At 66.9% G+C, this 52,896-nt stretch carries 61 protein-coding genes and 1 pseudogene (1 of these 62 only partly in view); 27 read left to right on the plus strand and 35 right to left on the minus strand.

What is annotated here, in order from left to right:
- Positions 1-108: 108 nt before the first annotated feature.
- The 5 genes from DDZ14_RS09825 to DDZ14_RS09845 all read right to left on the minus strand — a co-directional run bounded on the left by DDZ14_RS09825 (position 109) and on the right by DDZ14_RS09845 (position 3,576).
- Positions 109-876 (minus strand): ADP-ribosylglycohydrolase family protein, encoded by a 768-nt coding sequence (locus DDZ14_RS09825; RefSeq protein ID WP_109424801.1) that lies wholly within the window; start codon positions 874-876, stop codon positions 109-111.
- Positions 873-1,886 carry an arsenic resistance protein gene (locus tag DDZ14_RS09830; RefSeq protein ID WP_109424802.1) on the minus strand — a complete coding sequence of 338 codons (1,014 nt, stop codon included), beginning with the start codon at positions 1,884-1,886 and terminating at the stop codon, positions 873-875. The genes DDZ14_RS09825 and DDZ14_RS09830 overlap by 4 nt, the downstream gene beginning before the upstream one ends.
- Before the next feature lie 101 nt (positions 1,887-1,987).
- Positions 1,988-2,317 carry a rhodanese-like domain-containing protein gene (locus DDZ14_RS09835; protein WP_109424950.1) on the minus strand — a complete coding sequence of 110 codons (330 nt, stop codon included), beginning with the start codon at positions 2,315-2,317 and terminating at the stop codon, positions 1,988-1,990.
- Between the two features lie 5 nt (positions 2,318-2,322).
- Complete coding sequence (locus DDZ14_RS09840; protein ID WP_109424803.1) at positions 2,323-2,793, minus strand: hypothetical protein; 471 nt, start codon at positions 2,791-2,793, stop codon at positions 2,323-2,325.
- A gap of 390 nt (positions 2,794-3,183) precedes the next feature.
- The gene (locus tag DDZ14_RS09845) at positions 3,184-3,576 is read right to left on the minus strand and encodes a hypothetical protein (RefSeq protein ID WP_146193125.1); all 393 of its coding nucleotides are present in this window, start codon (positions 3,574-3,576) and stop codon (positions 3,184-3,186) included.
- Positions 3,577-3,649: 73 nt separating this feature from the next.
- Between DDZ14_RS09845 and DDZ14_RS09850 the strand changes: the two genes are divergently transcribed.
- Positions 3,650-4,072, plus strand: coding sequence for a helix-turn-helix domain-containing protein (locus tag DDZ14_RS09850; protein ID WP_109424805.1), 423 nt, complete (start codon positions 3,650-3,652; stop codon positions 4,070-4,072).
- Positions 4,073-4,340: 268 nt separating this feature from the next.
- Here DDZ14_RS09850 and DDZ14_RS09855 read toward each other — a convergent pair.
- Positions 4,341-4,757, minus strand: a pseudogene (locus DDZ14_RS09855) (flagellar biosynthetic protein FliP); the annotation flags it as partial.
- Positions 4,758-4,782: 25 nt separating this feature from the next.
- On the opposite strand from DDZ14_RS09855, the gene DDZ14_RS19980 reads away from it, so the two are divergent.
- Positions 4,783-5,061: a hypothetical protein gene (locus tag DDZ14_RS19980; protein ID WP_109424806.1), complete on the plus strand. Its 279-nt coding sequence runs from the start codon at positions 4,783-4,785 to the stop codon at positions 5,059-5,061.
- Here DDZ14_RS19980 and DDZ14_RS09865 read toward each other — a convergent pair.
- From DDZ14_RS09865 to DDZ14_RS09890, 6 genes are all read right to left on the minus strand, one after another.
- Complete coding sequence (locus DDZ14_RS09865; protein WP_233252540.1) at positions 5,027-5,836, minus strand: DUF1217 domain-containing protein; 810 nt, start codon at positions 5,834-5,836, stop codon at positions 5,027-5,029. The two genes, DDZ14_RS19980 and DDZ14_RS09865, sit on opposite strands and share 35 nt — an antisense overlap.
- Positions 5,837-5,856: 20 nt before the next feature.
- Positions 5,857-6,261, minus strand: a complete 405-nt coding sequence (flbT, locus tag DDZ14_RS09870; RefSeq protein ID WP_109424808.1) for a flagellar biosynthesis repressor FlbT — start codon at positions 6,259-6,261, stop codon at positions 5,857-5,859.
- A complete protein-coding gene (gene flaF, locus DDZ14_RS09875) occupies positions 6,258-6,635 on the minus strand; it encodes a flagellar biosynthesis regulator FlaF (protein WP_109424809.1) in 378 nt (125 codons plus the stop codon). The genes flbT and flaF overlap by 4 nt, the downstream gene beginning before the upstream one ends.
- Positions 6,636-6,709: 74 nt before the next feature.
- Entirely contained in the window at positions 6,710-7,534 is an 825-nt protein-coding gene (locus tag DDZ14_RS09880; RefSeq protein ID WP_109424810.1) for a flagellin, read from the minus strand.
- Positions 7,535-7,753: 219 nt separating this feature from the next.
- Entirely contained in the window at positions 7,754-8,098 is a 345-nt protein-coding gene (locus tag DDZ14_RS09885; protein ID WP_109424811.1) for a flagellar protein FlgN, read from the minus strand.
- The gene (locus DDZ14_RS09890; protein ID WP_369914857.1) at positions 8,085-8,396 is read right to left on the minus strand and encodes a rod-binding protein; all 312 of its coding nucleotides are present in this window, start codon (positions 8,394-8,396) and stop codon (positions 8,085-8,087) included. Before DDZ14_RS09890 ends, DDZ14_RS09885 begins: the two co-directional genes overlap by 14 nt.
- Before the next feature lie 952 nt (positions 8,397-9,348).
- On the opposite strand from DDZ14_RS09890, the gene DDZ14_RS19670 reads away from it, so the two are divergent.
- Entirely contained in the window at positions 9,349-9,864 is a 516-nt protein-coding gene (locus DDZ14_RS19670) for a flagellar hook-length control protein FliK (RefSeq protein ID WP_158275497.1), read from the plus strand.
- 11 nt (positions 9,865-9,875) lie between these two features.
- Positions 9,876-10,538: a flagellar hook capping FlgD N-terminal domain-containing protein gene (locus DDZ14_RS09900; protein ID WP_109424813.1), complete on the plus strand. Its 663-nt coding sequence runs from the start codon at positions 9,876-9,878 to the stop codon at positions 10,536-10,538.
- Positions 10,539-10,627: 89 nt separating this feature from the next.
- On the opposite strand, the gene ubiB is transcribed toward DDZ14_RS09900, so the two are convergent.
- Together ubiB and ubiE are read right to left on the minus strand one after the other, a co-directional pair.
- Positions 10,628-12,157: a 2-polyprenylphenol 6-hydroxylase gene (gene ubiB, locus DDZ14_RS09905; protein WP_109424814.1), complete on the minus strand. Its 1,530-nt coding sequence runs from the start codon at positions 12,155-12,157 to the stop codon at positions 10,628-10,630.
- A gap of 3 nt (positions 12,158-12,160) precedes the next feature.
- Positions 12,161-12,913: a bifunctional demethylmenaquinone methyltransferase/2-methoxy-6-polyprenyl-1,4-benzoquinol methylase UbiE gene (ubiE, locus tag DDZ14_RS09910; RefSeq protein ID WP_109424815.1), complete on the minus strand. Its 753-nt coding sequence runs from the start codon at positions 12,911-12,913 to the stop codon at positions 12,161-12,163.
- An 84-nt stretch (positions 12,914-12,997) separates the two neighbouring features.
- On the opposite strand from ubiE, the gene mutM reads away from it, so the two are divergent.
- The 10 genes from mutM to gyrB all read left to right on the plus strand — a co-directional run bounded on the left by mutM (position 12,998) and on the right by gyrB (position 23,171).
- Positions 12,998-13,864: a bifunctional DNA-formamidopyrimidine glycosylase/DNA-(apurinic or apyrimidinic site) lyase gene (gene mutM / locus DDZ14_RS09915; RefSeq protein ID WP_109424816.1), complete on the plus strand. Its 867-nt coding sequence runs from the start codon at positions 12,998-13,000 to the stop codon at positions 13,862-13,864.
- Between the two features lie 62 nt (positions 13,865-13,926).
- Positions 13,927-14,703, plus strand: a complete 777-nt coding sequence (locus tag DDZ14_RS09920) for an enoyl-CoA hydratase (RefSeq protein ID WP_109424817.1) — start codon at positions 13,927-13,929, stop codon at positions 14,701-14,703.
- A gap of 93 nt (positions 14,704-14,796) precedes the next feature.
- On the plus strand, positions 14,797-15,063 hold the full coding sequence (gene rpsT, locus DDZ14_RS09925) for a 30S ribosomal protein S20 (RefSeq protein WP_109424818.1): 267 nt from the start codon (positions 14,797-14,799) through the stop codon (positions 15,061-15,063).
- 235 nt (positions 15,064-15,298) lie between these two features.
- The gene (locus tag DDZ14_RS09930; protein ID WP_109424953.1) at positions 15,299-15,748 is read left to right on the plus strand and encodes a rhodanese-like domain-containing protein; all 450 of its coding nucleotides are present in this window, start codon (positions 15,299-15,301) and stop codon (positions 15,746-15,748) included.
- 23 nt (positions 15,749-15,771) lie between these two features.
- Positions 15,772-17,169 carry a chromosomal replication initiator protein DnaA gene (gene dnaA / locus DDZ14_RS09935; protein WP_109424819.1) on the plus strand — a complete coding sequence of 466 codons (1,398 nt, stop codon included), beginning with the start codon at positions 15,772-15,774 and terminating at the stop codon, positions 17,167-17,169.
- 125 nt (positions 17,170-17,294) lie between these two features.
- Entirely contained in the window at positions 17,295-18,413 is a 1,119-nt protein-coding gene (dnaN, locus tag DDZ14_RS09940) for a DNA polymerase III subunit beta (RefSeq protein WP_109424820.1), read from the plus strand.
- 55 nt (positions 18,414-18,468) lie between these two features.
- A complete protein-coding gene (recF, locus tag DDZ14_RS09945; protein ID WP_109424821.1) occupies positions 18,469-19,569 on the plus strand; it encodes a DNA replication/repair protein RecF in 1,101 nt (366 codons plus the stop codon).
- Between the two features lie 3 nt (positions 19,570-19,572).
- A complete protein-coding gene (locus tag DDZ14_RS09950; protein ID WP_109424822.1) occupies positions 19,573-20,007 on the plus strand; it encodes a VOC family protein in 435 nt (144 codons plus the stop codon).
- Positions 20,004-20,633 (plus strand): LysE family translocator, encoded by a 630-nt coding sequence (locus DDZ14_RS09955; protein WP_109424823.1) that lies wholly within the window; start codon positions 20,004-20,006, stop codon positions 20,631-20,633. Before DDZ14_RS09950 ends, DDZ14_RS09955 begins: the two co-directional genes overlap by 4 nt.
- Before the next feature lie 120 nt (positions 20,634-20,753).
- Positions 20,754-23,171, plus strand: a complete 2,418-nt coding sequence (gene gyrB, locus DDZ14_RS09960) for a DNA topoisomerase (ATP-hydrolyzing) subunit B (RefSeq protein WP_109424824.1) — start codon at positions 20,754-20,756, stop codon at positions 23,169-23,171.
- A 9-nt stretch (positions 23,172-23,180) separates the two neighbouring features.
- Here the strand turns inward: gyrB and DDZ14_RS09965 are convergent, their stop codons facing one another.
- On the minus strand, positions 23,181-24,101 hold the full coding sequence (locus tag DDZ14_RS09965) for a rhodanese-related sulfurtransferase (protein WP_109424825.1): 921 nt from the start codon (positions 24,099-24,101) through the stop codon (positions 23,181-23,183).
- Between the two features lie 89 nt (positions 24,102-24,190).
- Here DDZ14_RS09965 and pncA point away from each other — a divergent pair, with 89 nt between their 5' ends.
- A complete protein-coding gene (pncA, locus tag DDZ14_RS09970) occupies positions 24,191-24,799 on the plus strand; it encodes a bifunctional nicotinamidase/pyrazinamidase (RefSeq protein ID WP_109424826.1) in 609 nt (202 codons plus the stop codon).
- A 53-nt stretch (positions 24,800-24,852) separates the two neighbouring features.
- Positions 24,853-26,145, plus strand: coding sequence for a nicotinate phosphoribosyltransferase (gene pncB, locus DDZ14_RS09975; protein ID WP_109424827.1), 1,293 nt, complete (start codon positions 24,853-24,855; stop codon positions 26,143-26,145).
- Between the two features lie 15 nt (positions 26,146-26,160).
- On the opposite strand, the gene DDZ14_RS09980 is transcribed toward pncB, so the two are convergent.
- The 7 genes from DDZ14_RS09980 to smpB all read right to left on the minus strand — a co-directional run bounded on the left by DDZ14_RS09980 (position 26,161) and on the right by smpB (position 30,718).
- Positions 26,161-26,469, minus strand: a complete 309-nt coding sequence (locus tag DDZ14_RS09980; RefSeq protein WP_109424828.1) for a type II toxin-antitoxin system RelE/ParE family toxin — start codon at positions 26,467-26,469, stop codon at positions 26,161-26,163.
- Positions 26,466-26,723, minus strand: coding sequence for a type II toxin-antitoxin system ParD family antitoxin (locus DDZ14_RS09985; protein WP_109424829.1), 258 nt, complete (start codon positions 26,721-26,723; stop codon positions 26,466-26,468). Before DDZ14_RS09985 ends, DDZ14_RS09980 begins: the two co-directional genes overlap by 4 nt.
- 79 nt (positions 26,724-26,802) lie before the next feature.
- Complete coding sequence (arfB, locus tag DDZ14_RS09990) at positions 26,803-27,225, minus strand: alternative ribosome rescue aminoacyl-tRNA hydrolase ArfB (RefSeq protein ID WP_109424954.1); 423 nt, start codon at positions 27,223-27,225, stop codon at positions 26,803-26,805.
- 300 nt (positions 27,226-27,525) lie between these two features.
- Positions 27,526-28,710, minus strand: coding sequence for an amino acid aminotransferase (locus DDZ14_RS09995; protein ID WP_109424830.1), 1,185 nt, complete (start codon positions 28,708-28,710; stop codon positions 27,526-27,528).
- 12 nt (positions 28,711-28,722) lie between these two features.
- Positions 28,723-29,289 carry a GNAT family N-acetyltransferase gene (locus DDZ14_RS10000; RefSeq protein WP_158275498.1) on the minus strand — a complete coding sequence of 189 codons (567 nt, stop codon included), beginning with the start codon at positions 29,287-29,289 and terminating at the stop codon, positions 28,723-28,725.
- Positions 29,286-30,137: a 3-mercaptopyruvate sulfurtransferase gene (gene sseA, locus DDZ14_RS10005; RefSeq protein WP_109424832.1), complete on the minus strand. Its 852-nt coding sequence runs from the start codon at positions 30,135-30,137 to the stop codon at positions 29,286-29,288. The genes DDZ14_RS10000 and sseA overlap by 4 nt, the downstream gene beginning before the upstream one ends.
- Before the next feature lie 104 nt (positions 30,138-30,241).
- Complete coding sequence (gene smpB, locus DDZ14_RS10010; RefSeq protein WP_109424833.1) at positions 30,242-30,718, minus strand: SsrA-binding protein SmpB; 477 nt, start codon at positions 30,716-30,718, stop codon at positions 30,242-30,244.
- Positions 30,719-30,830: 112 nt separating this feature from the next.
- On the opposite strand from smpB, the gene DDZ14_RS10015 reads away from it, so the two are divergent.
- Positions 30,831-32,186, plus strand: coding sequence for a glutamine synthetase family protein (locus tag DDZ14_RS10015; RefSeq protein WP_158275499.1), 1,356 nt, complete (start codon positions 30,831-30,833; stop codon positions 32,184-32,186).
- Between the two features lie 193 nt (positions 32,187-32,379).
- On the opposite strand, the gene DDZ14_RS10020 is transcribed toward DDZ14_RS10015, so the two are convergent.
- Together DDZ14_RS10020 and dapA are read right to left on the minus strand one after the other, a co-directional pair.
- Positions 32,380-32,868 carry an SAM-dependent methyltransferase gene (locus DDZ14_RS10020; RefSeq protein ID WP_109424835.1) on the minus strand — a complete coding sequence of 163 codons (489 nt, stop codon included), beginning with the start codon at positions 32,866-32,868 and terminating at the stop codon, positions 32,380-32,382.
- A 9-nt stretch (positions 32,869-32,877) separates the two neighbouring features.
- A complete protein-coding gene (gene dapA, locus DDZ14_RS10025) occupies positions 32,878-33,753 on the minus strand; it encodes a 4-hydroxy-tetrahydrodipicolinate synthase (RefSeq protein WP_109424955.1) in 876 nt (291 codons plus the stop codon).
- A gap of 150 nt (positions 33,754-33,903) precedes the next feature.
- Here dapA and DDZ14_RS10030 point away from each other — a divergent pair, with 150 nt between their 5' ends.
- Complete coding sequence (locus DDZ14_RS10030; RefSeq protein WP_109424836.1) at positions 33,904-35,862, plus strand: lytic transglycosylase domain-containing protein; 1,959 nt, start codon at positions 33,904-33,906, stop codon at positions 35,860-35,862.
- A gap of 166 nt (positions 35,863-36,028) precedes the next feature.
- Here the strand turns inward: DDZ14_RS10030 and DDZ14_RS10035 are convergent, their stop codons facing one another.
- Together DDZ14_RS10035 and mnmD are read right to left on the minus strand one after the other, a co-directional pair.
- Complete coding sequence (locus DDZ14_RS10035; RefSeq protein WP_109424837.1) at positions 36,029-36,895, minus strand: DMT family transporter; 867 nt, start codon at positions 36,893-36,895, stop codon at positions 36,029-36,031.
- A complete protein-coding gene (gene mnmD, locus DDZ14_RS10040) occupies positions 36,892-37,590 on the minus strand; it encodes a tRNA (5-methylaminomethyl-2-thiouridine)(34)-methyltransferase MnmD (protein ID WP_109424956.1) in 699 nt (232 codons plus the stop codon). The genes DDZ14_RS10035 and mnmD overlap by 4 nt, the downstream gene beginning before the upstream one ends.
- A gap of 53 nt (positions 37,591-37,643) precedes the next feature.
- Between mnmD and DDZ14_RS10045 the strand changes: the two genes are divergently transcribed.
- Positions 37,644-38,687, plus strand: a complete 1,044-nt coding sequence (locus tag DDZ14_RS10045) for an FAD-binding oxidoreductase (protein ID WP_109424838.1) — start codon at positions 37,644-37,646, stop codon at positions 38,685-38,687.
- 82 nt (positions 38,688-38,769) lie between these two features.
- Positions 38,770-39,168 (plus strand): VOC family protein, encoded by a 399-nt coding sequence (locus DDZ14_RS10050; protein ID WP_109424839.1) that lies wholly within the window; start codon positions 38,770-38,772, stop codon positions 39,166-39,168.
- Positions 39,169-39,176: 8 nt separating this feature from the next.
- Here DDZ14_RS10050 and DDZ14_RS10055 read toward each other — a convergent pair whose 3' ends face one another.
- Positions 39,177-39,728: an NADPH-dependent FMN reductase gene (locus DDZ14_RS10055; RefSeq protein WP_109424840.1), complete on the minus strand. Its 552-nt coding sequence runs from the start codon at positions 39,726-39,728 to the stop codon at positions 39,177-39,179.
- Between the two features lie 165 nt (positions 39,729-39,893).
- Here DDZ14_RS10055 and DDZ14_RS10060 point away from each other — a divergent pair, with 165 nt between their 5' ends.
- Positions 39,894-41,546, plus strand: coding sequence for a thiamine pyrophosphate-binding protein (locus DDZ14_RS10060; protein WP_109424841.1), 1,653 nt, complete (start codon positions 39,894-39,896; stop codon positions 41,544-41,546).
- Positions 41,547-41,550: 4 nt separating this feature from the next.
- Here DDZ14_RS10060 and DDZ14_RS10065 read toward each other — a convergent pair whose 3' ends face one another.
- The gene (locus DDZ14_RS10065; RefSeq protein WP_109424842.1) at positions 41,551-42,138 is read right to left on the minus strand and encodes a hypothetical protein; all 588 of its coding nucleotides are present in this window, start codon (positions 42,136-42,138) and stop codon (positions 41,551-41,553) included.
- Between the two features lie 98 nt (positions 42,139-42,236).
- Here DDZ14_RS10065 and DDZ14_RS10070 point away from each other — a divergent pair, with 98 nt between their 5' ends.
- Entirely contained in the window at positions 42,237-42,437 is a 201-nt protein-coding gene (locus DDZ14_RS10070; RefSeq protein ID WP_109424843.1) for a DUF2905 domain-containing protein, read from the plus strand.
- Between the two features lie 47 nt (positions 42,438-42,484).
- Here the strand turns inward: DDZ14_RS10070 and DDZ14_RS10075 are convergent, their stop codons facing one another.
- The 6 genes from DDZ14_RS10075 to def (DDZ14_RS10100) form a co-directional block, all read right to left on the minus strand.
- Positions 42,485-43,660 (minus strand): acetyl-CoA C-acyltransferase family protein, encoded by a 1,176-nt coding sequence (locus tag DDZ14_RS10075; RefSeq protein ID WP_109424844.1) that lies wholly within the window; start codon positions 43,658-43,660, stop codon positions 42,485-42,487.
- Positions 43,661-43,796: 136 nt separating this feature from the next.
- Positions 43,797-44,234, minus strand: coding sequence for a MarR family winged helix-turn-helix transcriptional regulator (locus tag DDZ14_RS10080; RefSeq protein ID WP_109424957.1), 438 nt, complete (start codon positions 44,232-44,234; stop codon positions 43,797-43,799).
- Between the two features lie 86 nt (positions 44,235-44,320).
- The gene (locus tag DDZ14_RS10085; RefSeq protein WP_158275500.1) at positions 44,321-44,767 is read right to left on the minus strand and encodes a DUF4440 domain-containing protein; all 447 of its coding nucleotides are present in this window, start codon (positions 44,765-44,767) and stop codon (positions 44,321-44,323) included.
- A gap of 140 nt (positions 44,768-44,907) precedes the next feature.
- Positions 44,908-45,810, minus strand: a complete 903-nt coding sequence (gene fmt, locus DDZ14_RS10090; RefSeq protein ID WP_109424846.1) for a methionyl-tRNA formyltransferase — start codon at positions 45,808-45,810, stop codon at positions 44,908-44,910.
- The gene (gene def / locus DDZ14_RS10095; RefSeq protein ID WP_109424847.1) at positions 45,807-46,310 is read right to left on the minus strand and encodes a peptide deformylase; all 504 of its coding nucleotides are present in this window, start codon (positions 46,308-46,310) and stop codon (positions 45,807-45,809) included. Before def (DDZ14_RS10095) ends, fmt begins: the two co-directional genes overlap by 4 nt.
- Before the next feature lies 1 nt (position 46,311).
- Positions 46,312-46,833, minus strand: a complete 522-nt coding sequence (def, locus tag DDZ14_RS10100; RefSeq protein WP_109424848.1) for a peptide deformylase — start codon at positions 46,831-46,833, stop codon at positions 46,312-46,314.
- Positions 46,834-46,942: 109 nt separating this feature from the next.
- Between def (DDZ14_RS10100) and DDZ14_RS10105 the strand changes: the two genes are divergently transcribed.
- The 5 genes from DDZ14_RS10105 to DDZ14_RS10125 all read left to right on the plus strand — a co-directional run bounded on the left by DDZ14_RS10105 (position 46,943) and on the right by DDZ14_RS10125 (position 52,328).
- Positions 46,943-48,115, plus strand: a complete 1,173-nt coding sequence (locus DDZ14_RS10105) for a MalY/PatB family protein (protein ID WP_109424849.1) — start codon at positions 46,943-46,945, stop codon at positions 48,113-48,115.
- Between the two features lie 123 nt (positions 48,116-48,238).
- A complete protein-coding gene (locus DDZ14_RS10110; protein ID WP_109424850.1) occupies positions 48,239-49,195 on the plus strand; it encodes an L-malyl-CoA/beta-methylmalyl-CoA lyase in 957 nt (318 codons plus the stop codon).
- Positions 49,196-49,261: 66 nt separating this feature from the next.
- Positions 49,262-50,119, plus strand: coding sequence for a class I SAM-dependent methyltransferase (locus tag DDZ14_RS10115; protein ID WP_109424851.1), 858 nt, complete (start codon positions 49,262-49,264; stop codon positions 50,117-50,119).
- An 81-nt stretch (positions 50,120-50,200) separates the two neighbouring features.
- Complete coding sequence (locus DDZ14_RS10120; protein ID WP_109424852.1) at positions 50,201-51,163, plus strand: acetyl-CoA carboxylase carboxyltransferase subunit alpha; 963 nt, start codon at positions 50,201-50,203, stop codon at positions 51,161-51,163.
- 121 nt (positions 51,164-51,284) lie between these two features.
- Positions 51,285-52,328, plus strand: a complete 1,044-nt coding sequence (locus tag DDZ14_RS10125; RefSeq protein WP_233252541.1) for a fatty acid desaturase — start codon at positions 51,285-51,287, stop codon at positions 52,326-52,328.
- On the opposite strand, the gene DDZ14_RS10130 is transcribed toward DDZ14_RS10125, so the two are convergent.
- Positions 52,313-52,896: the 3' portion of a 1-acyl-sn-glycerol-3-phosphate acyltransferase gene (locus DDZ14_RS10130; RefSeq protein ID WP_109424959.1), read on the minus strand. The gene runs 163 nt beyond the window's last position; the window shows 584 of its 747 coding nt (coding positions 164-747); the start codon falls outside the window, past its right edge; its stop codon occupies positions 52,313-52,315. The two genes, DDZ14_RS10125 and DDZ14_RS10130, sit on opposite strands and share 16 nt — an antisense overlap.

Raw genomic sequence — 52,896 nt, forward strand, 5'->3', positions numbered from 1 at the left:
TTCGGAAAATAGGGTTCCAGACGCGCCATCTGCGCGTCGCTCAGCCAGTAAAGATCAGACATGTCACCGCTCTGTTTTCAGGCGGTGAATCACGATGCTCGGCTGAAATCAATGGGTCCTGACCCTAACACGCTCGAACTGGCCGAGCACGTTGCGAAGATCGTCAGTCAGGTGCCCCCGTGCGCACATGACAATCTCCGCCGGCACGCCGTGTATTGCCTCGGCGACTGCTCCGGCGATACAGGCCAGCGTATCGGTATCTCCGCCAAGGCAAACTGCGGTGCGGACCGCGTCTTCCCAGTCCGTGCTCTCGAACGCGGCCGCGAGCGCGGGAGGCACTGTTCCCGCCGCCGAGACGTCAAAGCCGCCGCCCCTCAGCGCGACCTCGGGGCGCAAGTCGTAACCCCAGGTATCGCCGATCCACTCTCGAACCTCTGCGGCGGTGGCGCCCTGGCGAAGCGCCAGGATGGCACGCGCCACCGACTGAGCCGCCTTCACCGCATCTTCGTGATTGTGGCTAACCTCGGCCTGCGCGGCGGCGAGTGCGTCGGTCTCCGCCGCATCCGCGGCGAGCCAACCCACGGCGGCGACGCGCATCGGTGCGCCGTTGCCCCAGCTGCCGTAGGCCGGCGCCTCGTCGGTCAGCGCCCACCGGAGAAACATTCCCCCATAGCCTGCGTCCGGGTGTCGGCGCACATATGCGCGGAGTGTGGCTGCGAAGTCCCCCTGACACATGATGGCATCGGCCACCGCGACCGTGCACACCGTGTCGTCGGTGAAGCGGCAGTCGCGGTGGAATAGCTCGAACCCCTCCGGTGGCGCGGCGTGCCCCTCGAAGCGCGACCCGATGATGTCGCCTGCTATCGCGCCGATCATCTGTGTCTCCCGCCGGTTTTGTCCATCATGACGCGTTCCTCCCCGATCGGCGGGTGCTCCGGAACCAGATAGCGCGGCACGATCCACAGATAGGCGATCATGCCCAGGAGTTCGACGAGTGACTGAAGGACGATGACCACTGCCGCCGTGCTCGATTCCGGCCCCAGGGCCAGCACCAGCGGAAGTACGACAAAGGAGTTGCGGGTGCCGAAGGAGAATATGAGCGTCCTGCGCTCCGGCGCCGGTAGTCCCGCCACGCACCCCACCGTACACCCAAAAAGCGCAGCTGCGACCAGGTATGCCACGTAGATGCCTGCCACCTGCGCCAGAAGCGGCAGGGCATCACGCACCGCGTCGACTTGTGACGCGGCGATCAGGAACACGACGAGCGCCAGCAGTGGGATCGGCAGCCAACCGAGACGGCCCACGACATGCTGCCGTCCCGGCCGCGTCTCGGCCCACCGCTCAATCACGAATGCGGCGGCGAGGGGCAGCAGGATCAGCGTCACGAAAGCGGCAGCGACCCGATCGGCGGCGAGGAGTTCGAGGAATGTATCGCCCAGAAAGAGCCAAAGAAACACGGGCAGCAATGCGATTTGAACGAAGAGGAGGATCGGCGTTGCAGCAGCGGCGCGCAGGGCATCGCCGCGCCCAAGATGAGTAAAGGTGATGAACCAGTCGGTACAGGGCACGAGCAGCACGACGAGCACGCCCAGCTGGATCGCCGGGTTGTCGGGCAGAAACAAATACAGCGCCCAGACCAGGAGCGGCACCAAAACGAAGTTCCCGGCCAACATGGCACCAATGAAGCGGCGGTCGCGGGCGGCCTGCGGCAGGTGCACAAGAGGCACCTGCGTGAAGGTGGCGAAAAGTAACAGGCCCAGCACAGGCCAGAGCAGCATCTCGAACGCGCCCGCGACGCCGGGAACGAGCGTGCCCAACGCCAGCCCCAAAAGGATCGCAGCGAGATAGATCCAGACCTGGTGGCGTTCGAACTGTTGCAGCGTCATGGTCCTGTTCCGGTTGTCCCGAGGCGTGCCTCCCACCTGATACCGCGCGATCGGGCCAGAGACCAGCACAGGCAATCCGCCGACGCCTGGTGCGCCGGATCCTAACCCGCTTCCACCGGCAGGCGGGCCTCGATCCAGTCGGCCTTGCCCTCGTGATAGTCGCGGACTTTGCGATAGCCCAGTTGCAGCAGCCGATCAGCCGCGAGCGATGACCGCATGCACGGCCCGTTGCCGCAATACACCACGATCTCCGTGTCACGATCCGGTATCCGGATGGGCGCCTCCGACACAATGTCGTCGGAGCGAATGTTTATGGCGCCAGGCAAATGGGACTTGCGATAATGTGTGTCGGGCAGCGTGTCGACAAGGACGAACACGTCAGCCCGGTCGAGCTTTGCCTTCAGTTGGTCGCGTGAAATGCGGTCGGTCATGTGCGTCATCCTCCGTTCCGGTTCGGCTGGGACGATACCGGAAACGCCAGGCGGCACAGTCCCCAGAGGAACAGCCCGAACAGCAGATGCGGCACAAAGGAGCCAACGATCAACTGCGGTCCGACGACTAGGCCAAGCGGACCCCAGCCCACTATGGGAAAGAAGATCACCAGCACGCCGATCCACAGGACTAGCGCCAGCAGGGCTGCGTTGCGCAAGGTCAGGCTTTGGCGAAAAACCGCGACGAAAGCCATTGACCAGAAGGTAACATAGGCGAGGTGAAACAGCAGCCCGACGGGCGGCGGCAGTGACCGGCCGGCCAGTGTTTCTGCGAAGGCCAACCCGAGCGGCTTGGGAAGCGGCGAGACGCCCAGCTTCATCATGGTTATCATGATCACCGACAGCGCCACGCCGTTGGCAATGCCCAGCCCGAAGGCCCTGGCCCATTCACGGGTCGAGAGTCGGTGGAATTCCATGGTTAACCTCCTTTCGTTCTGCTATCGGCAGTATGGCCCGACGCACCTGCCTGCCATCTCTGTCAACCGTTGCCGAGGACGCTGGAGAGAGCTTTTCTCCACGGGCCTCCGGCGAGTCGCTTGTGCCCGGACCGCCGCATTTGCCGGATTGGCACGCGCAATCCCGCTCGGACGTCGTCGGGATGCCCCACGCGGAACGAGACCGGTAAAGAGCAAAACCGGCAACGGCGGTAGCCAGGATCAGCACTCCGGCAGTTCCGGCTGCGACCCAGGCGAGGCCGCCGGCGGCGACCAACCCTGCCACGATCGGCACAATCAGCGGCGCGCAGCAGAGCGCACAGGCCGCCAGTGCCGCGCCGCCGTATATCGCAGTAGGACGAAATGCGTGCTTCATCGCCCCGCCTCCGGGGTGCGGCCCTCGAAAGCGTCGAAAAGCTCCCACCCGGCCGCTTCGGCATGTCTCGGAGTGGTTACCGTCACCAGAAGGCGATCACCGATATTCTTGATATCGAAGGTCAGAAAGCTGCAGCACTCCGATTCCCGCGCAATGAGCGCGCTCACCTCGCCTTTCGCAGACCGGCGGAAATGGAGGCGAAGCACAAAGTCGCTCCGCTCGGACCGGAGCAGCGCTCGGCGCGCCAGATCACGGATTTCCGACAGGCGGTTTTCTAGGTTTTCCGGCTCCAATACGCAGGCGGCGGCAAGTGAGACGGCGCTCGGCGGACTTCCGGACGTCGGGCAGCACGGGTGGTGTTCGGGTGAAGAGCGCTTGATGGGTTCCATTGAGTTCTCCTTGACAACGCTCGGCCGAACATAGGACTTCAAGTAACTTGAGGTGCAACCGTGGAGTCTGCCCATGACCGATCACGAATCCGTGTTCTCAATCGGCGCCCTGGCCGAAGCAGCTGGGGTCTCGCCACCGACGATACGCTACTATGAGGAAATCAGGCTTATCCCGCCCGCGCGCCGCAGCGCCGCCGGCCACCGGCACTACACGCGGGAGGATGTGGACCGCCTGACATTTATTCGCCGGTGCCGGGACTTCGGATTCGGGCTTGACCAAATCCGGGTTCTGTCGAGCCTCGCGCTCAGCCCGGACAGGGATTGTGTCGAGGTTCGAGACATCGCCGCCGCGCATCTGACGGCGGTGCGTGCCAGAATGGTTGAACTGCGCAGCCTGGAACGGCAACTTCAGGAATTCGTCGAAACCTGCGAGGCTGCCTGCTGTGGTGGCCCTGGCCGCGACTGTGTTGCGCTGGCAGAACTCAAAACACGCTGACCGCCCGTCATCCGGGCAGGGCCTGTCGACCACTTCCGCACGTTCCTGAGCCAACCCGGGGTTTACCCGCGCAATGCGCAGATTGCTGCCATTGGGGCATGCGCGGCGAAAGCTCACTTTGTCCGCACAGCCGTCGTACCTTCCTTTGGCGCTCAAGGTCAGCTCTGGGGCACGTTGCCTTGGTGCGAATGACGAACCGGGCGGCTTTCAGCCGGGCGGATCACGCCGGACGCCGCGGCTTCCCTCACCCCGCTGGACCTGGCAGCGGCTAGAGATAGCTGCGCACCAGCGCGCCCGCCAGCAGGCTCCCGCCGTCGGCCATCACGAAGAAAGCCAGCTTGAACGGCAGCGACACGATCGCCGGCGGGACCATCATCATGCCCATCGACATCAGGACTGCCGCCACCACGAGGTCGATGATCAGGAAGGGCAGGAAGATCAGGAAGCCGATCTGGAAGGCGCGCGCCACCTCGCTGAGCATGAAGGAGGGGATCAGGACGGAGAGCGGCGCATCGCCCTCCGGCGCGCCGCCGGGTGCGGCCGGGCGCAGGTCGCGCATGGCGGCCAGCGTGTCCGGGTCCACCCGCGCGGACATGAAGCCGCGAAAGGGCTCCAGCGCGGCGGTGAGCGCCGGTTCCAGCTCCATCCGGCCGGCGGTCAGCGGCTCGATGCCCAGGCGCCAGGCGGCGGCGAGCAACGCGGAGAACCGCGTGATCGCCCGCGCGCGCCGGGTGCTCGGCACCTATGACCGTGCCGAGACGATGATCCAGGCCGGACTGTACGATCCGGGTTCCGATGCGGCGATCGACGAAGCGATCCGGCTCTGGCCGGGGCTCGACGCGTTTCTGTCGGAGGATGCGCCGGATGGCATCGCGGGGAGCTTCGCGCGCCTCGAAAGCCTGCTTGAGCCCGATGACGCGGCGGGGGCGGCGTCTGACGCCCGCGGCCTCAAGCCTAAAGCAGGGCTGTCAGGATCGAGCCCGCGGTGACCTGCCCGGTGCCCTGCAGGAGCGCCAGCGCGGTCATGCCGGGCGCGTTGGCGGGCGGGCCGGACTGTAGCTCCGAACGCAGCAGGAAGCTGCGTACGAGCTCCTCCATCCGGTCGGGATCGGCGAATTGCGCGACGCCCGCGTTGCCGAAGGCCGCGGCGGTGCGGGTTTGGAGAATTTCCACCTGGCGGTCCAGATCGAATGCGGCGAAGGCGCCGGGCAGCCCATAGGTCGTCTCGAAGACCTGGCGCAGCGGCGGCGAACCCAGAACCGACAGCCAGAGCGTCTTCGGGGCGTTGTCGCGCGCAGCCAGGTCCGCCAGTTCCCGCCGCACGTTGAGCGCCAGGCGGAAACTGGTATCGCGTTCGCCGACGGCAATCTCGAAACTGCGGGACTCGAATCGCGCGACGATATCTTCGGCGAAGACCGAAAGACCGGTACTGGGCACCTCGCCCGGCCCGAAGCGGAACGCTTCCGCGAGGGCGAGGTAGTTCTTGTTGGCGAGCCGGTTGGCCAGGGCCTCGCGGTCCTGGCTGCCGCCTTCGAGCACCTTGCGGATGAAGAAGCGGTTGTCGATGTCGTCCTGAAGGCCGAATGCGCCCAGCGCCACGCGCAGCGCGGCACGGTCCTCCACCAGTGCCTCGGCGGTGGTGAACGACGCGATCACTTCGCGGAAATGATCGGTGTCGCGGCGGATCGGTGTGGAGCGCGCGAAGCTTTCGCTCTGCGTCTCCAGCGTGCGGTTGAGGAATGTCCAGCCGGCGAGACCCGGCAACGGGACAACCGGCTGGAAATTCATCGCGGCGCAGCGGCCAGAAGCCGCTCCTCGCGCGGGATCAGGCTGCGCAGGGCCTTGAGCGCCGGGTAGAACCGCGCGGCCAGAAGATCGCGCGTCGCGGCGTCGAGCTGCCGCCGGCTGTCATGGTCCGTGAAAACCTGGCTGAGCTGCTCGATCCCGCGCAGGATCTGGATGCGCGCCTCATCGGGGTCGGAATCGCCCGACAGGACAAGCTGCATGATGTAGCAGACCCTGCGCACCGGCGTGTTCGCGGCCTCGGGGTGGATGGCGTCCCTGAGGCGCAGGATCTTGGCGTCCGGCGTAAGGATGCTGAGCCGCCCGCGCCGGGTGCCGTTCTCGATCACCGCGCCGTTGACGAGCACGCGCTCGTTCGGCCCCAGTTTGAGGACCAGCCCGCTCATGCCGCGGCCTCCCGCTGGCGCAGGCCGCGCATGATCGCGGTGTTGATCTCGATCAACGGCGCGGCATCGGCCTTGCCGCGCAGGATCTCGCCGCTGTGCTTGATGGTGAATTCGGCCAGGTAGAATATCTGCGCCCGAAGCTGGGGCGGCAGGGAATTGCCGGGTTCGGCTACATCCGCGGCGAGGATGGTCCAGAGCCGGCGGTTCTCGTGCAATGCCTCGGCAAGTTGCGACAGCCCGGTTCCGCCGGTTTCGGCTGCGGCACGAAGCCGGTGCGTGATGCGTGCGAAGGCCTCGTATTCGGTGCCTCGCGGCGTGCGGATGGGCGCGGTGGCCGCGCCATAGCCCATTTGTGCGGTTCGAGACGCATTCATCCGGTGTCCTCCGGCTTGGGGTCAGAAGGCGAGGCGGGACGGGAAGCGTCAGACCGCGCCCCGTCCCGATCCCGTTACCGGAACAGCGACAGGACGTTCTGCGGCTGCTGGTTGGCGATGGAGAGCGCCTGCGTGCCAAGCTGCTGCTGCACCTGCAGCGCCTGCAGCCGGGCCGAAGCCGCTTCCAGATCCGCATCCACGAGCGCGCCGATCCCCGCCTTGATCGAGTCGGTCAGGCGGTTCACGAACTCGCCCTGTTTCTCGATGCGGTTGAGCGAGGAGCCCAGCGCGGAGGCCCCGTCGATCGACGTCTGGATCAGCGTTTCGATCGCCGCCAACGAAGTGTCGGCGGCCGCCGGTGTGCTGACATCGACGGTCGTCAGGTCGAGACCGGTCTCGAAATCCACCGAGGCGACCGTGATGTTGGACGCGGTCACCGCGCCCGCCGCGTCACGGTCGAGCGAGGACAGGACGGTGATGCTGCCGCCCGCCGTGTTGAGCAGGTTCGCCCCGTTGAACTGTGCCGCGCCGATGACGGACGTGATCTGGCTCTTCAGTTCGGTCACATCGGCCGTGATCTTGGCGTTGTCCACGTTCTCGCCGGTGGCGGAAACCACCTTTTCCTTGATCTGGGTGAGAATGTCGGTGATCTGCTCCGCACCGGCCAGCGCGACGCCGACCGTGGATTCGCCCAGCGAAAGCGACTCGGAGATCGCGTTGAAGCCGCTCACATCCGATTCCATCACCTTCGAGATGGCGAAGACCGATGCGTTGTCGGCGGCCGAGCCGACCTTCTTGCCGGTGGAGATCTGGCTTTGCGTGTCTTCCAGATTGCCGTTGATCGTGCGCAGGGTCTGAAGCGCGACCATCGCGCTGGTGTTGGTGAGAATACTTGTCATTTTCTGCAAGTCCTTCAGTCATGGGACACCTTTGGTGCCCGGTTTGGTTCCGCCGCGTGTCGCGGCACTGAAGTCGTTCTGACCGATGCGGACTGCATTTTGTCGCGTTCCGCGCCATCCGATCCGGGATGCAAGGGGGAAACTGGGGCGGAATAGCTAACGGAATACTAAGATAGAACGGCGGGAAACTGCAGATTTTACGCGGTTTTTCGGCATATCTCAGGCCTTACGCTCGACACTGGGGCGGTCGGCGCCGAGGCTGCGGCGCCTGCCGCCGGTGTCGTAGGTGTCTAGCTGGTTCAGATTGCGCCGCAGCGCCGCCAGCCGGTTGCCCGCCATGCGCACGCCCGACATTGCGCCTTCCAGGAGCGTCTGGTTCCATTGTGCCGCCCGTTGCAGCGCGTGCCAGCGCCCGCGGTCGCGTATATCGCTGCTCTCCAGTGCGGTGACCAGGCGTTGCTTTTCGGGGATGATGACGGCCACCGCATTCAGGTCGCCATCGAGCAGGCAGCGCCGCTCGGTCTCCAGAAGCGTGTGAAGTGCGTCCATGTCATCGCGTCTCATCGCCGCGCTCCTTCAGGGCTGTGTAAATCGATTCGGCCAGTCCGATACCGCCGGAACGGACCATCTCGCGGGCCTGTTCGCGGACCAGGAAATCCGCGAACTGATCTTCGCCGGCGCCGCCGCCGAAACTTCCGCTTGTCTTTCCCAGCCCCGCGGATTTGAGCATTTCCGCGAGGAAAGCGGCCTCGAATTCCTGTGCGGCGTCGCGCAGGGCTGTGCGGTATGGGTCGTGCCGCCGCTGCGGACGGGGCGGAATGGATGTCCATCGGAGCCTCCGATTGGTTACAAGTTTCGGCAGTTTGGGGGGTGACGGTAAAGAACCGGTAACCTGCAATGCGTATTCCGGCGGCATTGCCAGATGTCGCCCGGAGACCGCAATGCAGCCAGATCTGCCCCTGAGGGCCCCTTATCCCGCCGCCTCTCCACAGGTGCCGCAATCGCAGGCGGCGCAATCCGTCCCGCAGACGGCCGCCGGTGCGGACCGCGCCGCGCGGGCGGCAGGTTTCGCACAATCCTATCGCTTGCTGGGCAGCGGCCAGCCGCACGATCCGCGCGTGGTGGCTGGCGGGTCCGCGGAAGTGCCGCCGGCCGAGCCGGGGCAGGACGATTCTCCCGTGCAGGACGCGGCGTTGCCTCTGCCGGGCGTGCAGGCCACGGAGGCGCCTCGTCCGGACATGGCCGGGCGAACAGGCCCTGGCCCGCGTCCTTCGCCGGGGGTGGCGTCCGCGACGCACTTGCCCACCCGTCCCGCGCCGGGCGCGGGCGGGCGTGCCGACACGGGCGTTGACCTTGCCGAAACGGCGCGGATGCCCTCGCCGGATATGGACGGGGGTGGCACCCCGTTGCCGATGGCTGATCCCGCGGCCCCCCCGGCGGCCGTGGCTTCCGTGGATTCTCCCACCGGGCTTCGGACCGGACAGGCGCCGGCAGCGGGCGCGACCGCGGTTCCTCTTGCCGGTGCGGCCGGGCCACCCGCCGATGCCACTGCCCCTACGCCACAAGCGCCCGTTGCAGAGGCGCCCGTTACCGTGATGTCCGCGCCGAAGACCGGCGCCGGCCGTTCTGAGCTCGGGACGACGCCCGCCACCCCGCCTGCCGCCCCGCCGGCCGCAGAGAGAGCCCTTCCGCATGGTGCCGCCCCGCTTGCGGCACCCTCCCGCGGCCCGGCGGCCGCGCAGCACGGCGTTCCAGCCGCGCACCAGGTGCGCATCCGCCAGCTCGACGCCGAACCGGTCGGGCGGGATCGCAAGGTGGCTGACATCGCGCTCGCCGATACCGGCGTCACGGGCCGTGGCGGCGAGATGCGCGCGCCGCCCGCCGGGGCGGAGCGCGCAGAGCAGCCGACGACGGCGCAGCTTGTCCGCGCCGTGGCGGCCCAGCTTGTCGATGGGTTTCGCGGTAGCTCCGCGCGCCATGTCGAGATCCTGCTGGAGCCGCGCGAGCTGGGTCATGTGCGCATGACGCTCAGCCTCTCCGACCAGGGCGGCAACGTCACGCTCACCGCCGACCGCCCGGAGACGCTCGACCTCATGCGCCGTCATATCGGAATTTTGTCACAGGAATTCGCCGATCTCGGCTATCGCGGCGTGGAGTTCAGCTTTGCCGGAGGGGGCGGGCAGGACGCAGGCGACGGGCGGCATGCCGCCGGGGGCGGTGTTGGCGCCGCGCCCGCCGGGGCGCCTGCCGCCGAGCCGCAGGCCGTAGCGGCGGCCGGGATGCAGATGGCGCTGCCGCTCTCCGATGGCGCGCTCGATATCAGGCTCTGAAAGGACAGATAATGGAAATCACCCAGAAGTTCGCCGCCAGCACGGCCGCCGCGACCGCTGCACCCGGTGCCGAGCCGGCGTCGCTGATCGCGTCGGATTTCACCACTTTCCTGCGCATGCTCACGGTGCAGATGCAGAACCAGGATCCGCTCGATCCGATGAGTACCGAGCAGTTCGCGACGCAACTCGCCACCTTTTCGGGGGTGGAACAGCAGGTGCGGTCCAACGACCTGCTGAGCAGGATCGCGGATCAGTTGGGTTTCTCCGGGCTGGGTGGTTTCGCGGACTGGGTCGGCAAGGAAGCGCTGGCCAACATGCCCGTGCGCTTCGACGGCAGCCCGGTCGATATCCGGCCTGACATTGCCGTGGGCGCCGATGCCGCTCGGCTCGTGGTGCGCGACGCGGGTGGCAACGTCCTGCGGAGCGAGGCGCTGTCGCCGGATGCCGAGGCGCTGCGCTGGCCGCCGGAGGGCGCCGAGGGCATGCCGCCGGGACTCGTCCGCTTCGATGTGGAAAGCTACCAGGGCGGGACGCTTCTCGATATCCGCCCGGCGCAGGTCTATGCCGAGGTACAGGAGACGCGTCTGGTGGATGGCGCGCCGGCTCTGGTCTTTGCCGGCGGCGCGACGCTGGCCCCGGATCAGGTCACAGCGCTGCGCCAGCCCGGAGGTTGAGCGGAACGCGGCGACTCCGCGTGACCATGCGCGCCTGCCCGCGCGTCCTGCGGTCCTGCGGAGCTGGTCAGGTCCAGCGCCCACGCCCGTTAAAGCCCCTGCCAGAACGTCAGCGCCGCAGCCGCCAGGCCCGCGCCCAGAAGCGTGAAGAAGAGCGGATGGCCCCGACGCGCCGGCAACTCGGGCTCGGGCGGGTCCATCTGCGCCATGATCGCGGTTTCCACCAGCCGCGGCAGGCGCGGGCCGAAGCGCGCCAGAACCAGCGCGGTGGCGCGCAGGTCGCGGGCCAAAGCGCGGGGGCCGACATTGCGGCGGATGTAGTCTTCAACGACCGGGCCGGCGACCTCCCAGATGTTGATGCTGGGATGCAGCGACCGGGCCACGCCTTCCACCACGACCATCGTGCGTTGCAGCAGGATCAGCTCGGTCCGGGTCTCCATGCCGAATCGCTCGGTCACCTCGAAGAGATAGGCCAGCAGCCTGGCCATCGAGATCTGTGTCGCATCCATGCCGAAGATCGGCTCGCCCACCGAACGGAGCGCCTGCGCGAAGGCGTCGATGTCGCGGTCGGCGGGAACGTAACCGGCCTCGAAATGAACTTCGGCCACGCGGCGGTAATCCTTGCGGATGAAGCCCATCAGGATCTCGGCATAGACGCGGCGGGTGTATTCGTCGATGCGCCCCATGATCCCGTAGTCGAGCGCGATCAGATCGCCGTTCTCGGCCACCTTGAGGTTGCCCTGATGCATGTCAGCGTGAAAATACCCGTCGCGCAGCGCGGTTCTGAGAAAGATCTGGAGTACCCGGCTGCCCAGCCCCGCGAGATCCTGACCGGCGGCGCGCAGAGCCTCCACATCGCCGATCGGCACCCCTTCGGCCCAGTCGAGCACCATCGCCCGGCGCCCGGACAGAGGCCAGTGCACCGCCGGCACGGTGAAGCCCGGATCGTCGGCCGTGGTGGTGCGGAATTCGTCGCCCGCCGAGGCTTCCATCCGCAGGTCCAGCTCCTTCATAACCACGCTCTCGAAATGCGCGATGACCTCCACCGGGCGCAGTCGCCGGGCGCCCGGCGCCAGGCGCTGCACCAGACCGGCGACGAAATAGAAGGCGTCGATATCGCGGCGGAAGGCGCGTTCGATCCGCGGGCGCAGTACCTTTACCGCGACCTCCTGGCCGGTACCGCGCAACCGCGCCTTGTGGACCTGCGCGATGGAGGCGGCGGCGACCGAGTCGCTGAACTCGGTGAATATCTCGTCTGCGTCGGTTCCGATCTCGTGCGCGAAGCTCTGCTTGGCGATCTCGGTCGGGAAGGGCGGCAGCCGGTCCTGAAGCACGCGAAGCTGGCTGGCGATTTCCGAACCCACGACGTCCGGGCGGGTGGAGAGGATCTGGCCGAACTTGATATAGGCCGGCCCCATCGCCGAGAGTGACCGGGCCACCGGCGGCAGCGACGGATTGCCCGACCGGGCGAGGAAGTGGAACGGCCAGCTCAGCACCCGGATCGCCACTTTCAGGTATCCAGGCGCGTTGAGTTCGTTCAGCACCACGGCCATCGCGCCGTTGCGTTCGAAGGTGGCGCCGGTGCGTATCAGCGCGAGAATATTGTGTGGGCCGCGCAAGACTCAGAGCTTCCAGCCGGAATGCAGCGCCGCGACGCCGAACGTCAGGTTGCGGAATTTTACATTCTCGAACCCCGCCCGGCGGATCATCGCGGCGAAATTTTCCTGGTCGGGAAACCTGCGGATGCTTTCCACGAGGTACTGATAGCTGTCGCGGTCGCCGGCGATGGCCTGGCCCATGCGCGGGATGACGTTGAAGGAATAGCGGTCATAGGCCCATTGCAGCCCCGGATTGGGGATCTGGCTGAACTCCAGCACCATCAGCCGCCCGCCGGGGCGCAGCACGCGGAATGCCTCGGCCAGCGCGTCCGGGATGCGGGTGACGTTCCGGATGCCGAAGGATATCGTGTAGACGTCGAAACTGCCATCCGCGAAGGGCAGGGCCATCGCATCGCCCACGATCCAGTCGAGCCGGTCGGAGAGCGCCTCGGCGTCGGCGCGCTTGCGGCCCTCCACCAGCATACTTTCGGTCATGTCGAGCACGGTCGCATGGGCCTCGGGCGCGCGCTTGAGGAAGCGGAAGGCGATATCGCCCGTGCCCCCCGCCACATCGAGCAGTTTTTGCCCGTTGCGTGGCGCGAGCCAGTCCATCATCGCGTCTTTCCAGACCCGGTGAATGCCGAAACTCATTGCGTCGTTCATCACGTCGTACCGGGACGCGACATTGGTGAACACGCCTTGCACCATGCCCGCCTTCTGGTCCTCCGGCACGGTCTGGTAGCCGAAATGTGTGGTCTTGGGGTCGTCGTCGGTCATGGGCCTTGCACTCGGGCTGCACTCCCCCTCCTTATAGGGCGCTGACAGGGCGGAGCAATGCGTCCTTTCCGAACGGAGGCCGGAATGCCGGAACTGCCAGAGGTCGAGACCGTCCGCCGCGGACTGGAGCCGGTGATGGCCGGCCGGATCATCCTGCGGGTCGAAACCCGGCGGCCCGATCTGCGCTGGCCATTGCCCGCGAGGATGGCCGAGCGGCTGACGGGCCGTCGCGTGCTGCGGTTGGGGCGGCGGTCGAAATACCTGTTGGCCGATCTCGATAGCGATGAGACGCTGATCGTCCATCTGGGCATGTCCGGGCGGCTGCTAGTCAGCCTTCCGCAATCGGGGCGTGCGACGGTGGCGCAGTTCCTCCACGCCCATCCCGCACCGCAACGGCACGACCATGTCGTGCTGGACATGGAGAGCGGCGCGCGAATCACGTTCAACGACGCAAGGCGGTTCGGCGCGATGGACCTCGTGGCGACGGATGCCGTTGCGTCACACCGCCTGCTCGCCGGTCTGGGCCCCGAGCCGCTGGGCAACGATTTTCACGAAACCTATCTCGCGGCGCGGCTGGCCGGCCGCCGGATGCCAATGAAGGCCGCGCTCCTGGATCAGCGCGTCGTCGCCGGTCTGGGCAACATCTATGTCTGCGAGGCGCTGTGGCGGGCCGGGATATCGCCCCGACGAAAAGCGGGAAATCTTTCGGAAAAACGCATTTCTGCGCTGACGGACCATATCCGCGCGACGCTGCGCGACGCGATCGACGCCGGCGGGTCGAGCCTTCGCGACTACCGCCAGACGGATGGCGAACTGGGCTACTTTCAGCACACCTTCGCCGCCTACGGGCGCGCGGGCGAGCCGTGCCGCAAATCCGATTGCGCGGGCGTGATCGGACGCATCGTGCAGTCCGGGCGATCGACTTTCTATTGTCCGAAATGCCAGAGATAGCTTGAAAACCCCTGCCGAGGTGGTAGGGACTTCGACCCGGATAACCATGAAGGGTGCCACACATGGCCTATGAGACGCTCATCGTCGAGATCGAGGACCACGTCGCGCTGATCAAGCTCAACCGCCCCGATGCGCTCAACGCGCTCAACAGCACCTTGCTGGGGGAACTCACCAAAGCACTGAAATCCGCCGAGAAGAACGACAAGGTCCGGGCGATCGTCCTGACCGGGTCGGACAAGGCTTTCGCCGCGGGCGCCGACATCAAGGAGATGGCGGAGAAGTCCTTTGTCGATGTCTACATGACCAATCTCTTCGGCACCGAGACCGACGAGATGCTGAAGGTCCGCAAGCCCGTCATCGCGGCGGTGGCGGGTTACGCGCTTGGCGGCGGTTGCGAACTGGCGATGATGTGCGATTTCATCATTGCCGCGGATACCGCGAAATTCGGTCAGCCCGAAATCAACCTGGGTGTCATCGCCGGGATCGGCGGCACACAGCGGCTGACAAAATTCGTCGGCAAGTCGAAATCCATGGACATGCACCTGACGGGCCGGTTCATGGATGCCGAGGAGGCCGAGCGTTCCGGGCTGGTCAGCCGGGTCGTTCCCGCCAAGAAGCTCATGGAAGAAGCGATGTCCGCGGCCCAGAAGATCGCCGAGAAATCGCGCATCACGGCCGCCGCCGCCAAGGAAGCGGTGAACCGCGCCTACGAGACGCCACTCTCCGAAGGGTTGCTCTTCGAGCGCCGGCTCTTCCATTCGCTTTTCGCCACCGAGGACCAGAAGGAGGGCATGTCCGCGTTCCTGGAAAAGCGGCAGCCGCAGTTCCGCGACAAATAGCGTGGAAAAGGGCTGGCGGGGCGTTGACTCGGGGCGAAACCGGGTCTAGAAGCCGCATCTCAGTTTTCGTGACAAAAGAACCGGAAGTCGAACATGGCCAATACGCCCCAATCCAAGAAGCGTGCCCGCCAGGCCGAGCGCCGCACCGCTGTGAACAAGGCGCGCCGGTCGCGGATCCGCACCTTCCTGCGCAAGGTCGAGGAAGCCATCGCCAGCGGCGATCAGGGCGCGGCCTCGGCGGCGCTGCGCGACGCCCAGCCGGAGCTGATGCGCGGCGTCAGCAAGGGCGTTCTGCACAAGAACACCGTGGCGCGGAAGATCTCGCGCCTATCCTCGCGGGTCAAATCCCTGAGCGCCTGACGACAACGCGACAGAAAAATGAACGGGACGTGCCCTGCGGCGCGTCCCTTTTTCGTGTTCTGCGCAAATTCGCACGGAAATCCATTCGAACATGTGCCCGTTTTGGCAGGCATGTAACAGAAATGTAGATTCGGCCGAGAAAGCTCAGAGTCAAGCGCAATGAAATCTTGCCGCTCCGCAGGCGGGCTTGCTAGCTTCCTGAGGCGATTCCAGACTGCCTTCGGGGATGACTGCCATGAGCGCGGGACCACGTCCAAGCGTAGCTAACCTGTTGCCGGACGAAACCTGGTCTCAGTTGTCTGAGACGCCGGATGCCGTGCTCGTCGATGTGCGCACGAAACCGGAATGGAGTTTCGTCGGCATCCCCGACCTGTCGCCACTCGGGCGTTCCGTTCTGTTGAGCGAGTGGCGTCAATACCCGGATATGTCTGTAAACCCGGAATTCGCCTCGGCACTGATCGACGGTCTTGGGGATAAGCTGCCCTCCAGGATCTTCTTCATCTGCCGGTCGGGCGCGCGATCCATGGAAGCTGCCACCGCCGTCTCGGCGGAGCTTGGAAAGCGCGGCCTGTCGGCAGAGTGCATCAACGTGGCGGAAGGATTCGAGGGCGACCTGGACGCGGAGAACCACCGAGGCACTGCCAATGGATGGCAGGCGCGGGGGCTGCCCTGGAGGCAGTCCTGAGCAGATAGAAAAACGGATCAAATATGACGGATGACACCTGGGGACGTGTGCAATCGGAACTTCAACGGACAATCGGAAAGGATGCCTTCAAAACCTGGATCGAACCTCTTGAGCTGAGCGCCATCGAAAATGGTGTCGCCCGTTTCCTCGTACCGACCTCGTTCATCGGGAACTGGGTGTCGCGTAATTTCGGTGACGATCTGCTGAGGATTTTCGGCCGCAACGATGCCAAGGTACATCGCCTGGATTTCAATGTGCGCTCGACCCGCGCACCCGGCCCTGCGAAATCGCAACAGCGCGCCGACACCTCGAAGAGCAACCTTCAGGCTGTCGTCAACGAGGCCGCCAACCCCGCTGCCGCGGGCGGCGGCAATGGCGGGGTGCCGGGCTCGCCGCTTGACGCGCGCTTCACCTTCGACAGTTTCGTGGTCGGCAAGCCCAACGAGCTGGCCCATGCCGCCGCGCGCCGCGTCGCCGAGGGCGGGCCGGTAACATTCAATCCGTTCTTCCTCTATGGCGGGGTGGGGCTGGGCAAGACTCATCTTATGCACGCCATCGCCTGGGAGCTGTCGCGCCGCAACCCGGCGGCCAAGGTCGTCTACCTGTCGGCGGAGCAATTCATGTACCGTTTCGTGCAGGCGCTGCGGTTCAAGGACATGATCGGCTTCAAGGAGATTTTCCGGTCGGTCGATGTGCTGATGGTCGATGACGTGCAGTTCATCGCCGGCAAGGACAGCACGCAGGACGAGTTCTTCCACACCTTCAACGCGCTGGTGGAGCAGAACAAGCAGATCATCATTTCCGGCGATCGTTCTCCCAGCGAGATGAACGACCTGGACGACCGCATCAAGTCGCGCCTGCAATGGGGACTGGTCGTCGATCTGCACCCGACCGATTACGAGCTGCGCCTGGGTATCCTTCAGCAGAAGGTCGAGAACCACCGCGAAATGTATCCCGATCTGCGCATCGCCGATGGCGTGCTGGAATTTCTGGCGCATCGCATATCGACCAATGTGCGGGTGCTGGAAGGCGCGCTGACGCGGCTCTTCGCCTTCGCCTCGCTGGTCGGGCGGGAGGTGACGCTCGACCTGGCCCAGGATTGCCTGGCCGACATCCTGCGTGCCTCCGACCGTAAGGTCACGATCGACGAGATCATCCGCAAGGTGGCCGACCACTACAACCTGCGCCTCTCGGACCTGCTGTCGGCGCGGCGCACGCGGACCATCGCGCGGCCCCGGCAGGTGGCGATGTTCCTGTCGAAGACGCTGACCTCCAAGTCGCTGCCCGAGATCGGGCGCCGTTTCGGCGGCCGCGACCACACCACGGTGATCCATGCCGTGCGCAAGATCGAGGAACTCAAGGCGCATGACAACCAGATCGCCGAGGATGTGGAGCTTTTGCGCCGCATGCTGGAAGCCTGAGCACGGGGGCGCGATGCCGCGCCCCTTGACCCTCCGGCCCGTTCGTCAGACAGTCCAGAAAACTATTGTGTCGCGGGCGGGTTCGGCTAATCTCGCCGCCCCGGCAGGCGGAGGGAACGAGGGCCATGAAGATCAGCATCGAACGCGGCGCGCTTGTGAAAGCGATGGCTCAGGCGCAATCGGTCGTCGAGCGGCGCAACACCATTCCGATCCTCGCGAATGTGCTGATCGAAGCCGAGGAGAATGCCGTCAGTTTCCGCGCCACCGACCTGGATATCGAAGTGGTCGACAAGGCGGTGGCCCATGTCGAACGGCCCGGCGCAACCACCGTGGCCGCGCATATCCTGCACGAGATCGTCCGCAAGCTGCCCGACGGCGCGCAGGTGACGCTGGTTGACGATCCGGCCTCGGGTCGGCTGGAGGTCAGCGCGGGGCGCTCCAACTTCTCGCTCGCCACATTGCCGAAGGAAGATTTCCCGGTCATGGCGAGTTCGGAATACTTGGCGAATTTCGCCGCCCCCGCGCCGGTCCTGCGGCGGCTCTTCGACAAATCGAAATTCGCGATCTCCACCGAGGAGACACGCTATTACCTCAACGGCGTCTACATGCATGTGGCCGATGGCGAGGACGGCAAGGTGCTGCGCTGCGTGGCCACCGACGGGCACCGGCTGGCGCGGATCGACGCGCCGCTGCCCGACAATTCCGGGGACATGCCGGGCGTGATCGTGCCGCGCAAGACCGTGGGCGAACTGCGCAAGCTTCTGGAGGATGACGACGCGGTGATCGCGGTGTCGGTGTCGGAGACCAAGGTGCGCTTCGCGACGCCGGAGATCACCCTGACCTCCAAGGTGATCGACGGCACCTTCCCCGACTACACGCGGGTCATTCCCGTGGGCAACACCCGCAAGCTGGAGGTCGATGCCTCGGAGTTCGCCAAGGCCGTGGACCGGGTGGCGACCGTCAGTTCGGAACGCTCGCGCGCCGTGAAGCTTGCGCTCGACGAGGACCGGCTGGTGCTGTCGGTCAACGCGCCCGACAGCGGTGCGGCCGAGGAGGAACTGGCCGTGGCCTATGGCGACGAGCGTCTGGAGATCGGGTTCAACGCGAAGTACCTGCTGGAGATCGCCAGTCAGGTGGACCGGGAGAACGCGGTCTTCCTGTTCAATTCCTCGGGCGATCCGACCCTGATGCGCGAGGGCAATGACACATCGGCGGTCTATGTGGTCATGCCGATGCGCGTGTGACGCCTGCCGGGAGCCTCCGGCGGGAGTATTTTTGGAAAGATGAAAAGGGCGGTCCATGCCCGGCCTTCACCTGTCCGCCCTGACGCTGTCGCATTTCCGATCGCACCTGCGTGCCAGCCTGTCGCTCGACGCGCGGCCGGTGGCGATTTTCGGGCCGAACGGCGCGGGCAAGACCAATATCCTGGAGGCGGTCTCGCTTCTGTCGCCGGGGCGCGGGCTGCGGCGTGCGGCGGCGGGGGAACTGGCGCGCACGCCGGGCGGGATCGGCTGGAAGGTCACCGCGCGGACTGGCGGGCCGGGGGCCGGGCACGAGATCGAGACCTGGGCCGAACCGGAGGCGCCGCGACAGCTGCGCATCGACGGCAAGCCGGCGGCGCAGGTTGCGTTGGGCCGGCTTCTGCGCGTGCTCTGGCTGGTGCCGGCGATGGACCGGCTCTGGATCGAGGGCGCGGAGGGGCGGCGGCGCTTTCTCGACCGAATGGTTATGAGCTTCGTGCCCGAGCATGCCGAGGCGGTCCTGGCCTATGAGAAGGCGATGCGGGAGCGCAACCGGCTGCTCAAGGACATGGTGCGCAATGCCGCCTGGTACGGCGCGCTCGAGACGCAGATGGCCGAGAGCGGCGCGGCAATCATGGCCAACCGCCGGTTCGCGCTGGCGCGTCTCGACCGCGCGCAGCGGGGCGCCGCGACGGCCTTCCCGGCGGCGGCGCTGGACCTGGCCGGGCCGGAGGGGCCGGAGGGGGCCGGGGCGCTGGCCGCTGCCCTGGCCGAGGGGCGCCCCGCCGATCTGCGCGCGGGCCGCAGCCTGACCGGCCCGCACCGCACCGATCTGGAGGCGGTCTATGCCGAAAAGGCGATCGCGGCGAAGCTCTGTTCCACGGGCGAGCAGAAGGCGCTGCTGATCTCGCTCGTCCTGGCCAATGCGCGCGCCCTGGCGGAGGATACCGGCGCGCCGCCGGTGCTGCTGCTCGACGAGGTGGCCGCGCATCTTGACGCCGACCGGCGCGCGGCGCTCTATGACGAAATCGCGGCGCTGGGCGCGCAGGCCTGGATGACCGGCACCGGACGCGAACTCTTCGCCGATCTGGGCGGACGGGCGCAGTTTCTGGAAGTGACCGCCGAGAACGGCGACTCGAGGATTACGAAGGAGGGATAGGCCATGAGCCCACAGCGCGTGTCACTGATCACACTGGGCTGCCGCGATCTGCCGCGGGCGCGGGCCTTCTACGAGGCGCTGGGCTGGCGTGCGTCGCCGGAGAGCCAGGAGGCGGTCGTCTTCTTCCAGATGAAGGGCATGGTGCTGGGGCTTTTCGGGCTGCGGGATCTGGCCGCCGACCAGGGCCGGCCGGATGCGCCGCTGGGCGTCGGCGCGGTGACGCTGGCGCAGAACTTCGCCACACGGGCCGAGGTGGACGCAGCATATGCCGCGTCGCTGGACGCGGGGGCCGAAGGTCTGAAGCCGCCGCAAGAGGTATTCTGGGGCGGCTATTCGGGCTATTGGGCCGATCCCGAGGGGCATGTCTGGGAGGTCGCGATGAACCCGTTCTGGCCGCTTTCCGAGGACGGTACGCTGACCCTGCCGGAGCCGGAGTGACCATATCCATTGGGGAAATGGCGCTCTATTCCGGGGCGCTGCTGATCCTCTTTCTTACGCCGGGGCCGGTCTGGGTGGCGGTGATCGCGCGCGGCATTTCCGGCGGCTTCCACGGGGTCTGGCCGCTGGCGCTGGGCGTGAGCCTGGGCGACATGATCTGGCCGTTTCTGGCGATTTTCGGGGTAAGCTGGATCGTTTCGGTCTATGCCGATTTCCTGACGGTCCTGCGCTATGCCGCCTGTCTGCTCTTCCTGGCGATGGGGGGGCTGCTGATCCGCCATGCTGGTCATAATGTGAGCGGCGGAGACAGCCGCCTGACGCGACCCGGCGTCTGGGCGGGCTTCTCGGCCGGGGTGATGGCGATCCTGGGCAATCCCAAGGCGATCCTGTTCTACATGGGGATGCTGCCGGGTTTCTTCGACATGTCGCGGATCACCGCCGCGGACATCGCCGCGATCTGCGCCGCGTCGATGGTGGTGCCGCTTCTGGGAAATCTCGCGCTGGGCCTCTCACTGTCGCGCGCGCGCGCCTTGATGCGCTCGCCCGGGGCTCTGAAGCGGCTCAATCAGGGGGCGGGGCTGCTGCTGATCGCGGTGGGTCTGATCATCGCGCTGAGTCCGGTCTGACGCACCCGATTCGAATCCTTTCAACACATTGAAATAAAAAGAAAAATAACGGTGCTTGCCGCGTGACATTCGGGGGCAAACCCTCTATTCTTCGGCCCATAAAAAAGGGGAAATCCGCAGATGACGGACAAGGATCAGGCCGGGCGGGATTACGGCGCAGATTCCATCAAGGTTCTCAAGGGCTTGGAGGCCGTGCGCAAACGGCCGGGCATGTATATCGGGGACACCGATGATGGCTCGGGTCTGCATCACATGGTCTACGAAGTGGTGGATAACGGCATCGACGAGGCGCTCGCCGGTCATGCCGATCTGGTGACCGTCACGATCCATGCAGATGAGAGCGTTTCGGTTACCGACAACGGCCGCGGCATCCCCGTCGATCTGCACAAGGAGGAAGGGGTCTCGGCCGCCGAGGTCATCATGACCCAGCTTCACGCGGGCGGGAAGTTCGACCAGAATTCCTACAAGGTGTCGGGCGGGCTGCACGGCGTTGGCGTCTCGGTGGTCAACGCGCTCTCCGACTGGCTGGAGTTGCGCATCTGGCGCGCCGGCAAGGAGCATTTCGCCCGCTTCGAGCGCGGCGAGACGGCGAAGCATCTGGAAGTGGTCGGCGACTCGGCGGGCAAAACCGGGACCGAAGTGCGTTTCCTGGCTTCGACCGACACGTTTTCCGACCGCGATTACAGCTTCAAGACGCTGGAACACCGGCTGCGCGAGCTGGCCTTCCTCAATTCCGGCGTCCGCATCAGGCTGCGCGACGAACGGCCGGTGGAGCCCGAGGAGATCGAACTGCATTACGAAGGCGGGGTGCGGGAATTCGTCCGTTACATCGACCGCAACAAGTCGCCGCTGATCGAGGCGCCGATCTATATCGAGGGCGAGCGTGACGGCATCGGGCTCGAGGTGGCGCTCTGGTGGAACGACAGCTATCACGAGGCGGTCCTGCCCTTCACCAACAACATCCCGCAGCGCGACGGCGGCACCCACATGGCCGGGTTCCGGGGCGCGCTGACGCGCACCATCAACACCTATGCGGCCAGTTCCGGTCTGGCCCGCAAGGAGAAGGTCAGCTTCACGGGCGACGATGCCCGCGAAGGCTTGACCTGCGTCCTGTCGGTCAAGGTGCCGGACCCGAAATTCAGTTCGCAGACCAAGGACAAGCTGGTCAGCTCTGAAGTGCGCCCCGCTGTCGAGGGGCTGATGAACGAGAAACTGGCGGAATGGTTCGAGGAGCATCCGGCCGAGGCCAGGCATATCGTCGGGAAGATCGTCGAGGCGGCGCTGGCGCGCGAGGCGGCCCGCAAGGCGCGCGAACTGACACGGCGCAAGACGGCGATGGACGTGGCCTCGCTGCCGGGCAAGCTGGCCGATTGCCAGGAAAAGGATCCCGCCCTGTCGGAGATTTTCCTGGTGGAGGGCGATAGCGCCGGCGGCTCGGCCAAGCAGGGCCGGGCGCGGGCCAACCAGGCGGTGCTGCCCCTACGCGGGAAGATCCTGAACGTGGAGCGCGCGCGCTTCGACCGGATGCTGTCGAGCCAGGAGATCGGCACGCTGATCACGGCGCTGGGCACCGGGATCGGCCGCGACGAGTTCAATATCGACAAGCTGCGCTACCACAAGATCGTCATCATGACCGATGCCGATGTCGACGGCGCGCACATCCGGACGCTGCTGCTGACCTTTTTCTTCCGGCAGATGCCCGAGCTCATCGAGCGCGGGCATCTCTATATCGCGCAGCCGCCGCTCTACAAAGTCAGCCGCGGCAAGTCCGAGGTTTATCTGAAAGACCATCCTGCGCTTGAGGACTACCTGATCGGGCAGGGTGTCGAGGGGGTCGTGCTGAAGCTTGGCTCGGGCGAGGAGATCATCGGGCAGGATCTGGCCCGCGTGGTGGAGGAGGCCCGCACGGTGCGCCGCATCCTGCAGGCTTTCCCCACGCATTACCCCAGCCACATCATCGAACAGGCGGCGATCGCCGGGGCGCTTCTGCCTGGACAGATGGACGACAGCCCGCAGGCCACCGCCGACGCCGTGGCCGCCCGTCTGGACCTGATCGCGCTGGAATACGAGCGCGGCTGGCAGGGCCGGCCGACGCAGGATGCCGGATTGCGCTTCACCCGGATCCTTCGCGGGGTGGAGGAGGTGCGCACGCTTGACGGCGCGGTGTTGCGCTCGGGCGAGGCGCGCAAGCTGGGCTCCCATACCGGCAGCCTGCAGGAAGTATACGGCCAGCCCGCGCGGCTCCACCGCAAGGAAAAGTCGGAACTGATCCACGGGCCATCGGAACTGCTGGACGCGATTCTCGCCGAGGGTGAGAAGGGCCTGTCTTTGCAACGCTACAAGGGGCTGGGGGAGATGAACCCGAACCAGCTCTGGGAGACGACGCTCGACCCGGAGGCACGCACGCTGTTGCAGGTGCGGGTGGATGACCTGGCCGATGCAGACGACCTCTTCACCAAACTAATGGGCGATGTCGTGGAACCGCGCCGCGAGTTCATCCAGAAAAACGCGCTGAGCGTGGAGAACCTGGATTTCTGAGGTCGCGCATCAGGGTCCGGGGGTGGTTCCCAGATGGACCCGCCCCCGGCGCGCAGCCAGTTCCACCTGGCGCTGGCGTTCGCGGAAGCGGGCGCGGGCGGCCTCGGAATACTCGTCCGTGCAATGGTGGCAGGCCACGCCTTCCTCATAGGCGGGATGCGCACGGTCGGCGGGCGCCAGCGGACGCCGGCAGGCATGGCAGAGCAGATGCGGACCCTCGCGCAGCCCGTGTTCAACCGATACGCGCCGGTCGAAGACGAAACAGGCGCCGCGCCACAGGCTCTCGGCCTCGGGCACCTCTTCGAGATATTTCAGGATGCCGCCCCTGAGGTGATAGACTTCCTCAACCCCTTGGCCGATCAGGAAATTTGTCGATTTCTCGCAGCGGATGCCGCCGGTGCAGAACATCGCGATACGCTTGCCGGCGAAGCGCGCGCAGTTGGCCGCCCACCAGGCGGGGAAGTCGCGGAACCGCTCGTTGCCCGGATCGATGGCGCCCTCAAAGCTTCCGATCGCCACCTCGTAGGCGTTGCGGGTGTCGATCACCGCCACGTCGGGGGCCGAGACCAGCGCGTTCCAATCCGACGGATCCACGTAACGCCCGGTGCCCGCGCGCGGATCGACATCGGGTTGGCCCATCGAAACGATCTCGCGCTTGAGGAGCACCTTCATGCGTCCGAACGGCATGTCCGACGCCGCGCTTTCCTTGTGCTCCAATGCCGCGAGACCCGGAATGGCGCGGATATGGGCGAGCGCAAGGTCAATGCCCGTGCGCGGCCCGGCAATGGTGCCATTGATCCCCTCGCGCGCCAGCAGGACCGAGCCGCGTATCCCCTCAGCCTCGCAGAGCGCCAGGAGCGGCGCGCGCAGCGCGCGCGGGTCGGGCAGCGGGGCGAAATGGTAGAGGGCGGCGACGACGATCCGGGACATGGCCGGTGACATAGCGCCGATGCGCGGGCGGGCGCAACGGCATTGACGCAAATGACTCGCCTGCTACCTGACAGAGCAGGAGGAATGCCATGACATGCCCTGCCAACGAAGCCCTGATCGTGATCGATGTGCAGAACGATTTCTGCGAAGGCGGCGCGCTGGAAGTGCCGGACGGCGACGCTGTCGTGCCGCGCATCAACGCGCTGATGGAGAAATACCAGACGGTGGTGCTGACCCAGGACTGGCACCCGGCCGATCACAGTTCCTTCGTTTCGCAGCATGAGGGGAACGAGCCATTCCAGATGGTCGAGATGGAGTATGGCCCGCAGATCCTCTGGCCCGATCACTGCGTACAGGGCACCTCCGGCGCAGAATTCCACCCCGACCTGAACACCGATCCTGCCCAGCTTGTCATCCGCAAGGGTTTCCGCCGCGGCGTGGACAGCTATTCCGCATTCTTCGAGAACGACCATGAGACGCCGACGGGTCTGGACGGCTACCTGCGAAGCCGCAGCGTGGACACCGTGACGCTGGTCGGGCTGGCCACGGATTTCTGCGTGCAGTTCTCGGCCACCGACGCTGCCCGGCTGGAGTTTCGCACCGTCGTCGTCGAGGATGCCTGCCGGGCCATCGACATGGACGGCTCATTGGAGGAGGCGCGCAGCGCCATGCTGGACGCCGGCGTGCGGATCGACTGACTGGACAGGCCCTGCCGCGCTTGCTTTAACGGGGGCCTGTCACGGAGGCCCCCATGGTCGATATCGCCACGCGCGTCTATAACCACCATTGGAAGATCGACCCGATCGTGCGGTCGCTGATCGACACGGATTTCTACAAGCTGTTGATGTGCCAGTCGATTTTCCGGAACCGGCCGGACACACAGGTCACGTTTTCGCTGATCAACCGCACCACGAAGATCCCGCTGGCCGATCTGGTGGACGAGGGCGAGTTGCGCGAGCAGCTCGACCATATCCGCTCGCTCTCGCTCTCGCGGGGGGAGAGCACCTGGCTGCGCGGCAACATGTTCTACGGCAAGCGGCAGATGTTCCGCCCCGACTTCATGGAATGGTTCGAGGGGCTGCGCCTGCCGCCCTATCACCTGGAACGAGTGGGCGACCAGTACGAGCTGACCTTCGAGGGCCAGTGGCCCGAGGTGATGCTGTGGGAGATCCCGGCGCTCGCGGTGCTGATGGAGTTGCGCTCGCGCGCGGTGCTGAACCGGATGGGCAAATTCGAGCTACAGGTGCTTTATGCCCGCGCCATGACCAAGCTGTGGGAGAAAGTGGAGCGCCTGCGCGGGCTGGACGGGCTGCGGCTGGCCGATTTCGGCACCCGCCGCCGGCATTCCTTCCTGTGGCAGGACTGGTGCGTACAGGCGATGATGGAAGGGTTGGGCGGCAAGTTCGCCGGCACCTCCAACTGCAAGATCGCCATGAATCGCGAGGTCGAGGCGATCGGCACCAACGCCCATGAATTGCCGATGGTCTATGCCGCGCTGGCCGAGAGCGACGACGAGCTGGCGCAGGCACCCTACCGCGTGCTCTCGGACTGGCACGAGGAGCACGAAGGCAACCTGCGCATCATCCTGCCCGACACGTTCGGCACCGAGGGCTTCCTGAAGCGCGCGCCCGACTGGCTGGCGCGCTGGACCGGCATCCGCATCGATTCCGGCGACCCGGCGCAGGGCGCGGAGACGGCGATCGCCTGGTGGAAGAGCCGGGGCGAGGACCCGCGCGAGAAGCTGATCATCTTCTCCGACGGGCTGGACGTGGAGAAGATCATCGAGTTGCAACGCAAATTCGCGGGTCGGGCCAAGGTCAGCTTCGGCTGGGGGACGCTCCTGACCAACGATTTCCGCGGGCTGGTGCCCGGCGACGCGCTGGCGCCTTTCTCGCTGGTCTGCAAGGCCGTCGCGGCCGAGGGCCGGCCGACGGTCAAGCTCTCCGACAATCCGCTCAAGGCGATGGGGCCGGAGGTCGAGGTGGAGCGTTACAAACGGGTGTTTGGCGTCGGGGAGCAGGAGGCGATGGAGGTGGTGGTTTGACGTATTTGTATTTTGTCATTCCATTTCATCCGCAAACCGCAACGCCGCCCAGTTGCGCCGCTCATGCACGATGCGCAGGATCACCACGACCGTTTTAACCTGCCGGTAGAACACCAGATGCCGCCCGACCGTCAGCGATCTTGCGCCCGGCACGAAGTGGGATCTGTCTTGGCCCGTGTTGGGGGCGACCACGGCGCGCGCGAAGCACGCGAATAAGTCCGCGGAATATGCGTCTGCCTGGCCCGGACCCCAGGCTGCGTTCGTATAGTCCCAGATGTCATCAAGGTCAGCGACGGCTTGCCTTGTCAGGCGGTAGCGCGTCACGCCGACGGTTTGCGCTTAGCGGCCAGGAAGTTTTCCAGATCAACGTCCAGCGTTTCTTCGGTCACCGCCTGCCGGTCGGCGTCTTGCAGGCTGACTTTCAGTCGGTTGAATTCAAGTTCCATTTCCTGCCGCTCCAACATCCGCAACCCCGCGCGCACCACGTCACTGGCTGAATTGTAACGTCCACTTTCAACAGCCTCGGTTATGAATTCATTAAAGTGATCGCTCAGCACGACAGAGGTGTTGCGGGGCATGGCATCTCTCCTTTGCGCTCAGTGTACCAATTCCTGGTACACTCATCAATGCTTGCAAGGTCGGGATTCAGACCACCTCTCACTCCTCCCCGTCAAGCTTCCCGCGCAGCGCCTTCACCTCTCCGCGCTTTTTCTTCGCCGCCACCCGCTTGCGTTTCTGGTTAGCCGAGACCCCAGTCTTGATCCGGCGTTTGGGTTCATCCGTGGCCTTCAGAACCAACTCCGTCAGCCGCTCGCGCGCGATCTCGCGGTTGCGGGCCTGGCTGCGGGTCTCCTCGACCTGGATCACCACCGCGCCGTCCTTTGTCCAGCGCCGTCCGGCCAGCCGCCTGAGCCGCCGTTTCACCGCGTCGGGCAGGTTGGGGGAGCGTTCGGCCTCGAACCGCAACTCGACCGCGGTGGAGACCTTGTTGACATTCTGCCCGCCGGGACCGGAGGCGCGGATGAAACTCTCCGTCACTTCCCAGTCTTCCAGCGCGATTGTGTCGGTGATGCGGATCATGGGCGCCAGCATAACCGCGGGCCCGGAGACGAGAAAGGGCCGCTCCGGCGGAGCAGCCCTTCCCGAGATCAAAGGAGATGGGCCAGATGGGCCGTGATCCCCGTCGATTGGCTTTCTACTGAAAGGATTGCCTCTAGGCGAAAACCCCCCGACGCTGCCCGACCTCGCTCTCCAATATCACTCTCGACACTGGACCACCTCCTTTCGTTTGTTGCTGTTACGTAGAAGGTTGCCACATATTTTGTGTTTGTCAAAACTTTTTACGCAACCAATTGCGAGGCGCCTGCGAAACCGGGGCCATCAGACCCCGGCCTTGACCATCGCCTCGGCCAGTTTCGGCACGGTGTTGCTGTTGAGTCCGGCGATGTTGATGCGCGAGTCTCCGACCATGTAGATGCCGCTGTCGGCGCGCATCTTTTCGACCTGTTCGGGCGTCGCGCCCAGCATCGAGAACATGCCGCGATGGTCGGCGATGAAGCCGAACCGGTCCGACCCGGTCATGTCACGCAGGGCTTCGGCCAGTTGCATGCGCAGTTCCAGCATGCCGCGGCGGACCTTCTCCAGTTCGTCCTTCCATTCCCGGCGCAGCGCTTCGTTGGTCAGGATCATCGTGACCAGCCGCGCGCCGTGATCGGGCGGGAACGAGAAGTTCTGCCGATTCAGATAAGCCAGGTTGCCCTGCGTGACGTCGCGGGTCTTGGCATCGGGCGCGATGGCCAGAACGATGCCGGTGCGTTCGCGATAGATGCCGAAATTCTTGGAACAGCTCGCCGCGATCAGCATTTCGGGCATCCGACTGGCCAGCAGGCGGACCCCGGCGGCGTCGTCGCGCAGCCCGTCGCCAAAGCCCTGATAGGCGATGTCCACGAAGGGGATCGCATCCTTTTCCAGCAGCAGGTCGGCGACCTGTTCCCATTCCGGGCCGCGCAGATTGGCGCCGGTGGGGTTGTGGCAGCAGCCATGCAGCAGCACCACGTCGCCGGGCTTGACCTTCTCCAGATCGGCCATCATGCCCTCGAAATCCACGGTGCAGCTGGTCTTGTCGAAATAGCGGTACTCCGCCATCGGCATCTTCAGGTACTTGAGGATCGACGGATGGTTGGGCCAGGTCGGCGCCGAGAGCCAGACCGTCGCCTTGGGCGCGGCCATGCGGATCAGTTCCAGCGACTGACGGATCGCGCCGGTCCCGCCCGGCGTGTGTGCGGCGGCCACGCGGTCGCGGTCCACCGTGTCGGCGATCACCAGATCGGCCATCGCTTGCTGATAGCCCGGATCCCCCACCAGCCCGGTATAGGCCTTGGTCGTCTCCAGCTCCCAGAGCTGCTTCTCGGCTTCCTTGACGGCGCGCATCACCGGGGTCACGCCCTCGGCATTGCGGTAGACACCCACGCCAAGGTCGATCTTGTCGCCGCGCGGGTCCTCGCGGAAGGCCTGCATCAGTTTCAGGATCTTGTCGGCGGGTTGCGGTTTGAGTGCGCCAAACATGTCGTTCGCCTTTCAGTCGGGAATACGCGCCAGATCCCTGTCGCGTTTCAGGATGCGGGTGCTCTCGGCCTGCCGAACCGGGACAAAGCCGTGTTTCTGATAATTGACCAGTGCCCGCGGATGATCCAGCGTGCAGGTGTTGACCGTCATCTTCGCGACCCCAGGCCGGTCCCAACCGGTATGGATCGCGGTTTGCAGCAGGTAGCGGCCCAGCCCGCGCCCCACCGCCTGCGGCACCAATCCGAAATAGGCCAGGTCGCAGATGCCCACCTTGCGCCAGTCCAGCAGGAAGAAGCCATGCGGCCAGCCATCCGAGAAGAGCGTCCAGAGCGCGACATCCGCGTCATGCAGGAGCGCGCGCAAATCGGCCTCCTCCATCTCGAACATATCGTCCCAGACATAGTCGCGCCCGACCGCGTCATAGAGCGACAGGAAATACCAGGCCGGCGGCGCGGTCGCGTGCAAAAGGGTCACCGGGCTTCCCACCGGCGTTGCAGGCCACGGAAAACCGGGGCGCTCGGTCATCTCCAGCCAGGTGGTGGTGTAGCTGACTTCGGTGCCTGCGGGGATCAGGGTCATCCCGTCTCCACCTTCAATTCGTCGAACTGGCCCCATTCGGACCAGGACCCGTCGTAAAGCGCGTGATCGCGCCGCCCCATGCGTTCCAGCGCCAGGTTGAGGATCGCGGCCGTTACGCCGGAGCCGCAGGAGGTGATGACCGGTTTCGCCGGATCGACGCCCGCGGCCTCGAAAAGCGCGCGCAGCGCCTCGGGGTCCTTCATGGTGCCGTCGGCGTTGAGCAGGCTGGCGTAATGCAGGTTCCGCGAGCCCGGAACATGCCCGGCCCGAAGACCCTCGCGCGGCTCGGGCTCGTCGCCGCGGAACCGCGCCGGGCTGCGCGCATCGACGATCTCGGCGTCACGCAGCTTGGACGCGGCGGCGACCTGCGTGACATCCTTGACCATATGCGCCTGGCGGCGGACGGTCATGTGGCGCTCGCGCAGCACCGGCGGCATGTCCTCCAGCGCGCGGCCCTCCGCCTGCCATTTCGGCAGGCCGCCATCCAGAACCGCCACGTCGGCGTGCCCCATCAGCCGGAAGAGCCACCAGACCCGCGCCGCCGAGAAGAGCCCGGCCGTGTCGTAAACGACGATCTGATGCCCGTCGCCCACGCCCATCGCGCGGCAGCGGCTCATGAATTTCTCCACCGGCGGGACCATGTGCGGCAGGGCCGAGCGGTTGTCGGAGATATCGTAGATATCGAAGAACCGCGCACCGGGGATGTGGCCGGCGTTATACTCGGCCCGCGCGTCGCGCCCGGCGGCGGGCATGTGCCACGAGCCGTCGAGGATGCGCAGGTCCGGGTCGGCCAGATGGTCGGCCAGCCAGGCGGTGGAGACGAGCGTGCGGGGGTCGCTATGAGGCATATCCGGGCATCCCTGAGATCGCGGAACCAGACTAATGCCTATCCAGCGCGGCAGGGTGTTTCAAGGGCCAAGCCCCGCTCGGGCGGCAGGTTCCCGCGCTCCGCTCAGCCGCCCTGGCGCAGCAGCCGTGCCTTCTGGCGCTGCCAGTCGCGCTTCTTCTCGGTTTCGCGCTTGTCCACAGTCTTCTTGCCCTTGGCGATGCCGATCTTGATCTTGGCTATGCCCCGGTGGTTGAAGTAGAGCACCAGCGGCACCAGCGTCATGCCCTTGCGCGCGCTCTCGTTCCAGAGCTTCGACAATTCCCGCTTGCCGACCAGCAGCTTGCGTTTGCGCCGTTCCTCATGCCCGAAGGTCTTGGCCTGCGCATAGGGCGCGATATAGGCGTTGATCAGCCAAAGTTCGCCATCCTCGACGCTGGCGTAGCTCTCGGCGATGTTGGCCTGGCCCAGACGCAGCGACTTGACCTCGGAACCTTCCAGCATGATGCCGCATTCGAGGTCTTCCTCGATCGCGTAGTCGTGCCGGGCGCGCCGGTTCTCGGCGATCACCTTGTAATTGGGGTTATCCTTGGGCTTGGCCATGCGCGCGGACATAGGTCAGATGGGGGTCCGAGTCCAGATGGTCCCGCGCCGATTGACCGCGGGCAGGGGCCGCGTAGTATCGCGGGCATGGCCGGGCACGGGGAGGACGGACATGACGGAGATGCCTGAGGAGTTTCGGGAGTTCCTGAAGGCGCATCCCGACACGCGCTATCTGGATGCGCTGATGTTCGATCTGGTCGGCAGCGCGGTGGGCAAACGCTACCCGCGTCGCGACTGGCCGAAGTTCTGCACAGGTGGCGCGGCCTTCTGTGCCGGGATCACCACGCTCGACGCCCTGGGGACAAGCTGGGACGTGGAGGGGATCGGCTTTTCCGACGGTGATCCGGACATGGTGGCGCGCCCGGTTCCCGGCACGCTGGTGCCGGTGCCCTGGCTCGATGGCGTCGCGCAATGCCTGATCCGGCCGGAATGCCCTGACGACCCCGATGGCTGGTGGTTCGACCCGCGCGCGATCCTGGCCCGCGTGCTGCGCCGGTTCGAGGGGCTGGGTCTGACCCCTGTGGTGGCCTGCGAGCTGGAATTCTATCTCCTGGATGCCGGGCGCGGCCCGGATGGCGCTGCGCTGCCCGCCAAGCCCACCCGCACCGGACGCGACAGCGCCGCGCCGCGCGTGCTGGCCTTCGACAAACTCGACGAATGGGGCGCGCTGATCGCCGATATCGACGCGGCCTGCGCCGCGCAGGGACTGCCCGCGGGCGCGGCGACGGCGGAATATGGCGGCAGTCAGTTCGAGATCAACCTTGGCCACCTGCCCGACCCGGTGCGCGCCGCCGATCACGCGCTCATGCTGCGCCGCGTGGTGCAGGGCGTGGCCGCGCGGCACGGGCAGGCGGCCACCTTCATGTCCAAGCCCTTCACCGGACAATCGGGCAGCGGACTGCACATCCACCTGAGCCTTCTCGACGGCGAGGGGCGCAACGTCTTCGACGAGACCGGCCCGAAAGGTGGGCGACTGTTGGGCCAAGCGGTCGCCGGGCTTCAGGCCACGGCCTGGGACGCACTGGCGATCTTCGCGCCCAATATCGGCGCCTATCGCCGTTTCGCCCCCGACGAGTTCGTGCCCGTCAACACGAGCTGGGGCAGCAACAACCGCTCGGTCGCCTTCCGCATTCCCTCCGGTCCACCTGCCGCCCGGCGTATCGAACACCGCATCGCCGGGGCCGAAGCCAACCCCTATCTGGTCATGGCCGCCGTGCTCGCCGGCGCGCATCACGGCATCGCTTGCAGGCTTGAGCCCACGGCGCAAGCCGAAGGCAACGCGGGCGCCGAGATCGACCCGGACATGCCGGTCAAGCTCTGGTCGGCGCTCGACCGGATCGAAGGCTCCAAGGTGATGGCCGACTATCTCGGCCCGCGCTACCCGCGCGCCTATGCCGATATCAAGCGTGCAGAGCTCGATGCCTTCCTGGCCGAGGTGCTGCCGCGCGAATACGACTGGTATCTCTAGAGCCGCGCCCACCTGGTCCGCAACAACTGACCTTGCACCGGCATCGGTCCGTTGCCCGCGCGCGGCTCGTCAGCGAATGCGCGAGCGCTTGCGAGGGCGGTATCACCGCTTTGGTTTCGGGTTTTCGGGGCTCAATGTCTTTTGCGCAAACACCCTGTGCGGCCTGAATCCCCGATCCTCGTGAAGCCCGCGATCAGATCCCGGCGGGCATGTCGATCCCCGGCCGCCAAGGCTTGATGTCCAGAAGCGGCGTGCCGTCGAACGCATCCACGGCGTCGATCTCCATCACGCCGGCGGCGGCGTCGAGCGCGGTGATCCGCACGCAGGCTAGCCCCAGCGGGTTGGGCCGCACCGGTGAGCGCAAGGCGAAGGTTCCGCGCGGCGCATCGTCCCCGTGCGGCTGCTGCGCGATCAGGTCGCGCCGGTCGCGGTCCAGCCAGTAGATCAGGATCACGTGCTGGCCCGGCTCCAGCCCTTCCAGCCCCGGCCCATAGCCCGGCCGCAATTCGACCCGCGCGCCCTTGCCCGTCTTGCGCGCCGCCGTCAGGTTGCGCGGGCAGTCGCCGGGCGACCAGGGAGAGCGGATATGCCCGATGAAGGCCAGGCCCGCGTCATGCGCGGCCCCCGGATCGAAACCCAGCACCCGGTCGCCGGGCTGTGCAGGTTTCTTTCTGGCGGCCATCGCGGCGGCTCAGTTGATCAGGCCGGCATGGCGCATCGCGCTCTTGATCAGGGCGCGCGTGTCGGGCGTGAGCGGGGTCAGCGGAAGCCGGATATCCTCCTCGCAGCGACCCAGCACCGAAAGCCCGTATTTCGCACCCGCCAGGCCTGGCTCCACGAAGATCGCGCGGTGCAGCGGCATCAGCCGGTCCTGCAGTTCCAGCGCGGTGCGGAAATCGCCCGAGAGCGTGGCCTCCTGCATCTGGGCGCAGAGTCGCGGCGCGACGTTCGCGGTGACCGAGATGCAGCCGACGCCGCCCTGGGCGTTGAAGCCATGCGCGGTTGCGTCCTCGCCGGAGATCTGGATGAAATCCGGGCCGCAGGTCAGGCGTTGGGCGCAGACCCGCGCCAGGTCGCCGGTCGCGTCCTTGACCCCGATGATGCGCGGCAGCTTGGCCAGTTCTCCCATCGTCTCGGGCAGCATGTCCACCGCCGAACGGCCCGGGATGTTGTAGATGATGATCGGCAGTTCGCAGCAATCGTGCAGTGCGGTGAAATGCGCGATCAGCCCCGCTTGCGTGGGCTTGTTGTAATAGGGCGTCACCACCAGCGCGGCATCGGCACCCACCGACTCGGCATGGCGCATGAAGCGCATCGCCTCCAGCGTGTTGTTGGAACCCGCACCGGCGACCACCGGGATACGGCCGGCGGCGGCTTTCACCACCTCTTCGACAACCATTTCATGCTCGACATGGCTCAGCGTCGGGCTCTCGCCCGTGGTGCCGACCGGGACGAGCCCGTGGCTGCCCTCGGCGATGTGCCATTCCACAAGTTTCTTGAGCGTGTCCACATCGACCTGGCCGTTCGCAAACGGCGTGACGAGTGCGGGCAGGGACCCTCTGAACATGACACGCTCCTTCATTTCGGTTCCGGGGAGGCGCCCCGGCTGAAAACCGCGCGGACAGTACCGGGCCGCGCCCCGGTTGCCAAGTTGGGCGTTGCAATAGACTGCCTGACCGCTACAGTCCATCCCGTGTGGCATGAAACAGGCATAGTTATGCTCGCTCGACCCTTGGCCCTGCTGCGCATGATGGCTGCCGTCTTCCTGCTGTGCGGACCGGCGGCTGCCCTGCCGGACGAGGCTGACGGCGCCGCCCTGGCCGAGGCACTTGCTGCGGCCCGCTCGGGCGACTGGGCGCGGGCCGAAGCCGCGCTTTCCCCCATCGATACACCCGCCGCGCTGTCGCTTCTCGAATGGATCAAACTGCACAACGGCGCGGGGTTCTGGGAAGACTACGACGCCTTCCTGAATGCGCATCCCGACTGGCCGGGGCTCGACCGGCTGCGGAGTTTGGGCGAACGCGAGATCGGATCGGGCGCCGAGCCAAAGGCGGTGATCGCCTATTTCGACGGCGCCCCCCCGCAGACCGGCGCGGGCGTCGTGCGGCTGGTGGAGGCGTTCGCGGCGCTGGGCCGGGCCGGGGATGCGGGCGCCGAGGTCGTGCGCGCCTGGCGCTCCATGGTGATGAGCGCCGAGGACGAGGCCTATCTGCTCAAGCGGTTCCCGGACCTGCTGGCCCCGCATCACGAGGCCCGGCTCGACATGCTGTTGTGGCGCGGGAGCGCGGGGGTGGCGCGACGGATGTACCCGCTCGTCTCCGATGGCTGGCGGGCGCTGGCGGAGGCCCGCATCGCGCTGCGCTCCAACGCCTCGGGGGTGGATACGCGCATCGACGCCGTTCCCGAGGACCTGGCGGATGATCCGGGGCTGGCCCATGAACGTTTCGCCTGGCGCGCCGCCCGCGGCCGGACGGATGATGCGATCGAGCTTCTGCGCGCGCGCTCGGTGTCGCAGGCGGCGCTGGGCGTGCCTGACGCGTGGTCCAGCCGGCGCCGCGCCCTCGCCCGCGAGAAGATGCGCGAGGGCGACGTGGCGCTGGCCTACGAGATCGCCTCGCGCCATTTCCTCGTCGACGGATCGGATTTTGCCGATCTGGAATGGCTGTCGGGCTATATCGCTCTGACGCAGCTCGGCCATCCGGGGCTGGCGGTCGATCACTTCACGCGGTTCCGCAACTATGTTGAGACGCCGATCAGCCGCGGCCGCGCCGGCTACTGGCTGGGGCGCGCGTACGAGGCGCTGGGCGAGGCGGAAAACGCGAAGGCGGCCTATGCGTTCGGCGCCCGCTACCAGACCAGCTTCTACGGCCAGCTCGCGGCGGAACGCGGTGGCATCGCGCCGGATGCGGATCTGTCCGGGGCCGAGGATGTGGCGCCCTGGCGTCAGGCCGCCTTCGCCGAGACGCCCGTCCTTCAGGCGGCGGTCCTGCTGCACCGCGCCGGTCAGACGGCCTGGGCCAGGCAATTCTTCACCCATATGGCCGGGACGCTCGAACGCCGGGAGCTTGCGCAGCTTACCGATCTGGTGCTGGAACTGGGCGAGCCGCATATCGCCCTGATGCTGTCGAAACGCGCCGCCCGCCGCGGCATCGAGGTGCCCAAGGGCTATTACCCGCTGACCGCGCTCACTCGCCAGCCGGTGCCGGTGCCGATGGAGCTTGCGCTGGCCATTGCCCGGCGCGAGAGCGAGTTCGATCCGCTCGTGGTCAGCCCGGCGGGCGCGCGCGGGCTGATGCAGCTCATGCCCGGCACCGCGAAGGCGATGGCCGCGAAGACGGGACAGCAGTATTCCGCCGCGCGCCTGACCGACGACTGGACCTACAACGTTGCGCTGGGCACCGCCTATCTGGCGGAACTGATGGATGTCTTCGACGGCTCGATCGTACTCGTCGCCGCGGCCTACAATGCCGGCCCGAGCCGCGCGAGCGCGTGGATCGAGGCGTTCGGCGACCCGCGAGCCGATGGCGTCGACGTGGTGGACTGGATCGAGCATATCCCCTTCCGCGAAACCCGGAACTACGTGATGCGGGTGATGGAATCGCTCCATGTCTACCGCGCCCGGCTGGGCGGCCGCGCCGCCCCGCTGCGCCTGACGATGGATCTGAAGGAAGGCTAGGGCTGCGCGCCGTCCGGCCCGGCGCGCCCGGTCTCGTCCGGAGGACCGCCTCCGGCGGGAGTATTTCCGGAAAGATGAAGATGCGCACGCGCCCTGCCTTCATCTTTCGTCAAATACTCCGGGGGTGAGGCCGCAGGCCGAGGGGGCAGCGCCCCCTTGCCCTGCGCTACCGTGCCACCCGTTCGCGCCAGAGTGTGAAGAGCCCCGCCCCCACCACGACCGATGCGCCAATCACCACGTTGCTGCGCAGCGCCTCGCCGAAGACCATGAGCCCGATGGCCGAGGCGAAGACCAGTTGCAGGTAGGCGAAGGGCTGGACCGCGCTGGCCTCGGCCACCTCATAGGTGCGGATCAGCAGCCAGTGCCCGCTGGCCCCGGTCACGCAGAGCACCCCCATCCAGAGCCAGTCTGTCGCGATCATCGGCTCCCAGAACCACACCCCCACGCAGGTCATCGCGGCCGATCCGGTCACGCCGGTCCAGAAGAAGCTGGTCGCCGTCGTGTCGCGCCTTGCGGCGTAGCGGGTGAGCAGCCCGTAGAGCGCGAACATCAGCGCCGCGGTCAGCGGGATGAGCGCGGCGGGCGAGAAGACGCGGAAGCCCGGCTGCAGGATGATCAGCACGCCGATGAAGCCCACGCCGATCGCCGCCCAGCGCCGCCAGCCCACGCGCTCGCCCAGGATCGGGCCGGAGAGCGCCGCGATCAGAAGCGGATAGGAGGTGAATATCGCGTGGCTCTCCACCAGACCCAGCGCCACGAAGGCCGCGATCATCACGCAGATCTCGGCGGCCAGCAACAGGCCGCGGAATACCTGCAGGCCCGGCTGTGTCGTCGCCGCGGCGGCACGCAGCCCGCCGGCCTTGCGCGCGGCGACCGAGATCACGAAGGCGGCGAAGAACCAGTAGCGGATCATCACCACCATGAAGACGTTGTATTCGCCCGCCAGGTGGCGGGAAATGCCGTCCTGCACGGCGAAGACGAAGGTCGTGGCGATCATCAGCAGGATGCCGAGGCGGGCGTTCGACTGACTCATGGGTGCCGCTCCAGCCGGCCGGCGGTCATGTGGCGCTTGGTGCCGTATCCCGGTAGGCGCGTCACCGCGAAACCGGCCTGCGCCAGCGCGCGGCGGATATGGCCTGCAGCCGTGTAGGTGGCGAAGCTGCCGCCCGGCGCGGTGTGGCGCGCGACCTCGCGCAGCAGCGCCGCATCCCAGAGTTCCGGGTTGCGCGCCGGGGCAAAGCCGTCGAGGAACCAGGCGTCTGCACGCCCGGTCCATTCCGGCAGCCGCGCGCGCGCATCGCCCAGGATCACTTGCGCCTCCAGCGATTCCGTCACCAGCCGTGTTTCGCCGCGCGACCATGCCTCCAGCAGCGGGGCGGTGAGCGGGGCAAGCGCGGGAAAGGCGCCGAGCGCGCGCGCCATGTCCGCGGCCCGCATCGGATAGGCTTCGAAACTGGTGAATCGCAGGCGTCCGGGCAGACCGGTCTCCAGCCAGCACTGCCAGGCCGCCAGCAGGTTGAGCCCGGTGCCGAAACCCAGTTCCGCGATGTGGAACCCCGCGTGCATCCGTTCCGGCAGGCCGTTGCCCGCCAGAAAGACATGCCGCGTCTCCGCCAGCCCGTCCTGGAGCGAGAAATACGGGTCGTCGAATCGCGCCGAGACGGGCCCGCCGCCTTCGCGCCAGACGATCTCTGCTGTCTCTGCGACTTGCCGCGTGCGGGTGGCCATGCGATGTCCCGGAATGCCGTGATCGGTGCGGAGCATGGTGGGAGGCAGAGCGAATGGCAAGGACCGAGGTGACGGTTTTCGGCGCGGGGGTGTTCGGCCTGTCGGTGGCCTTCGCCTGCCTGCGCCGCGGCGCCCGCGTCGTGGTGGTGGAGCCGCACGCGCCCGGCGCCGGGGCCTCGGGCGGGCTGCTCGGTGCGCTGGCGCCCCACACGCCTGACGGCTGGAACGCCAAGAAGCAGTTCCAGTTCGAAAGCCTGATTGCGGCCGGGGCCTTCTGGCGGGCGGTGGAAGAGGCGGGCGGACGGCGCACCGGCTATGCGCGGGTCGGGCGGTTGCAGCCGGTCGCGGATGAGCGCGGTCTGGCGCTGGCCCACGCGCGCGCCGAGGCGGCGGCGCAAAGCTGGGCGGGAAAGGCCGAATGGCGCGTTGTGCCGGCTGCGGGCCGCGACTGGGCTCCGGTCAGCCCCACCGGCTGGCTGATCGAGGACACGCTCAGCGCCCGGATCGACCCGGCGGCGGCCTGCGCCACGCTCGCCGCCGCCGTCGCAGCGCTGGGCGGGCGGATCGGGCCGGACGCGCCGCAGGCCGGTGGCGCGCAGGTCTGGGCCACGGGGCATGAAGGGCTGGCGGCGCTGTCGGCGGAACTGGGCCGGCCGGTCGGCAGCGGCGTCAAGGGTCAGGCGCTGGCGCTGGCGCTCGACATGCCAGATGCGCCGCAGCTCTTTGCGGACGGGTTGCATATCGTGCCCCATGCCAACGGAACGGTGGCGGTGGGCTCCACCTCGGAGCGGGATTGGCAGGACGCCGACACCACCGATGCCGCGCTCGACGGGATCCACGCGCGCGCCTGTGCCGCCTGTCCGGCGCTCGCAGATGCGCCGGTGGTCGCGCGCTGGGCGGGGGTGCGCCCGCGCGCCCGGTCGCGCGCGCCGATGCTGGGGCGGCACCCGGCGCGCGACGACGTCTTCATCGCGAATGGCGGGTTCAAGATCGGCGTCGGACTGGCCCCGAAAGTGGCCGAGGTCATGGCCGACCTGGTGCTGGAGGGCCACGACGCCATCCCGCCCGAGTTCGCGGTCGCGGCCAGCCTGCGCTGAGGGCGCCGGAATTGCCATCATGCGGCCCGTTCGGGCAAGCTGCGCGCAGGTGGCTTAACCCGGAAGACGGAGACCGAGGATCATGGAACCTGCGCTGCGCTCGCTCGATCACCTGGTGCTGACGGTGGCGGACATTCCGCGCAGCGTGGCCTTCTACACGAGCGTTCTGGGAATGGAGGCCGAAAGTTTCCGCCCATCCGATGGCAGCACGCGGACCGCGCTCACCTTCGGCAGTCAGAAGATCAATCTGCACGAGGCCGGGCGGGAGTTCGAACCCAAGGCCGCCGCCCCGGCGCCGGGCAGTGCCGATTTGTGTTTCCTGAGCGGTGTGCCGCTTTCGCGCTGGCTAGAGCATCTGGAGCGCCACTGCATCGCGATAGAGGAAGGCCCGGTCGCGCGCAGCGGCGCAACCGGGCCCATCACATCAATCTATATCCGCGATCCGGACGGTAACCTGATCGAGATCTCCGAGCCCGCCTGAACCTTCGGTCAGTCCTCCGACAGGCCGGCCTCGGCGCGCAGGGCCTTCATAAGGCCGTCGAGCGCCTTGGCGTTGATCTCGTTGACGAGCCGATCCTTGTCGTCGAACTGGTCGGTATTCTGGCCGACCAGCACCTCCGGCCCCTGCAGAAGCCGCGGCTGGAAGGCCACCAGCATCAGCCGCAGCGCGAATTGCGTGCGCTCGCCGCCCGCGCGGCCGGCGGTGGCCGACATGATCGCCACCGGTTTGCGGATCAGCGGAAACGGCCTGGTGCGGCTCGTCCAGTCCAGCGCGTTCTTGAGCACGCCGGACGGTGCCTTGTTGTATTCCGGCGTCGAGATCACTATCGCGTCGGCATCCTTGATCTGGTCGATGAGCGTCTGGACCGGTTCAGGGATGCCCTTCTCGGATTCCAGATCGCCGTCATAGAGCGGCAGGTTGAGATCAGCCTCGGTGAACTCGGCGGGCTCGAAAAGGCGCGCCGCCTCGCGCATCAGCTTGGTGTTGTAGCTGTCGCGGCGCAGCGAACCGGAAATGCCGAGAAGCCTTCCTGTGGCCATGACTGTCTCTCCTTCATGTAATGCGATGTTGGTGGCAAGGTATGTCCCGCGTCCGGGGATGCAACCTTGACGGCGCCTGGCGCGGCGCGCATGCCTTGTGCGCAGGCGCACAGCGACTGAAGAGTTGCGAAGAAGCACAGCAACTGAAGGAGGGAAAGGCGGCCGATGCGGCATGGCGGGCAGATACTTGCGGACCAGTTGCGCCTTCAGGGCGTGCGGCGCGTCTTTTCGGTGCCCGGCGAGAGCTTCCTTGCCGCGCTGGACGGGCTGCATGAGAGCGGCATCCAGAATGTCGTCTGCCGCCAGGAAGGTGGTGCGGCCATGATGGCCGAGGCGCATGGCAAGCTGACCGGCGCGCCCGGCGTGCTCTTCGTGACGCGCGGGCCGGGGGCGACGAACGCCTCTTCCGGCATCCATGTGGCAATGCAGGACTCGACGCCGATGGTCGTCTTCGTGGGCCAGATCACGCGCGGCCACCGCGACCGCGAGGCGTTCCAGGAAGTGGATTACCGGCGCTACTTCGGACCGCTGGCGAAATGGACCGGCGAGATCGACGAGACGGCCCGGCTGCCCGAATATATCAGCCGCGCCTTCCATGTGGCGCGCTCCGGCCGCCCCGGCCCGGTGGTGCTGGCGTTGCCCGAGGACATGCTGAGTGCGCACGCCGACGTGCCCGACATCCCCGCCGCGACGCACGCCGCGCAGCCCGTGCCGCAGGATGCGGCCGCGGCGATCGTCGATCATCTGGCCGCCGCCGAGCGCCCGCTGGTGATCGCGGGCGGGCCGGGCTGGGACAGCACCGCCGCCGCCGATCTGGGCCGCTTCGCCGAGGCGTTCGACCTGCCGGTTGCCGTGACCTTCCGGCGGCAGGATTACATGGACAATTCCCATCCCTGCTATGCCGGCGATCTGGGCGTGGGGATGAATCCACGGCTCGCCGCGCGTCTGCGCGAGGCCGACTGTCTGCTGGTTCTGGGCTCGCGTCTGGGTGACGTGCCCACCGGGGGCTATGAACATCTGGAGGTGGGCGCGCCGGGCAAGACCATGCTGCATGTCCACCCCGACCCCGACGAACTTGGCCGTGTCTGGCGCCCCGACCTGGCCGTCGCCTGCCCCGCGCCCGCGATGCTCGCCACGCTGGCGGGGAGCCAGGGCGCACCCGCCGATGCCGCCTGGCGCGCGGCGGCACGTGCCGATTACGAGGCCTGGCAGCAGCCCGTCGATCTGCCCGGCGCGGTGAAGATGGCCAATGTCGTGGGCTGGCTGCGTGACAACCTGTCCGAGGATGCGATCCTGACCAATGGCGCGGGTAATTACGCGGCCTTCCTGCATCGTTACTTCCGCTTCCGCCGCTTCGGCACGCAGCTTGCCCCGACCTCGGGCTCGATGGGCTACGGCCTGCCCGCGGCCATCGCCGCCAAGCTGGAGCATCCCGGCCGCAGCGTGGTCTGCCTGGCCGGCGACGGCTGTTTCCAGATGACCGGCAACGAGTTCTCCACCGCCATGCAGCACGGTGCGGCGGTCATCGTGATCGTGGCCAATAACGGGCTCTACGGCACGATCCGCATGCATCAGGAGCGCGCCTATCCCGGCCGCGTCAGCGGCACGGCGCTGGCCAATCCCGATTTCGCGGCACTGGCGCGGGCCTATGGCGGTCATGGTGAGGTGGTGGAGCGGGATGCCGATTTCGGACCGGCCTTCGCGCGTGCCGAGGCTTCCGGCAAGCCCGCGATCATCGAGTTGCGCCTCGACCCGGAGGCGCTGGCCACCGGCCAGACGCTCTCGCAGATCCGCGCGGCGGGGCGCGGCGCGGGCTGACCGCTCAGCCGCGGCGGCGCGCGAAGCCCGTCAAACCCGCCCCGGCGATCGCGGCGAAGCCCAGCAGTTCCAGCAGTTCCTCCCACAGAAGGTTGCTGTCCAGCGCGAAGAGGCGTTTCTCGAAGATGTCGCCCGCGAGCACCAGCAGGAAGGACAGGATCGCCCAGCCGAAAGAAGGGTGAGCCATGAAGCGCCGGAAAATTCGGGCGGCGCGCGCCCGGCGCGTCAGCCAGAAGGCCGCGAGGCCCAGGGCGCCAAGCGCGATGGCCCCGCCGATGACGGCCTCCAGAAGCTTGCTCGTGGCTTCGGAACTGCCGTATTCCTCCATCCAGGAGGCTTCGCGCCCGGCCACGGCCACGCAGAGCAGGCTGAAGAATATGGCGATGCTGGCATGGAAAGGTGCGGCAGGCGCGGCGGCGCGCAGATGCAGCGCGAGCGCCCCCCAGACCACCGCGCCGACAAGGGCGACGAGCGCCTGGCCGATCTCCACTGGGCCGGACTCAGTCAGATCGAGCGGCAGACCCAGCGTATGAACGGCCAGCCCGGCGGCGGCGATCAGGACCAGAAGAGCGGCGAGAGCGGCATGAAGCATGGCGGTTCCGTGTTGAGTGGGCAGGTTGGCCACATTATCTGCCGGTCAGGGCGACGGCAAGCGGGGCCGCGCCCCCCGCGACGAAGGGAGACGGAGAGATGCAGAAGCTGCTGATCGTGCTGGGGATCGCGCTGATCGCGGCGGGTCTGTTCTGGCCCTGGCTTCGGCAGGTGCCGCTGGGCCGGCTGCCCGGCGACATCACGATCCCGCTGGGCGCGAATGGCAGGCTCTACCTGCCGCTCGGCTCCTGCCTGCTGATCAGTGTCGTGCTGACCGTGCTCTACCGGCTCTTCCGGTGAAGGGTGGCGGGGGCGGCGGCCCGATACGGCCGCCGCCCGGCACGTCCTCAGAGCCGCTCGATGGCCAGCGCGATGCCCTGGCCGCCGCCGATGCACATGGTGATGAGCGCTTTCGAGCCACCGGTCCGCTCCAGCTCATAGAGCGCCTTGACGGTCAGGATCGCCCCAGTCGCGCCGACCGGGTGGCCCAGCGCGATGGCGCCGCCGTTGGGGTTGACCCTGGCGGGGTCGAGGCCCAGGCCCTTGTTGACCGCAAGCGCCTGCGCCGCAAAGGCCTCGTTCGATTCGATCACGTCGAAATCCGACGCCGCCAGACCGGTGCGCGCCAGCAGGTTCTCCACCGCCGGGACCGGGCCGATGCCCATCACCTCCGGCCGGACGCCGGCATGGGCATAGCCCAGCACCCGCGCGCGCGGCTTCAGCCCGGCTTTCCCGGCGGCCTCGGCGCTTGCCAGAACCAGTGCCGCGGCGCCGTCATTGATACCGCTGGCATTGCCGGCCGTCACCGTGCCGTCCTTCTGGAAGACCGTGCGCAGCCCGGCCAGCGCCTCGGCCGTCGTGGCCTTGGGATGTTCGTCGGTGTCGAACGCCACCATGTCGCGCTTCACGCGCACCTCGATGGGCACGATCTGGTCCTTGAACCGGCCCTCCTCGATGGCGCGCGCCGCGCGGGTCTGGCTTTCCAGCGCGAAGGCGTCCTGGTCGGCGCGGCTGATGCCGTGCTCGGCGGCCACGTTTTCGGCCGTTACGCCCATATGGCCCGTGCCGAAGGGGCAGTTGAGCGCGCCCAGCATCATGTCGCTGGTCGAGACGTCGCCCATCTTCTGGCCCCAGCGCGCCGCGGGCAGGATATAGGGCGAGCGGCTCATGTTCTCGGCGCCACCGGCAAGGCCGAAATCCGCATCGCCCAGCATCAGCGACTGGATCACCGAGACGAGCGCCTGCGCCCCCGACCCGCAGAGCCGGTTCACGTTCATCGCCGGGGTGGTCTCGGGCACGCCCGCCTGCATCGCCGCCACCCGCGAGAGATACATGTCGCGCGGTTCGGTGTTGATGACATGGCCGAAGGCGACATGGCCGATCTGCGCGCCCTCGACGCCGGCGCGCTCCAGCGCCGCTTTGGCGACATGGGCGCCAAGTTCGATGGGCGGTGTGCCCGCGAGGCTGCCGCCGAAAGTGCCGATGGCCGTCCTGGCCCCGTCAAGAAGTACGATCTCCGTCATCTGTCCTGTCTTTCATGCTGTGTGCGCGGTTTGAATGAATCGGTTCGGGCGGTTCGCACCGCCGCGTCTCGGGCACCCTGCCACGATCGGCGCGGGATGTGGAGGGGACGTAACGTCCCCCGGTCGGGCGGCCCGGTCAATTTTCCGCGCCGTCCCGGTCCAGAAGCCGCTGGATCGCCGCCTGGAAGGCCGGCTTCTCGCCGTCGAGCCGCGCCGCGAGGTCAGTCTGGTACGCCTTTGCGATCTCTGTCAGCTCGGCCATCATCGCCTGGCCCTTCGGGGTCAGCGACAGTTCCACCAGCCGCCGGTCGCCGGGATGCGGGCGCTTGCGCAGATAGCCCGCGGCCTCCAGCCGCTGCGCAGCGCGGCTGACCTTGGACTTGTCCATGTCAACGCGGGCATGGATCTCGCGCACGCTGACCGGCCCGGTTTGGCTGAGATGCGCCACGACGCGCCATTCCGCGACCGAGATGCCGAAGCGCGCCCGGTAGCGCTCGGCGAATTCGCGGCTCATGCGGGCGGCCAGCACGTTGACCTGATAGGGCAGGAAGGCGTCGAGATCGAAATCGCTCATGGCCGGGATCATTGCATTTGCACCGATCCCGTCAAGGGGGCCTGTGTCCGTCCCGCCGGGACTATGCCGAACTGTCCGCCATGCGCCTATTCCGACGGCGTTTCGTTCCAGATATCCCGGTCCAGGTGCCACACATCGTCAAGGCGTTTCCAGATGACGATGTACTTGCCGTTGAAGGTGGCCCGTCCCCCATTCCCATCCGGCACCGTCAGCGAGAGGGTACCGGCCTCGTTCGCGGTGTCTCCCAGAACCTCCAGGTCGGACCTGACCAAATGGAGATCCGCGGCGCCAGCATCAATAAAGGATTGCCACAGCGCCGAGATGCCTTCGCGCCCCTCGATCGGGGCAGCGCTGGGGGGCATGACGACGGCATCCGGGGTATAGAGGGCCGCGACCCCTGATGCGTTGCCGGAATTGAACGCGGTCTCGAACTGGCTGTTTCGCGCCGCGATATCGTCAGGGGCGCCCGCTTGGGCGAACGTGGCGATGGCCGAGAAGGCGACGACAGCGCAAGACCTGAGTGGGAAAATCATTGAAGTCTCCATGCAAGAAGGATGCCTGACCGCCCTTCCATTCACTGCGGCCCATTCACTGCGGCGACGGGTGATATCCTTATCACGATTCCGCGAAACCACCTACTCGCCCGTCGGCGCCCGGTCGGGCCTCGGGCCGCTCAGTCCAGCGTGCGCGGCAGGGCCGTGCCGCGCACCAGGTCGGCGGCCGGGACGGCGCCCCTGCCTTCGCGCTGCGCGGTCAGGACGCGAACCGCGCCGGCGCCGCAGGAAACGGTCAGCGGCGGCGCGATCACCTCGCCCGGCGCGCCGGTCCCTTCGGCGGCGCGGGCGTCGAGCAGTTTCAGCCGCACGTCACCGGCCAGGCACCAGGCACCGGGAAAGGGAGAGAGGCCGCGGATCAGCCGCGCCACCTCGGCGGCGGGACGGGTCCAGTCGATCCGGGCCTCGGCCTTGTCGATCTTCGCTGCATACGTAATGCCCGCTTGCGTCTGCGGCTCCGGGGTGAGCGTGTCCAGGCTGGCCAGCGCCTCGACGATCAGGGCCGCGCCCATGCCGGTCAGCCTGTCGTCCAGGCGGGCGGCGGTGTCCTTCTCGGTAATGGGCGTGGCAGCGCGCAGCAGAACCGGCCCGGTGTCGAGCCCGGCCTCCATGCGCATGATGCACACGCCCGTTTCGGTGTCCCCGGCGATGATCGCGCGCTGGATCGGCGCCGCGCCGCGCCAGCGCGGGAGCAGCGAGGCATGGATGTTCAGGCATCCCTGCCGGGGCGCGTCCAGAACCGGCTGCGGCAGGATAAGGCCGTAGGCGACCACGACGGCCACATCCGCGCGCAGCGCCGCGAAGGCGGCCTGTTCCTCCGCATCCCTGAGCGAGGCGGGATGGCGCACTTCCAGCCCCAGCGCCTCGGCGCGGGTCTGCACGGGCGAGGCGCGGGGCTTCTTGCCGCGCCCGGCGGGGCGGGGCGGCTGGCAATAGACCGCCGGGATCTCGTGCCCCGCCGCGACCAGCGCATCGAGCGCGGGGACCGAGAAATCGGGCGTGCCCATGAAGACGATCCTCATCCGCGCCTCCGTAGCTTTTCGGCCCGCGCCAGAAGCAGGCGGCGTTTCATCGGTTTCAGGCGGTCGGCATAGATCATGCCGTCCAGATGGTCGATCTGGTGCTGGACACTGGTCGCCCAGAGCCCGACGAACTCGCGCTCCTCCATCTCGCCCCCGGCGTTCAGGAAGCGCACCGTCACGGCGCGCGGCCGCTCGATGACGGCCGAGACGCCGGGCAGGTTGGGGCTGGCTTCCTCGTGGCTTCGCATCCGGGCGGAGGCATGCAGGATCTCGGGATTGGCCAGCCGGATCAGCCCGTCGCGTGTGTCGGAGGCATCGACGACCGCCAGCCGCTGCATCACCCCGATCTGCACCGCGGCCAGGCCGACGCCCGGCATGGCATACATCGTGTCGGCCATGTCGTCCCAGATCGCGCGGGTCTCCGCCGTCTCCTCGGACAGCGGCGGCACCGCGGTTCTCAGACGCTTGTCGGGCCAGGGAACGAAGGGGCGCCGCGCCATGTCAGGCTTTCGCACGCTCGCGTTTCACCTTCTGCATCTTGCGGGTGATCATCTGGCGTTTGAGCGCCGAGAGATAGTCGATGAAGAGCCGCCCGTTCAGGTGGTCGATTTCGTGCTGCACGCAGGTCGCCCAGAGTCCGGCGAATTCCTCCTCGCGCGGCTTGCCGTCGATGTCGAGATAGCGGACGCGCACCTCGGCGGGGCGCGTCACCTCGGCATATTGCTCGGGGATCGAGAGGCAGCCCTCCTCGTAGGTGTTGAGTGCCTCGGAAGTCCAGGTGATCTCCGGGTTGATGAGCACCCTGGGGTCGGGCGTGGCGTCCTCGCCCTTCTCGCAATCCATCACCAGCAGACGGTCGAGGACACCCACCTGCGGCGCGGCCAGACCGATGCCCGGCGCGTCATACATGGTCTCCAGCATGTCGTCGGCCAGCCGGCGCGTCTCGGCCGTGACCTCCGCCACAGGGGCGCAGATCTTCTTCAGCCGTGGGTCCGGATGGATCAGGATGTCGCGTAAACTCATGGCAGGGGATTTAGGCGATCCCCCCGGCGCGCGCAACTGTCGGCTTTTTGACTTGCACGGCAACCCAGCGCCGCTAGCCTGCGCGCGAACACCGAAGCGGAGCGCATACATGGATTTCGACCGGATCATCGACCGTCGTGGAACCCGTTGCAACAAATGGGACAAGATGGAGGCGCTCTATGGCGTGTCGCCCGAGGACGGGCTGGCGATGTGGGTGGCGGACATGGATTTCCGCTCGGCCGACTGCATCCAGGATGCGGTGCGCGAATTGCTCGATCACGGGATCTACGGGTATTACGGGCCGGATACCGAGTACCGGCGGGCGATCCAGTGGTGGATGCAGACGCGGCATGGCTGGCCAATCGCGCCGGACTGGATTTTCACCACGCACGGGGTGGTGAATGGCGTCGGGCTGACCTTGCAGACCTTCACCGAACCGGGCGACGGCATCGTGCTCTTCACGCCGGTCTACCACGCCTTCGCGCGGGTGATCCACGGCGCCGGCCGCGCCGTGGTCGAATGCCCGCTGGTCGAAAGGGACGGCCGCTACGAGATGGATTTCGACGCCTATGACCGGCAGATGACCGGGGACGAGAAGGCGGTGATCCTCTGCTCGCCGCACAATCCCGGCGGCCGGGTCTGGACCGAGGCGGAATTGCAGGCAGTCGCGGCTTTCTGCGAACGCCACGACCTGTTGCTCATCTCCGACGAGATTCATCAGGATCTGGTCTATCCCGGCGCGGGACACATTCCCATGCCGTTTGCAGCACCCGGCATCGTGGACCGGCTGGTGATGCTGACCGCGCCCTCCAAGACCTTCAACATTGCCGGGACGCATACCGGCAACGTGATCATCGAAGACGCGGCCCTGCGGCGGAAATTCGCGGCCACGATGGCCGGGCTCGGCGTTTCGGCCAGCAATTTCGGGATGCACATGACCAAGGCGGCCTATTCGCCCGAGGGTGCCGCCTGGGTGGATGAACTGGTTGCCTATCTGGATGGCAATCGCCGGGCCTTCGATGCCGGCGTCAACGCGATCCCCGGCCTGGCCTCGATGCGGATGGAATCGACCTATCTCGCCTGGGTGGATTTCTCCGGTACCGGCATGGACCGGGCCGAATTCACGCGCCGGGTGGAGCAGGAGGCGCGGATCGCCGCCAATCACGGCCCCACATTCGGCACCGGGGGCGAGAATTTCCTGCGTTTCAACATCGGCACGCAGCGCGCCCGCATTGACGAGGCAGTGGCAAGGCTCCGGCACGCATTCGCCGATCTTCAGTAGCCCTCCGGCCGGTAAACGCCGCTGCGCGGTGAATTCTGCGCTGCGGCATGTTGCGCGCGGTCGCGCAATATTCTATCCACACGGCGGACCGTTTTGACACATCCTTACCGGAGAAACCCGACCATGAGTTTCCGCATCCAGCCTCAGCCGCCCGCACGCCCGAACCGTTGCCAGCTTTTCGGACCTGGCTCGAATCCCAAGCTCTTCGAGAAAATGGCCGCCTCCGAGGCCGATGTCATCAATATCGACCTGGAGGATTCGGTGGCGCCCGGCGACAAGGATGCGGCGCTTCGGAACACGATTCAGGCGATCAACGACGTGGACTGGGGCCGCAAGACCCTGTCGGTGCGGATCAACGGGCTCGATTCACCCTTCTGGTACCGCGACGTGGTCGATCTGCTGGAACAGGCGGGCGAGAGGCTCGACCAGATCATGATCCCCAAGGCGGGCTGCGCGGCGGATATCTATGCGGTGGATGCGCTCGTGACCTCGATCGAGGCCGCGAAGGGCCGCAAGAAGCGGATCGCGTTCGAGGTGATCATCGAATCCGCCGCCGGCATCGCCCATGTGGAGGAGATCGCCGCCGCCTCGCCCCGGCTGGCAGCGATGAGCCTGGGGGCCGCGGATTTCGCGGCCTCGATGGGGATGCAGACCACTGGCATCGGCGGCACGCAGGAAAACTACTACATGCTGCATGATGGGCAGAAGCACTGGTCCGATCCCTGGCACTGGGCGCATGTGGCGATTGTCGCGGCGTGCCGGACGCACGGCCTGCTGCCCGTGGACGGCCCGTTCGGCGATTTCTCCGACGATGACGGGTTCCGCGCCCAGGCGTGGCGGTCGGCGACGCTGGGCATGGTCGGGAAATGGGCGATCCATCCCAAGCAGATTGCGCTGGCCAACGAGGTCTTCACCCCGTCCGATGCGGCCGTGACCGAAGCCCGCGAGATCCTTCAGGCGATGGAAGACGCCAAGGCCCGCGGCGAGGGCGCGACCACTTACAAAGGGCGCTTGGTGGACATCGCCTCGATCAAGCAGGCCGAAGTCGTGGTCAAGCAGGCCGAGATGATTTCACGCTGATTTGCCTTTTCCCCGGCGGCGTCGCTGATAGTCTCGCTGCATCGAGGCAGCCGGGGGAACCGATCCATGACCGACGCGGATCCGAATTCGGAACAGGCAGAATTCTGGAACGGCCCCAGCGGGCTGAAATGGATCGAAAACGAGGAGGGGATGGACGCGATCCTGAGCGTCGTCTCCGCCGGGCTTCTCGACCGCGGCGCCATCCGTCCCGGTGAGCGGGTGCTGGAAGTCGGCTGCGGCACCGGGGCCAATTCGCTGCTGCTGGCCGAGGCTGTGGGACCGAAGGGCGAGGTTCTGGCGCTCGACATCTCCGAGCCCCTGCTGGCGCGCGCCGCCGCACGACGCGACGCTGCCGGCCTGACGCAGCCCGAGTTCCGGCTGGCCGACGCACAGACCGCCGCGTTGCCGAAGGCGCATTTCGATCTTCTGATCTCGCGATTCGGGGTGATGTTCTTCGCCGATCCGCAAGCGGCCTTCGCCAATATGCGCACCGCGCTGGCGCGCGGCGGGCGATTGGTCTTCGCCTGCTGGGCCGGGATCGAGGGCAACCCCTGGTTCCGCCTGCCCCGCGACGTGGCGGCGAACCGGCTGGGCTGGCCCGACCCACCGGAGCACGGCGCGCCCGGCCCGATGGCCTTCGCCGACAGCGGCCGTGTCACCGGCCTGATGGCGCAGGCCGGGTTCGCCGATCCGCAAGCCAAGGAGGTGACGCTGGAGTTGCACCATCCCGGCGGCATTCCGGCGGCGGCGACGCTGGCCTCGCGAGTGGGCCTTGCCGCGCGTATCCTCAAGGATTTCGACGGCACCGACGCGGACGCAGCCGCGATCCGCGCGGGGATCGAGGCGGCTTTTGCCGATTTCGCGGCGCCGGACGGGGCGCGCATTCCGGCCCGCGTGATCTTCTACACCGCCCGCGCGGAGTGACCGCGGCGCGCGCTTGGCCGTTGCAATCCGGGGCCACGGGCCTCATATAGGCTGCCACCCGCGGACGGGACGGAGCGATCCATGCAGAACTACCTCGAATTCGAGAAGCCCCTGGCCGAGATCGAAGGCAAGGCCGAGGAGCTGCGCGCGATGGCGCGGACGAGCGAGGAGACGGATGTCAGCAAGGAGGCCGAGGCGCTGGACCGGAAGGCCGCCGACATGCTGCGCGACCTCTACAAGGATCTCAGCCCCTGGCGGAAATGCCAGGTGGCGCGGCATCCCGACCGGCCGCATTGCAAGGATTACATCGACGCGCTCTTCACCGAATACACGCCCCTGGCGGGCGACCGGAACTTCGCCGACGACCACGCGGTGATGGGCGGGCTGGCGCGGCTGGGCGACCGCCCGGTCATGGTAATCGGCCATGAAAAGGGCCATGACACCAAGACCCGGATCGAGCGGAATTTCGGCATGGCCCGGCCCGAGGGCTATCGCAAGGCGATCCGGCTGATGGATCTGGCGCAACGGTTCAAGCTGCCGGTGGTGACGCTGGTGGACACGCCTGGCGCCTATCCCGGCAAGGGCGCCGAGGAACGCGGCCAGTCCGAGGCGATCGCGCGCTCCACCCAGAAATGCCTTCAACTCGGGGTTCCACTGGTGACTGTGATCATCGGCGAGGGCGGCTCGGGCGGCGCGGTGGCCTTCGCCACGGCGAATCGCGTCGCGATGCTGGAGCATTCGGTCTATTCCGTGATCTCGCCGGAAGGCTGCGCCTCGATCCTGTGGAAGGACGCCGACAAGATGCGCGAGGCGGCCGAGGCGCTGCGGCTGACGGCGCAGGATCTGGCCAAGCTGGGCGTGGCCGACCGGGTGATCCCCGAGCCGCTGGGCGGCGCGCAACGCGACCGCCATGCCACGGTCGCCGCCGTCGGCAAGGCCCTGGCCGAGATGATTGTCGAGCTGGAGAAGAAGACCCCGGAGCAACTCGTCGACGACCGGCGCAAGAAGTTCCTCGATCTCGGCTCCAAGGGGCTGGCGGCCTGACCCGGCCCCGGTCCGACGATGAAATTTTCGCGCGCAGCGGAGCGTCCGCGCGCAATTTCCTTGCCAAATTCCGGGTATCGTCTATCCGGGGTGCATCGAAAATATGGGAACACCGATCTTTATGCCCGTGATGAACGCGACCGGGGCCACGCCCCAGCACATGAGCAACGCCAAAGACTGGGTAAAAGTGCTGGCGCGGTACCGTGAACCGAACCATCTGCGCAGCGCCTTCGAACTGGCGGTCAGTCTGGTGCCGTTCCTGATCCTCTGGGCGCTGGCCTGGTGGTCGATCTCGGTCAGCTACTGGCTGGCGATGGGGCTGTCGGTCGTCAACGGCGCTTTCCTGGTGCGCATCTTCGCGATCCAGCACGATTGCGGGCACGCGGCCTTCTTCCGCAACCGGCAGGTCAGCGACTGGATCGGCCGCGCGCTGGGCGTGCTGACCCTGACGCCCTATGACGTCTGGCGGCGCGCCCACGCGCAGCACCATTCCAGCGCCGGCAACCTGGACAAGCGCGGCATGGGCGACATCGCCACCCTGACGGTCGAGGAGTACCGGTCGCGGTCGCGCTTCGGGCGGCTGAAATACCGCCTCTATCGGCATCCGCTGACGCTTTTCGTGCTGGGCCCCTGCATCCAGTTCCTGTTCGTCCACCGGCTGCCGATGGGCCTCATGGATGCCGGCTGGCGCTACTGGGTCAGCGCGATGGGCACCAATGCCTGCCTGGCGCTGGGACTGGGGCTGATCGGGTATTTCGGCGGGGTGATGCCGATCCTCCTGGTCTTCTTGCCCAGTTCGCTCATCGCGGCCTCGATCGGGGTCTGGCTCTTCTATGTCCAGCACCAGTTCGAGGAGACCGAGTGGGATCACGAGCCGGACTGGCAGCTTCACGACGCCGCGCTGCATGGCAGTTCGCATTACGTGCTGCCGAAGGTACTGCAATGGATGACCGCAAATATCGGCGTGCACCATGTGCACCATCTCTACAGCCGCATCCCCTTCTACCGCTTGCCGGAGGTCCTGCGTGACCATGCGGTACTGGCCGAGGCACAGCGCATGACGCTGATGGAGAGTTTCGCCTGCGTCAAGCTCCAGCTCTGGGATGAGCAGCGGCGGCGGTTGTTGTCCTATGCCCAGGCGCGCGCAATTTACGGGACGCTCTGACCGGCAGGGTGGAAGCCGGCCTCCTCCATCAATCGGTTCGAGGCGCCCTCGATCTCGGTTTCCAGCCGGGCCATGAAGGCGCGCTGGTCCATTCCCGTTTCGATGCGCGGCAGGAACTCCACGACCGCGAGGCCGGGCTTGCGGTAGATGCCGGTGCGCGGCCAGAACACGCCGACATTGGTGGCCACGGGCACGCAATCCTGTGCCAGCTTGTCATAGAGGATCGCCGGCCCGATCTTGTAGGGCAGGTAATGGCCCGGCGCGACGCGCGTGCCCTGCGGGTAGATAATGAGTTGACCGGGATGGGCGCGGTCCTTCTCGACCCCGTCCACCATCTGCTGAATGGCGCGTCCGCGCCTGCCGCGGTCCACCGGTACGCACCCGATGCGCAGTGCGTACCAGCCAAGCACCGGCGCCCAGCGCAATTCCCGCTTCATGATGAATTTTGGGCGCGGCACCTCGCTGACGATCAGGATGATGTCGAAGAAGGACTGGTGCTTGGCGCAGACCAGAACCTCGTCCTGCGGCACCGCGCCGCGCACTTCCGAGCGCAGCCCGACCATCCAGC

The organism is Maritimibacter sp. 55A14 (assembly GCF_003122205.1).
Classification (GTDB): Bacteria; Pseudomonadota; Alphaproteobacteria; order Rhodobacterales; family Rhodobacteraceae; genus QEYE01.

Excerpts from the sequence above, each read along its gene's own strand:
- DDZ14_RS09825 (WP_109424801.1), bottom strand. The coding sequence starts at position 876 with ATGATCGGCGCGATAGCAGGCGACATCATCGGGTCGCGCTTCGAGGGG.
- DDZ14_RS09830 (WP_109424802.1), bottom strand. The coding sequence starts at position 1,886 with ATGACGCTGCAACAGTTCGAACGCCACCAGGTCTGGATCTATCTCGCT.
- DDZ14_RS09835 (WP_109424950.1), bottom strand. The coding sequence starts at position 2,317 with ATGACCGACCGCATTTCACGCGACCAACTGAAGGCAAAGCTCGACCGG.
- DDZ14_RS09840 (WP_109424803.1), bottom strand. The coding sequence starts at position 2,793 with ATGGAATTCCACCGACTCTCGACCCGTGAATGGGCCAGGGCCTTCGGG.
- DDZ14_RS09845 (WP_146193125.1), bottom strand. The coding sequence starts at position 3,576 with ATGGAACCCATCAAGCGCTCTTCACCCGAACACCACCCGTGCTGCCCG.
- DDZ14_RS09850 (WP_109424805.1), top strand. The coding sequence starts at position 3,650 with ATGACCGATCACGAATCCGTGTTCTCAATCGGCGCCCTGGCCGAAGCA.
- flbT (WP_109424808.1), bottom strand. The coding sequence starts at position 6,261 with ATGAGCGGGCTGGTCCTCAAACTGGGGCCGAACGAGCGCGTGCTCGTC.
- flaF (WP_109424809.1), bottom strand. The coding sequence starts at position 6,635 with ATGAATGCGTCTCGAACCGCACAAATGGGCTATGGCGCGGCCACCGCG.
- DDZ14_RS09880 (WP_109424810.1), bottom strand. The coding sequence starts at position 7,534 with ATGACAAGTATTCTCACCAACACCAGCGCGATGGTCGCGCTTCAGACC.
- DDZ14_RS09885 (WP_109424811.1), bottom strand. The coding sequence starts at position 8,098 with ATGAGACGCGATGACATGGACGCACTTCACACGCTTCTGGAGACCGAG.
- DDZ14_RS09900 (WP_109424813.1), top strand. The coding sequence starts at position 9,876 with ATGGAAATCACCCAGAAGTTCGCCGCCAGCACGGCCGCCGCGACCGCT.
- ubiE (WP_109424815.1), bottom strand. The coding sequence starts at position 12,913 with ATGACCGACGACGACCCCAAGACCACACATTTCGGCTACCAGACCGTG.
- mutM (WP_109424816.1), top strand. The coding sequence starts at position 12,998 with ATGCCGGAACTGCCAGAGGTCGAGACCGTCCGCCGCGGACTGGAGCCG.
- DDZ14_RS09920 (WP_109424817.1), top strand. The coding sequence starts at position 13,927 with ATGGCCTATGAGACGCTCATCGTCGAGATCGAGGACCACGTCGCGCTG.
- rpsT (WP_109424818.1), top strand. The coding sequence starts at position 14,797 with ATGGCCAATACGCCCCAATCCAAGAAGCGTGCCCGCCAGGCCGAGCGC.
- DDZ14_RS09930 (WP_109424953.1), top strand. The coding sequence starts at position 15,299 with ATGAGCGCGGGACCACGTCCAAGCGTAGCTAACCTGTTGCCGGACGAA.
- dnaA (WP_109424819.1), top strand. The coding sequence starts at position 15,772 with ATGACGGATGACACCTGGGGACGTGTGCAATCGGAACTTCAACGGACA.
- dnaN (WP_109424820.1), top strand. The coding sequence starts at position 17,295 with ATGAAGATCAGCATCGAACGCGGCGCGCTTGTGAAAGCGATGGCTCAG.
- recF (WP_109424821.1), top strand. The coding sequence starts at position 18,469 with ATGCCCGGCCTTCACCTGTCCGCCCTGACGCTGTCGCATTTCCGATCG.
- DDZ14_RS09950 (WP_109424822.1), top strand. The coding sequence starts at position 19,573 with ATGAGCCCACAGCGCGTGTCACTGATCACACTGGGCTGCCGCGATCTG.
- gyrB (WP_109424824.1), top strand. The coding sequence starts at position 20,754 with ATGACGGACAAGGATCAGGCCGGGCGGGATTACGGCGCAGATTCCATC.
- DDZ14_RS09965 (WP_109424825.1), bottom strand. The coding sequence starts at position 24,101 with ATGTCCCGGATCGTCGTCGCCGCCCTCTACCATTTCGCCCCGCTGCCC.
- pncA (WP_109424826.1), top strand. The coding sequence starts at position 24,191 with ATGACATGCCCTGCCAACGAAGCCCTGATCGTGATCGATGTGCAGAAC.
- pncB (WP_109424827.1), top strand. The coding sequence starts at position 24,853 with ATGGTCGATATCGCCACGCGCGTCTATAACCACCATTGGAAGATCGAC.
- DDZ14_RS09985 (WP_109424829.1), bottom strand. The coding sequence starts at position 26,723 with ATGCCCCGCAACACCTCTGTCGTGCTGAGCGATCACTTTAATGAATTC.
- arfB (WP_109424954.1), bottom strand. The coding sequence starts at position 27,225 with ATGATCCGCATCACCGACACAATCGCGCTGGAAGACTGGGAAGTGACG.
- DDZ14_RS09995 (WP_109424830.1), bottom strand. The coding sequence starts at position 28,710 with ATGTTTGGCGCACTCAAACCGCAACCCGCCGACAAGATCCTGAAACTG.
- DDZ14_RS10000 (WP_158275498.1), bottom strand. The coding sequence starts at position 29,289 with ATGACCCTGATCCCCGCAGGCACCGAAGTCAGCTACACCACCACCTGG.
- sseA (WP_109424832.1), bottom strand. The coding sequence starts at position 30,137 with ATGCCTCATAGCGACCCCCGCACGCTCGTCTCCACCGCCTGGCTGGCC.
- smpB (WP_109424833.1), bottom strand. The coding sequence starts at position 30,718 with ATGGCCAAGCCCAAGGATAACCCCAATTACAAGGTGATCGCCGAGAAC.
- DDZ14_RS10015 (WP_158275499.1), top strand. The coding sequence starts at position 30,831 with ATGACGGAGATGCCTGAGGAGTTTCGGGAGTTCCTGAAGGCGCATCCC.
- DDZ14_RS10020 (WP_109424835.1), bottom strand. The coding sequence starts at position 32,868 with ATGGCCGCCAGAAAGAAACCTGCACAGCCCGGCGACCGGGTGCTGGGT.
- dapA (WP_109424955.1), bottom strand. The coding sequence starts at position 33,753 with ATGTTCAGAGGGTCCCTGCCCGCACTCGTCACGCCGTTTGCGAACGGC.
- DDZ14_RS10030 (WP_109424836.1), top strand. The coding sequence starts at position 33,904 with ATGCTCGCTCGACCCTTGGCCCTGCTGCGCATGATGGCTGCCGTCTTC.
- DDZ14_RS10035 (WP_109424837.1), bottom strand. The coding sequence starts at position 36,895 with ATGAGTCAGTCGAACGCCCGCCTCGGCATCCTGCTGATGATCGCCACG.
- mnmD (WP_109424956.1), bottom strand. The coding sequence starts at position 37,590 with ATGGCCACCCGCACGCGGCAAGTCGCAGAGACAGCAGAGATCGTCTGG.
- DDZ14_RS10045 (WP_109424838.1), top strand. The coding sequence starts at position 37,644 with ATGGCAAGGACCGAGGTGACGGTTTTCGGCGCGGGGGTGTTCGGCCTG.
- DDZ14_RS10050 (WP_109424839.1), top strand. The coding sequence starts at position 38,770 with ATGGAACCTGCGCTGCGCTCGCTCGATCACCTGGTGCTGACGGTGGCG.
- DDZ14_RS10055 (WP_109424840.1), bottom strand. The coding sequence starts at position 39,728 with ATGGCCACAGGAAGGCTTCTCGGCATTTCCGGTTCGCTGCGCCGCGAC.
- DDZ14_RS10060 (WP_109424841.1), top strand. The coding sequence starts at position 39,894 with ATGCGGCATGGCGGGCAGATACTTGCGGACCAGTTGCGCCTTCAGGGC.
- DDZ14_RS10065 (WP_109424842.1), bottom strand. The coding sequence starts at position 42,138 with ATGCTTCATGCCGCTCTCGCCGCTCTTCTGGTCCTGATCGCCGCCGCC.
- DDZ14_RS10070 (WP_109424843.1), top strand. The coding sequence starts at position 42,237 with ATGCAGAAGCTGCTGATCGTGCTGGGGATCGCGCTGATCGCGGCGGGT.
- DDZ14_RS10075 (WP_109424844.1), bottom strand. The coding sequence starts at position 43,660 with ATGACGGAGATCGTACTTCTTGACGGGGCCAGGACGGCCATCGGCACT.
- DDZ14_RS10080 (WP_109424957.1), bottom strand. The coding sequence starts at position 44,234 with ATGAGCGATTTCGATCTCGACGCCTTCCTGCCCTATCAGGTCAACGTG.
- DDZ14_RS10085 (WP_158275500.1), bottom strand. The coding sequence starts at position 44,767 with ATGATTTTCCCACTCAGGTCTTGCGCTGTCGTCGCCTTCTCGGCCATC.
- fmt (WP_109424846.1), bottom strand. The coding sequence starts at position 45,810 with ATGAGGATCGTCTTCATGGGCACGCCCGATTTCTCGGTCCCCGCGCTC.
- def (WP_109424847.1), bottom strand. The coding sequence starts at position 46,310 with ATGGCGCGGCGCCCCTTCGTTCCCTGGCCCGACAAGCGTCTGAGAACC.
- def (WP_109424848.1), bottom strand. The coding sequence starts at position 46,833 with ATGAGTTTACGCGACATCCTGATCCATCCGGACCCACGGCTGAAGAAG.
- DDZ14_RS10105 (WP_109424849.1), top strand. The coding sequence starts at position 46,943 with ATGGATTTCGACCGGATCATCGACCGTCGTGGAACCCGTTGCAACAAA.
- DDZ14_RS10110 (WP_109424850.1), top strand. The coding sequence starts at position 48,239 with ATGAGTTTCCGCATCCAGCCTCAGCCGCCCGCACGCCCGAACCGTTGC.
- DDZ14_RS10115 (WP_109424851.1), top strand. The coding sequence starts at position 49,262 with ATGACCGACGCGGATCCGAATTCGGAACAGGCAGAATTCTGGAACGGC.
- DDZ14_RS10120 (WP_109424852.1), top strand. The coding sequence starts at position 50,201 with ATGCAGAACTACCTCGAATTCGAGAAGCCCCTGGCCGAGATCGAAGGC.
- DDZ14_RS10125 (WP_233252541.1), top strand. The coding sequence starts at position 51,285 with ATGCCCGTGATGAACGCGACCGGGGCCACGCCCCAGCACATGAGCAAC.